We start from the raw sequence: 57671 nt of genomic DNA, 5'->3' as shown, positions 1-57671 counted from the left end.
TAAAGATCCCAAGCGTCCCGGGAAAAAGCCGAGCAGTCAGAAAATCCGGCCAGATCGGCGGCGATACCAGCAGAAATGCCGCAAGCCAGAGCGGCAGCGTATTCGACAGCCGAGACAACGGGTCTTCATGACGAACGGTCTGCTTGACGCGCCAGGCTGCGAGAAACCAGATCAAAGCCCAGATTACCCAGCAGACCGGAATGAACAAAGCCAAAGCCAGATGCATGCACACTCCTATTATCGACCATGAGCTTCAATAGCCGCTTTCCGGGGCCGTTTCATGAATGGAAGACTTGCCTTTAGCGAAAAACATCGCTGATCGATGTCAAATGCCGGCCAAAGAAATCACCCAGATAATAAGTGCCGAAGCTCCAGACCCCAGCCCATATCGCCGCGCCTGCTATGTTGGCCATTGCGAAATAGCGCCAGGGCATGGCGGCGGAGCCAGCCACCAGTCCATTGAGCTGGCGCAGGATGACGACGAAACGAGCCCCGACAACGATGATTGGCCCACGTCGCTTGAAAAGGTCTTGCAGTTTCTCGAGCCGCTCCGGCGTTAACTTGACAAGTGGCCCGTAACGCTGGAGCAGCGGTTGGCCGCCGAAATGCCCGATCGCGTAGCCGGTGCTGTCTCCGAGAACCGCGGCAACCCATACGACCAGGAAGACGTCGATGATGGAAAAATCGCCCCTTATCGCCAGGACAGAGGCACCGATCGTTGCGCTTTCGCCAGGTAGCGGCGCGCCAAAGGATTCGAAATAGAGAATAATGAAAAGGGCAATCAGCCCGTAGTCGCGCACGAAGGCTTCGATCAGCAGGGTCGTCTCGTGCAGGAAGGTCACTCTTGCTATCCGATCATCAGAGTTAACGGAGTGACCCGCGTTCCGCCACTAGCTGTGGTTTGAGCGGGACAAATATAGCAGAAGAAGAATCCTCAATATGTCAACTGACCGTCGAACCATGCCGGATATGATCCGGCATGGTTGTGAGCATCGTCGGGCGCTTATTCAGCCGGAACGATCTTGCCGTCTTCCCACTTGTAGAGCGAGAAGCTCTGCGAGGTGAGGTCGCCGGTTTCGCCGTAGGTCACTTTGCCGATTGCGGTCGCGACCGGTTCGCCGGACTTCAAGGCAGCGGCGACGGCCATGGCGTCATCCGCGTTGCCGACCTTCTCGATACCGGCCTTGATCACTTCGACGGCAGCATAGGCGTTCAGCGTGAAGGCTTCAGGCGGAATGTTGCGGTCCTGCAGGGCCTTGGCTGCTGCCTGCGAGTCCGGGTTCTTCAGCGCGTCCGAAGCATTTGTGAACACGGTGCCAGCTGCGGCGCTCGTGCCGATCGTCCAGAACTCGGTGTTCGAGAGACCGTCGCCGCCGATCAGCGTGATATTGGCCGACAGGTCATGCAGCTGACGAACGAGCAAGCCGCCTTCCGGGTGGTAGCCGCCGAAGTAGACGACATCGACATTCGCTGCCTTCAGGCGCGTGGTGAGAGCGCTGAAGTCCTTGTCGCCGGGGGTGATTGCGTCGTTGAGAACTTCGGTCACGCCGCCCTTGTTCAGGGTTGCCTTGAAGGCGTCGGCCAGGCCCTTGCCATAGGCGCCCTTGTCGTTAACGATCGCGACCTTCTTGCCGGGGAACTGCTTCAATACGTAGTTTGCGGCAACCTCGGCCTGCTGGTCGTCACGGCCGCAGGTGCGCAGCACGTTCGGCAGGCCACGCTTCGTCAGGTCCGGCGCGGTGGCCGTCGGCGTCACCATCAGGATGCCGTTTTCGGCAAGCGCGTCGGAAACCGGAATGGCGACGCCCGAAGTAACCGGTCCTACGACGTAGTGAATGTTCTCGCCGGCAAGCTGGTTGGCTGCGGAAACACCCTGCTTGGGTTCGCCGGCATCGTCTGCCAGCTTGAGGACGATTTTCTGGCCGAGAATGCCGCCCTTCTTGTTGATCTCGTCAACTGCAGTTTGCGCGCCGTTCTTGACCTGCTCGCCATAGGCGGCAACCGGTCCGGTCAGCGGAGCAACAAGGCCGATCGTGATGTCGGCATGCGCCATTGGAGCCAGCGCCATCGCGGCGGCGAAGGTTAGGCCGCTGAGTGTTTTCAGAGTCATGTCTTCTCTCCTTGGATGGTTCGGCAGAACCCTTGTAAACACCCGCAACGTCCTCGGGCGCACGCTGCCGCGTACACTTTCGGTAAAAGCAGACTTGGGGCCCCTCCGAAGAACCTTTGGGTTATTTTTTGATCTCAAAGGCCTTCTGCAGACATTTTCTTTAGAAAACCGGCCGCGATTCCGCAACAAAATAACATTTTTTGCGCGATTTTGCCGCCGCGGCAGAACTTGCCGATCCGGCGCTTGAATCTACACCCAAGCAACCGGACGGCCGAATGAAATTTCTTCCTTTCCGTCAATGTCATAGAAACTTGTGACAACAGTCATGCGGGTGAAACACTCCGCCTTCAAACAGCGCCCTCACAGCGGGGCCTTACGCGGAAAACGTTCCCCTCCTGCCGTCCGGATGCCTGAGCGCAATCGCAAGCAGCATCCCGTCTTCGGCGGAGGTCGTTCCCGACGTCTGATCCCGATTTTGCAAGATGATTTTGGTTCGACGGCGCGCATGCCGGCGAACGCCTGTCCGTTATCGCTCCGATCCGCAGGCGCTGGCCGGTGCGACCATAGAAACAAAGGAGATACCCATGGTCAATATTACCCGCCGCAGCGCGCTCGGCATGGCGACAGCCGCTGCCGGCTCGCTGATCCTGCCGCGCTTCTCGATTGCCCAATCCGACACCCGCCCGTCCATTACGATCGCGGTTCAGAAGATCTCCAACACCAATACGCTCGACCCGCTGCGTGAGCAGTCGAATGTCGGCCAGCGCATCTTCAATTCCTCGCTCTGGGAAAACCTGATCGGCATCAACTGGCTCGGCGGTCTCGTTACCCGTCCGGAGCTTGCAACGGAATGGCGCCGTATCGACGACCAGACGGTCGAGCTGAAGCTGCGCCAGGGCGTCAAGTTCCACAATGGCGACGAGATGACTGCCGAGGACGTCGCCTTCACGTTCAGCAAGCAGCGCATGTTCGGCGAGACCCAGCCGAGCACGGGCAAGACGATCTACATAAACGACACGAATCCGCTGCGCAACGAAGGCAAGGATCTGCCGCCTGAAGTTCCGGCGACCGCCCGCCGTTTCTGGCCGGCACTGCGCGGCGTCGAGGTTGTCGACAAGTACACCGTTCGCTTCGTCAACGGCTCGCCGGATGTCACCATCGAAGGCCGCCTGTCGACGGTTGCCAGCGCCATCGCCAGCCGCCGCGGCTGGGAAGACTCCAAGAGCTATCTCTCTTGGGCCCGCGCGCCGATCACGACGGGTCCGTACCGCGTCGTTGATTTCAAGCCGGACACCTATCTCGTCTATGAAGCCCATGACGATTACTGGGGTGGCCGCCCGCCGCTGAAGCAGATCCGCTTTGTCGAAGTTCCGGAAGTCGCATCGCGCGTCAACGGCCTGCTTTCGGGCGAATATCAGTTTGCCTGCGACATCCCGCCGGACCAGATCAGCGGCATCGAGAAGAACGCTGCTTTCGAGGTTCAGGGAGGTACGATCACCAATCACCGCCTGACCGTATTCGACAAGAACCACCCGCAGCTCGCCAACCCGCTGGTTCGTCGCGCCTTCAGCCATGCCATCGACCGGCAGGCGATCGTCGATTCACTTTGGGCCGGCCGCACCGTCGTTCCCGCCGGCCTGCAGTGGGACTTCTATGGCGACATGTTCGTCAAGGGTTGGACCGTGCCGGAATATAACCCGGACATGGCGCGCCAGCTCCTGAAGGAAGCCAACTACAAGGGCGATTCGATCCCCTACCGCCTGCTCGACAACTACTACACCAACCAGACGCCGACGGCGCAGGTTCTCGTGGAGATGTGGAACCAGGTCGGCCTGAACGTCGAGATCGCCATGAAGGAAAACTGGCAGGCGATCCTCGAAAAAGGTCCGACGCGCGGCGTGCGCGACTGGTCGAACTCGGCAGCCTTCAACGATCCGGTCTCTTCCATCGTTGCTCAGCACGGCCCGAACGGTCAGCAGCAGCAGGTCGGTGAGTGGACGAACCCAGAGATGAATACGCTCTCGACGTTCCTCGAGACCAGCACGGACCGCGTCAAGCGTCATGACGCCTTCGCCCGCATGCTGCAAATCTGCGAACGCGAAGACCCCGCCTATACGGTCCTGCACCAGAACGCCGTCTTCACCGCCAAGGCGAAGTCGATCAAGTGGAAAGCTGCATCGGCATTCGCCATGGAATTCCGCCAAGGCAACTGGGCCTAAGGAAACAGGCGGGCCGGGAGCAATTCCGGCCCGTTCCCTCATGGCGGGCGCGACCGCATGGTTGCTGCGCCGCCCATACAATAATACCAAGGAGGCAGAAATGCCGTTGGTGGAAATCTCCAATCTGACTGTCGCCTTCAGCGGCACACGAGTTCTGCACGGTATCGATCTTTCGATCGAGAAGGGTGAAGCCGTCGGCTTGGTCGGTGAGTCAGGCTGCGGCAAGTCGGTGACATGGCTGGCAGCGCTTGGCCTTCTGCCGGGTAAGGCGACGATATCGGGCGACGTCTGCATCGGAGACCAGCAGCTTGTCGGCGCTTCCCGCACGACGCTGGAAGGCGTGCGCGGTGGTCGCATCGCGATGATCTTCCAGGATCCGTCCAGTTCGCTCAATCCTGTCATCCGCGCCGGCCGACAGATCGCCGAGGCCGTCGAACTGCATCGCGGCCTGACGGGCAAGGCGGCACGCGACGAGACCATCCGGCTGATGGAACTGGTCGGCATTCCCGATGCTCCACGCCGTTTCGATAATTTTCCGCATGAATTCTCCGGCGGTCAGAACCAGCGCCTGATGATTGCCATGGCGCTTGCCGGCAATCCGGATCTCCTGGTGGCGGACGAGCCGACGACGGCGCTCGACGCGACCATCCAGGCACAGATCCTCGATCTCCTGATTTCCATCAGAGCAGAGACCGGCATGGCGATCGTCTTCATCAGCCATGATCTCGGCGCCGTCTCGCAAATCTGCGAGCGCGTCAATGTCATGTATGCGGGCCGCATCGTCGAGCAATGTTCGACGGAGGCGTTGTTCCAGTCGCCAAGGCACCCCTATACGCGCGGCCTGTTCGATGCGATTGCGCAAATCGATGGCGGCCGTGAGCGTCTTGTGCCAATTCCAGGAACGGTGCCGCAGCCCGGCAGGCTGCCCGGTGGTTGTGCCTTTGCGCCGCGCTGCACCCATGCGTCGGAACTCTGTCACAACACCATCCCGCAGCTGGTGGGCGATCGCGACCGGCGAGCAACGGCCTGCTTTCATCCGATCGGGATGTCAGGCGCGAACCTGCGCGTCGTTTCCTCCGTTCAGGGAGCGACGGTGGCATGAGCAATCTGATAGAAGCCAGCGATCTGGTCAAAACCTACGCCTCGCGCCGCAGCCTGTTTGGCAAGCCCTCCATGGTGCGCGCCGTCGACGGCGTGTCGCTTTCGGTCGCGCCGGCAACGACGCTTGGAATCGTCGGCGAATCCGGTTCGGGCAAATCGACGATGGGGCGTCTGCTGCTCGGTCTCGAAACGCCGACGGAAGGGAGCGTACAGTTCGATGGCCAGGCCATGCCGCCGCTGGAAACAGCTGCATGGCGCAAGCACCGTGCCCGCATGCAACTGGTTTTTCAGGATCCGCTGGCAGCACTCGACCGTCGCTTGCCGATCGGCCAGCAGATCGGAGAGCCGCTTGCGGTTCACGGCATAGGCACCGATGCCGAGCGGCGTGAGCGCGTGAGCTCCTTGCTGGCTGCCGTCGGCTTGCGCCGCGATCAGGAATCCAGCTACCCCCATCAGCTTTCCGGCGGTCAGCGCCAGCGCGTGGTGATCGCCCGCGCCATTGCCAGCGATCCGCAGCTTCTCGTCTGCGACGAACCGGTTTCAGCGCTCGATGTCTCCATTCAGGCGCAGGTGGTCAATCTCCTGCGCGACCTGCAGGAGACGCGCGGCATCGCCATGGTCTTCATCAGCCATGACCTGAAAGTTGTGCGAAATGTCGCCGATCGCGTTGCCGTGATGTATCTCGGCCGCATCGTCGAGGAAGCTTCGTCGGAGGATATATTCCGCGAGCCTCTGCATCCCTATACCAGGGCGCTGGTCTCGAGCGTTCCGGTGCCGGGAGCGGCTCTGCGCGACCGCGTCATCCTTCAGGGCGAACCGCCCAATCCGGCGGCCCGACCATCAGGCTGTGCCTTTCATCCGCGCTGCAGCGTCGCGGTGGCGCGCTGCCGAATCGAGGTTCCGCTTCTTAAGCCTGTGGACGAAGGCCGCAAGGCCGCCTGCCATCTGCTCGATACGCAAACAGACGACACTCTTTCGGGCCGGTGATCATGCTTCGCTTCCTTCTCTTCAAGGCACTTCGCGCGATCGTGACCATCATCCTGGTGGTGACCTTTGCTTTCGTCGTCCTGCGGATGTCCGGCGATCCGGCCGTCATCATTCTGGGGCCTGATGCGCCGCCGGATGCCATCGCCGCCTTTCGCCACGCATGGGGGCTGGATCAGCCGCTATGGGATCAGTATCTGCGCTATTTCGCGGCGATCGCCCGAGGCGATCTCGGCGTCTCGATGCGCGACGGACAGTCGGCGATCAAGCTCGTCATGGAGCGCATCCCGGCAACGCTGGAGCTGACGGTTCCGGCCTTGATCCTCGAATTGCTGATCGGCATCTCCGCGGGTGTCTATGCCGCCCTGCATCGGGAAAGCCTTGTGGACCGTTCAGTCATGACTGGTGCTGTCATTGGCTTCACCATGCCAAGCTTCGTGCTCGGGCTGGTGCTCGTGCTGATTTTCTCGGTGACGCTCGACTGGCTGCCGTCGGGCGGCCAGGATAGTTGGGTACATGCCATTCTTCCCGTCGCGACGATGACGGTTGGTGGTGTCGGTATTTTGGCCCGCGTCTCGCGCAGCGCCATGATCGAAATTCTCGGCCAACCCTATATTCGCACGGCAAGCGCGAAGGGCATGCCGTGGCAGAAGGTCGTCTGGCGGCATGCGCTGCCGAATGCCGCCATCCCTATCGTCACGATTGCTGGTTTCATGGTCGGGTCGCTGATCGCCGGCGCCGTTGTTGTTGAATCACTGTTCTCGTGGCCCGGGGTCGGCCGGCTTCTGGTCGTCGCGGTATCGAACCGCGACCTCGCCGTGGTCCAGTGCATCCTGCTGATGGTCGCGGCGACCATGGTCCTCTCCAATTTCGCCGTCGATATTCTCTACGGCTATCTCGACCCTCGTTTGCGCAACAGCGAAGCCAAAGCCTGAGTAAGGAAAGACCATGGCTGATATCTCCCTCCCATCCGGCGTGGCTTCGAGCGAAAAGAAAAAACGCAAGCGCTTTTCGCTCTTCGTTGCTGCCGGGCTGCTCTGGATTGCCGCAATGATCCTCATAGCCCTGACGGCGGATTGGATCAGACCGTTCAACATCACGGCCTTCGATCTCAAGAACAGGCTGGCGCTGCCGGGCAACCCGGTCCATCTGCTCGGCACCGACGAGCTCGGCCGGGATGTTCTTTCCCGCCTTATCGATTCAATCCGCATCTCCCTGGTGATCGCCTTCGGCGCGACGCTGATCTCGGCCTTCTTCGGCACTCTGCTCGGTTTTCTTGCTGCCTATTTCCGCGGGATCGTCGAACATTTCGTCCTGATGCTCGCCGACTTCCAAGCGGCGATGCCATTCCTGATCATGTCGCTTGCGGTGCTTGCCTTTTTCGGTAGCTCGTTGCCGCTCCTGATATGTCTGATGGGTTTTTATGGGTGGGAGAGGTACACGCGCATCGCACGCGGTCTTGCGATATCGGCGAGCAAGCAGGGATATGCCGCTGCTGTAACGCAGATCGGTGCCAGCCCGACGCGGGTCTATCTCAAGCACATCCTGCCGAATATTGCGTCGACGCTAATTGTCTCGATGACGCTCACGTTTCCGGAGATCATCCTGACGGAAAGCAGCCTGTCATTTCTCGGACTCGGCGTGCAGCCGCCGATGACCAGCCTTGGCAACATGGTCGGTTATGGGCGGGAATATATTACCCGGGCGCCCTGGATCATGCTGACGCCATCCTTCGTCATCATGCTGACCACGCTGTCGATCAGCATCGTCGGCGACTGGCTCCGCGACAAGCTGGACCCGACGCTTTCCTGACGTACCGCGTCTCAGTGCATCCCGCCGCCTTCGCCGCCCTTCAGGTCGATGTTGCGTAGAATGAGCGCGAGCGGGATTGCAACGGCTGATATGAGGGTGAGCGTATAAAAGACGTCGATATAGGCCAGATAGCTCGCCTGTGTCTGGACCTGCTGACCGATCCAGGCCGTCGCCCGCGACCCTGCGTCAACGGTCGTCGCGCCCTTTTGCGCGAAATAACGCGTCATCGCCTGCATCGTCTGGTGATAAGCCGGATCGGACGGGACGACATGCTCGACAAGCCGGCTTTGGTGCCATTGCTGGCGATGGGCAAGGACATTGGATGCGATTGAGACGCCGATCGAGCCTCCGATATTGCGGGCGGCGTTGATCATGGCCGAGGCCTGGTCCGTCTGGTCCTTGCGCAGGCCGTCGTAGGAGGCTGCGGTGATCGCAATGAAGATCAGCGGCAGTCCCAATCCGATATAGACGCGCGACCAGACGAAGAAAGCGAAATTCAGATCGGCATAAAGCCGGGTCAATCCCCACATCGATCCCGCGATGATCGCAGCTCCGACAGCAATCATGTATTTAGGCTGCACGATGGACGTCAGGCGTCCCGCGACAAACATCATCGCCATCGTCACGATGCCGCCGGGCGAGAGGGAAAGGCCGGCCCAGGTGGCGGTGTAGCCGAAATTCTGCTGTAGCACCTCAGGCAGAAATTGCGTTGTGGCGATCAGAATTGCCCCGGTCGCCAGCATCACGATGAAACACGAACCGAACTGCCGGCTGGCAAGCAGGCGGACATCCAGAATAGGGTTGGTTTTCGTCAGCAGCCATATGATAGCCAGAATGAGAGCCGCCACGCATATGGCCGTCGTAACGACGATGAAGTTCGATCCGAACCAATCTTCGGTCTGGCCGCGGTCTAACACCAGTTCCAGGGAGCCGAGAAAGGTCGCTACCAGCGCGAAGCCAATGATATCGAAGCGAGTGCCTTTTTTTCGCATCTCCGCGCGTTCCTTGCGCAGCGATTCCGGCTCTCGAACGAGGAAATAGGCCAGTGCAAAAGACAGGACGCCAACCGGGCCATTGATCAAGAAGCACCAATGCCAGGAGAAATTGTCGGAGAGATAGCCGCCAAGCGTCGGTCCAACGACGGGGGCGACCACGACTGCGACACCGAACATCGCAAAGGCCTGTCCGCGTTTTGCTGGTGGAAAGGAGTCCGCGAGAATGGATTGCGATATAGGCACCATGCCGCCACCGGCGAAGCCCTGGATCATCCGGAAGATCAGCAGGCTTTGAAGATTCCAGGCCAGGCCACACAGGATCGAGGTTACGGTAAAGGTGGCGAGGCAAAGGAGATAGAAGCGCCGGCGGCCATAGCGCTTTGCAATGAAGCTGCTGGCGACCAAAACAATCGCATTCGAAACGAGATAGGTGGTCACCACCCAGGATGCTTCGTCCGAGCTGACAGCAAGTCCGCCCGAAATGTAGCGCAATGCGACATTGGCGATCGTCGTGTCGAGCACTTCCATGAAGGTCGCCGTCGACACCACCATTGCAATGAGCCATGGATTGGGAATGCGCGCCGCGGCGTCGGCACCCTGACCGCCTGCGATATCCGTCATGTCAATTCCTCGGCCGTACCGTCACTGTCGGGACCACGGACATTCCCGGCCCGATAGCGACGTCACTCGGCCAGTGGTCGACAACGATTTTGACAGGCACGCGCTGCGTTACCTTCACATAATTGCCTGTGGCGTTTTCTGCCGGCAGCAGCGAAAAGGCGGTTCCGGACCCCGGTTGGATGGAGTCGATCTTTCCGGTAAGCTTATGATCCGGATAGGCGTCGATCGTCAGATTGACAAGCTGGCCGGGGCGCATATCCGTCAACTGGGTTTCCTTGAAGTTCGCTGTGATCCAGACGTCGTCCGGAACGAACATCGCTATGGCCTGACCTGCATCGAGATATTGGCCCTTCGCGCCGGTCAGCCGCACCACGCGGCCGGGCTGGGCGGCAACGATCGTCGTGTATTTCAGGTTCTGTTGCGCTTCCTCGACCTGGGCCTGGGCCTGGGTCAGGCTGGCAATCGCGCTCGACTTCTGGGTTTTGACGGCCGCTTCATTCTTCAGTGCCGAGGTCACGCTGGCCTGCGTCTGGGCGAGATTTGCCTGATCCTGATGAAGGGTCGAGACCGCCTGTTGCGTGGTCTGAAGGCTACCGGCGCCCGACTTGACCAATTGCTGCTGCCGGTCGGCTTCGTCCTGAGCATATTGGAGGGCTGCCGTTGCCGAGTTTTGCTGTGCCCTTGCCTGCTCGACCGACGCACCTGCCACGGCGATCTGGGCATCGGCATTCTCGATCGAGGCCTGCGCTGCCTGCGCCTGACCCTGTGCCTGATCGAGCGCGATCTGATAGTCGCGGGGATCGATCTTGAGGATGACGTCGCCAGCCTTGATGTGCTGGTTATCCGTCACGGGTACCTCGGCCACATAACCGGATACTTTTGCCGCAACGGAGAAACTTCTCGCGTCGACAAATGCGTCGTCGGTGGACTCGTAAGGATGGAAATAGATCAGCCAGACGATGTAGCCAATGATGATGAGGGCAATAATGGCAATGATGGCAAGCACGAGCCCGAAAGGGTGCCGACGGATGAAAGATGGCTTCTTCTCCTGATCGGCATCACCAGCGTTTCCGCCTGTCTCCTCTTTCCTGCCTCTGTTGTCGTCGCTTTCTCTGCGCTTGCCGGCATCCTCGGCTTGGCTGGGAGTCTGCTCCCGCTCGTCGTCGGCAACGTTAATCCTATCCTCTGACATACGCTCGAACACTACCTGCTGTTTATCAACAACTCAGGTAGGTGGATCACATCCGGAGGAAGGCAAGCCTAACGTTGGCGGAGGAGAGCCGCGCTGGCGATGCGTTTCTTTCCGCTCAGCTCTGGACGATGCGTCTTGCCGAACGGCTGATCGCCGCCTCGTTTGCCATAACGTCCTGCAGAAAACGATGGAGCAAGGCGTTGAATTCGTCTGGTTTTTCCCAGAATGGTGCGTGACCGGCGCCCTGGATGATCTGAGGCGCGTTGCCGAACAGTAGCGGCACGTTCAGGCCGGCTATATAGCTTGCCCTAACGAATGGATCATCCGATCCTTCGACGAAAGCGATCGGCACGGAGGCCTGTTCCGCCGTTCGTCGCTGATCCGCTCCTTCGCCACGCATCATGCTCTGGGCAAACCTTGCTCTGGCCCTTCCGTCAGCGCGCATGATCAGCTCACGGAATGAAGGTTCGTTCGTCGTTCCGAAACAAAGATGCTCGAAGCGATCGCGGTCGCGCTCCGAAAAATGCGGCTTTGAAGCCAGCAGCATGTCGAAGGACGGGTGAAAGCCGCGCAGCATGCCGATAAGGCCCCGAGGAACCGGCGGCGCGCCGCTGAGCATGAGCCCCGCTATATTCGTGCTCCGGCTTGCCATTTGGATGGCGACGTGGCCGCCAAGCGACCAGCCAAGGACAGCAAGCCTCGGTATGGCGAGTTGCTCGATCACCTCGTCCATGCAATCGGCAAGGCCGGCGATCGAATAGGTTGATAGTGGATTTTCAGCATTGTCGGAATCGCCGTGGCCGGGCAGATCGACGGCGATGAGACGCCATGCGTCCGCAAGCGGGCTTTTCAGCTGCTTTTCAAAGATCTTCCGAGACCACGAGGAGCCATGGATCATGAACACGGGAAAACCCGCTCCTTCCGTATCGCTTATTCTGACGGCGCCGTGGGAGGTGTGGATTGTGCGCTCGACGATATCCATGGGAGGTCGACCCTTTGAGGAAACTCCCGTCAGCTATCGCACACTCATGTCTACAGACCGTGCACAGCTATCGTAAAGGAACGTCTAATTCGTCGCATGAGCCTTGCCTTAATGAGACATGTGTCTAATTCTGGAACACACGCGATGATCGGGTCGCAACCATAGAGAGAGGCATGTCAGAATGGAATTCATGCTCGACCTTGCTGTTTCGGTCGTCAGCTTGCTGGTCGTCGGCTTTTATACCTGGTCGCTGAGGGGGCATTTTTACTCGCCGAAGATGGCGACCGGAGCGAAGCTTATCTCCGCAGTCGTTATCGCGACCACGCTGTTTTTTCTCTATCTCGCCTGGTACGAACACCAGGTTGCCTGGGTTCAGATCACCGGTCTAGTGATAGAAATATGCGCCGCCGCGCTGTTCTGGTGGGCGGTCTCAGCATCGCGCAAGGCGCGTCTGCGCTTTGCGTTCGATCCTGACCATCCTGACAGCATCGTGACGACAGGCCCCTACCGATATCTCAGGCACCCGTTCTATACGTCTTATCTGATGTTCTGGTCGGGATGGGCGATAGCCTCATCGTCGACATGGGCTGTCGTTCCCGTCATCGCCTTTGTGATTATCTATGTGAGCGCGGCTCTCGGCGAGGAGAAGAAATTCTCCAAGTCCCCGCTTGCCCCCGAATATGAAGCCTATCGCCGCAAGACCGGCTTTCTCATACCGCGTTTCGACCAGCGGTAGTCATTTCGGTTTGGATTTCGCCTGGTGTAGAGGTCGGCGGCCGGCTGGCTCCTCGCGCCCGCCGCCGTTGCCCGGTCAATGCATCGTCAGCCTTGCTTCTTTGGCAGCGGCGATGAATTCGGCTCTTGCCTCCTCGGCTGTCTTGCGGCCATCAAGTGCTGCACGGCAGGCGCTGCGTGCCTTTAGGAACCGGAGGCCGCGGATGCTGGGCCACATATCTGTCAGGCAGACCAGCGCTTCGAAGGGGTTCTGCACGACCTTCGAACCTTCCTGGGCGAAGGAAACTTCGACCGGGCTTTTCCATTTGAGATCCTTCATGGGCGTTCTCCATTGTCTCATGTCTGGGCATGAAACGTTGCTGAGATGAGGCGGGTTCCAATCGTTCCGCAACTGCCATTCGGACAGCATATCCGGTGGCAATTCAAAGGGATTGGAAGTCAGTAAGTTCGGATGAAAGAAGTGAGATGATTGCTGCGGCGCCGTTCTCTGTGGCAACGCCTGCTTCTTCGGCAGCGTCCATGAAGGCCGAACGCGCTCCGTCCTCCGCCATATGCTTCTCGGCTACCGCAGCACAGGCGGAGAGTGCGCGTTGGTATCGATATCCATAGGTTGTGGGCCATTTGTCGGCAAGGACTGCCGCCGCCTCGCTGGCATTGCTTACAATCAAGGGACGATTGATATCGGGAAGGTGGATGGTAACGGCGGTAGTCCAGTGTCCGGCATTCATTACTGCAAATCTCGCATGCGTTATAAATCTGCAGGCAAACGCGGTGAGTGCAGGATAGTTCCAATGTGACGTCGTTTTATGCGTCGATTGGAAGCCGGGCCTCCTTCGCCGCGGCAATGAAAGCCTCTCGAGCGGCCGCCGGTTTGCGCCGTCCGTCGAAGACTTGTGCGAACACTTTCAGCGCCTCGTCAAAGGCAGCGCCTTCATGTCGAGGCCATGCGGTAAAAAGGCAATCTGCAGCATCCATCACGTTTCTGACTTCACGCGGCGATTGCTTGCTTCTGAGTTTAACTTTGACGGCTCCATCCCAGGATTTAGCGTCCATGATTCCATACCTCCTATGGGGGTAATGAGGGCAGGAATCTTTTGTTCCGATTTTTATGCCTCGACCGCGGCGGCACTAGGACGCCTGAGGGACCACCGGCCGTGCAGTTTTGCCAGCATGAGATAGATGATCGGCGTGGTGTAAAGCGTCAGGATCTGCGAGACGATCAGGCCGCCAACGATCGTGATGCCAAGAGGCCGGCGCAACTCGGAACCTGGCCCGGTCGCGATGATGAGGGGGATTGCGCCCATCAGCGCCGCCAGCGTCGTCATGAGGATTGGCCGGAAGCGCTTGAGGCAGGCTTCGTAGATCGCATCCTCGGAGGAAAGCCCGCGATCGCGCTCTCCCTGCAAGGCAAAGTCCACCATCATGATGCCGTTCTTCTTGACGATGCCGATCAAGAGAATGATGCCGATAAATGCGATGATCGTCAGCTCCGTGCCGCTGATGAAGAGGGCGAGCAGGGCGCCGAGGCCCGCCGAGGGCAATGTCGAGATAATGGTTAGGGGATGAGCCAGGCTTTCATAGAGAATGCCCAGCACAATATAGACTGCCAGCAATGCCGCCAGCAGCAAAAGAGGCTGGCTCCCGGTGGATTGGCTCACATTCGCAGCGTCACCGGCGAATTCGGCGTGCAGCGAATCCGGCAGGTGCATCCCGAGCACGGCTTTCTGGATGCTGTCGTTGGCGGCTTCCAATGTTGTACCGAGCGCAAGGTTGTAGGAGATTGTCACCGACGGGAACTGGCCCTGATGGTTGACGACAAGCGGCGCCAGCGTCCGGTCGATCGAGGCGACACTGCCCAGGGGGATCTGCGTGCCATCCGCGGCCGGCACATAGAGATGCGAGATATCGCTTGGGTCCCGGGCATAGTTCGGATCGGCCTCCAGAACCACGCGATACTGGTTGCGCTGCGTATAGATGGTCGAGACCTGCCGCTGGGCAAAGGCGTTGTTGAGCGCACTGTCAATGGATTGAATGCTCACCCCGAGGCGCGAGGCTTCGTTGCGATTGATGTTGACGGTCGCCTGCAGCCCGTTCGGTTGCCGGTCGGTCGCGACATCGGTCAGAGCAGGGTCGGCCTGCAACCGTTGCATGACGCGCGGAGCCCACTCCACCAGTTCGTCGTAATTCGCGTCCCAGAGGGTGAATTGATACTGGGATTGAGACGAACGCGCACCGGCGCGGATATCGCCGGGTGAAAACAGGAATGTACTGAGCCCCGGTATGGCGGAAAGGGATTTGCGCATACGCTCGATCACCTGATCGGTCGGGATGCGTTCGTTGATTGGCTTCAGGGAAATCTGCAACTGACCGCGATTGACGGAGCTTGAAAAGCCACCGCCACCGACCGAAGAGCCGATACCCGAAACCGCCGGATCCTCTGCGGCGATCGCGGCCGCCTTGCGCTGCAGTTCCACCATGGCGGGATAGGAAATGTCGGTTGCCGCCTGCGTGCTCCCTTGGATGAAGCCGGTATCATCCTGCGGAATAAAACCCTTCGGCACCTTGACGTAGAGAAAGACCGTCATGGCGATGCAGGCGAAAAGGATCAGGATGGTCAGCACGCGGTGGTGCAGCACAGCCTTCAGCGTGCGGCCATAGAAGTTAGTAGTGGCTTCGAGCGAACCCTCGATGATCCTGCCGAAGAAGCCAGGGCGGGCATGGATATCATGGGCGCGGAGGCGATGGGCGCAGATCATCGGCGTCAGGGTCAGCGACACCAATGTCGAGACCACGATCGTGAAGCCAAGCGTCAGCGAAAAGGTCTGGAAGAAGCGGCCGATGATACCGCCCATGAAGAAGAGCGGGATGAAGGCCGCGAGCAGTGAAAAACTAATGGAGACGACGGTGAACCCGATCTGTTTGGCGCCCTCGAGAGCGGCCGTCATCGGCCTCATGCCTTTCTCGAGATTGGCATAGATGTTCTCGATCATCACGATGGCGTCGTCGACAACGAAGCCGACGGAGACGGCGAGCGCCATCAGCGAGAGATTGTCGATCGAAAGTCCCCAGAGCCACATGGCGGCAAAGGTGCCGGCCAGCGACAGGGGGACGGTCACACCGGCGGCAAAAGTCGGTGTTGCGCGTCGCAGGAAGGCGAAGACGACACCCATGACCAGGAAGATGGTCGCAAGCAGCGTCCATTGCATGTCTGTGACGCTGGCATGGATCGTCGTCGTACGGTCGGAAAGCACGTCGAGATGGATGCCGGCGGGGATGAGCCCTTGCAATTCCGGGATCAGCGCCTTCACGCCGTCGACGGTGGAAATGACGTTGGCGTTTGCTTCCTTGGTGACGTTGAGCAGCACTGCGGGCTTGCCGTTGTACCAGGCGTCGGAGCGGCTGTTGCGGACACCAGGTTCCACCGTCGCGATGTCGGAGAGGCGCACGGCCGTGCCGTCACCGCTATGCACGATGATGCGTCCGTAGTCCTCAGGCGTTCTCAGCTGGCTGTTAAGCGCGATGGAAAAAGCGGCACTGTTGCCGTCGATCGAGCCGGTCGGCCCCATCGTATTGGCGTTGACGATTGCCGTGCGGATGGCATCGAGCGACAGGCCCATGGCCGAAAGCCGATCGGGATCGAGTCTCACGCGCACCGCAGGCTGATCCGCGCCGCTGACCGACACTTGCCCGACGCCGTCCACTTGGGAGATGCGCTGCACGATGACGGAATCGGCCGCATCGTAGATGGCGCTTGGGGAGACGTTATCCGAGGTCAGCGCTAGGATAATGATCGGGGCGGCGTTGGGATTGACCTTGCGCAGGGACGGAAGGGTCGGGAGATCACCGGGCAGATCGGTCGCCGCCGCGTTGAGCGCCGCCTGGACATCCTGGGCAGCACCGTCGACATTGCGGGAGAGATCGAACTGGATGAAAATACTGCTCGATCCCAGCGAACTGACTGACGTCAATTGAGTCACGCCGGCGATGGTGCCCAGCCGTCGTTCCAATGGGGCTGCCACGCTGGCGGCCATGCTTGCGGGGTCCGCACCCGGCCGGCTTGCCGAGACGACAATCGTCGGCAAGTCCACGGTCGGCAGGCTTGCGACAGGCAGAAAATGGTAGGCGACGAAACCGAGGATCATCAGCCCGATTGCCAGGAGCGTCGTGCCGACAGGCCGCTTGATGAAGGGCTCGGAAATATTCATATGCCACCGCCCAATTCGCTGGCCTCGGGGGCAGCCGCACCCGTCGGGCGACCGACGACGCGGGCGCGTAGCCGCTCAAGAGCGAGATAGATCACGGGGGTCGTATAGAGCGTCAGAAGCTGGCTGAGCACGAGGCCGCCGATGATCGAGATACCGAGCGGAATGCGCAGCTCCGCGCCGGTGCCCTGCGCGAAGGCCAGCGGCAGCGCGCCGAAAAGCGCGGCGAGCGTAGTCATCATGATCGGGCGGAAGCGCAGGATCGACGCCTTGATGATCGCCTCGCGCGGCGGCAGTCCCTCGGTTCGCTCCGCTTCGAGCGCGAAGTCGATCATCATGATCGCATTCTTCTTGACGATACCCATCAGGAGCACGATGCCGATCAGGGCGATGATCGACAGATCCTGCCCGAAGAGCATCAGCGCCAGAAGCGCGCCGACGCCGGCCGAGGGCAGGGTCGACAGGATCGTGATCGGGTGTACCGCGCTCTCGTAGAGCAGGCCGAGCACGATGTAGATCGTTATAACTGCAGCGAGGATCAGCCAAGGCTCGCCCGCAAGCGAGGAGGCGAACTCCTGCGCATCGCCGGAATAGTTCCGCTGAACGGAGCTCGGCATATTGATGTCTTGCTCAGCAGTGCGGATTTCGCTGACGGCATCGCTGAGTGAGGCACCCTTGGCGAGATCGAAGCTCAGCGTGACGGCAGGAAACTGTTCGTCGTGGCTGATGACGAGCGGCGCCGTCGTAAAGGATGCGGTCGAAAATGCGTTGAGCGGCACCTGTGAATCATTGGCGCCGGCAACATAGAGCTTGTCCAGCGATTTCGGATCGGACTGATATTGAGGGGCTGCCTCAAGAATGACGCGGTACTGGTTGACCTGGCCATAGATCGTGGTGATCTGGCGCTGGCCGAAGGCATCGTTCAGCGTATCGCTGACCGCCTGCATGGAAACCCCAAGTCTAGAAGCCGTCTCTCGATCGACATTGACCATAATCCGGCCGCCGCCGGTCTCGACTTCCGAACTGACGTCGATCAGTTTCGGACTTTGCTGCAGGCGCTGTGCCAGTCTATGCGACCAGTCTACCACGGTGGCCGTATCGGTTCCTGTCAGCGTGTATTGATAGGGCGCGCGGGCCACTCGTGTGCTGATACTGATGTCGCGGACGCTCTGGAAAGTGACATGCACGCCCGGAATGTCGGCGACTTCGACGCGTAGCCGATCGATCATTTCATCAGCGGATGCGGTCCGCTGGTTGCGCGGTTTCAACACCAGCGTCAGAGAGCCGGTATTGAGGGTCAGATTGGAGGCGCTGGCTCCGATCACTGAGACGATGCCGCTTATATCGGGATCGGTGCGAAGCCGCTCCGTTACTGCTGCCTGCGTCTGCTTCATGGATTCGAACGACGTCGTCGGCTCGGTCTCGATCACCGCCGTTATCAGGCCGGTGTCCTGTGCCGGCAGAAAGCCCTTCGGAATGACGATATAGAGCGCGATCGTCGCGGCGAGCGTAATCGCCGTCACGATCAGCATCAGCGCGCTTCGATCGACCGCCCAGACGAGACTGCGCTGGTAGCCGGAAACCATCCAGCCCATGGCACGATCCGCACCGGCGAGCAGCCCACCACGACCCTCCTTCGGCTTGCGCAAAATGCGGGCGCACATCATCGGCGTCAACGTCAGCGAGATGATTGCGGACACGACCACAGCGATCGTCAGGGTGAGAGCGAACTCCCGGAACATGCGCCCGACGATGCCGGTCATGAACAGGAGCGGGATGAAGACGGCGACCAGGGAGACGGTCAGCGAAATGATCGTGAACCCGATTTCGCCGGCGCCTTTCAGCGCCGCCTGCATGGGGCTCTCGCCTTCCTCGATATGGCGGGCGATGTTCTCGATCATGACGATCGCATCGTCGACCACGAAACCCGCGCCGATCGTCAGCGCCATCAGCGAAAGATTGTCCAGGCTGAAGCCCGCGAACCACATGATGGCGAAGGTGGCGATCAAGGAGAGCGGCAAGGCGACGCCGGCGATGAAGGTCGCCGTGATCGTGCGCAGGAACAATAGAACGACCAGGATGACGAGCCCGATGCTGATGCCGAGCGTCCATTGCACGTCATGGATGGAAGCCCGGATCGTTTCCGTCCGGTCGTTGACGATATCGAGCGAGACACCGGCCGGAAGCGCCTGTTTCAGCCGCGGCAATTGCGCGAGCACGCTTTCCACGGTTTGAATGACGTTGGCGCCGGGCTGGCGCATCACGTCGATGATGACGGCGGGATCGCCCTGATACCAGGCACCGACACGGTTGTTCTCCAGGCCTTCGACGACGTCGGCGACATCTTTAAGCAGGATCGGCGCATTGTTGCGATAGGCGACGATGACGGATTTGTAGATCTCGGGGTCGACGATCTGGTCGTTGGCAGCCAGCGTGAACGACTGATGCGTTCCGTCCAGGGAGCCTTTGGCGCCGGCCACACTGGCGCTCGAAATGGCGGTGCGAATATCTTCAAGCGCCAAGCCATAGGAGGCAAGACGCGGCAGGTCGGCCTGGATCCGGATAGCGGGACGAACGCCGCCCTGGATGCTGACGTCGCCGACGCCCGACACCTGGCTCAGGCGCTGCGCCATCATCGTATCGGCGAAATCGCTGAGATCGCGGATCGAATAGCTCGACGAGCGCAGTGCTAGCGTGACGATCGGCGTATCGGCCGGATTGACCTTCGAGTAGGTCGGCGGGTAGGGCAACGTCTTGGGGAGGGTGGAGCCCGCTGCATTGATCGCCGCCTGGACGTCCTGCGCAGCGCCATCTATGTCACGGCCGAGATCGAATTGCAGCGTGATCTGGCTGATGCCGAAGGCGCTCGACGAGGTCATCGAGGCAAGCGACGGAATCTGGCCGAGCGGACGTTCCAGCGGCGCCGTGACAAGTGCCGCCATCGTATCGGGGTCGGCGCCCGGCAACTGTGTCGTCACGCGGATCGTCGGGAAGTCCACCTGTGGCAGCGGCGCAATCGGCAGGAAGAGGAAGCCGAGTGTGCCGCCGAGCAGGGTCGCCACGGCGAGCAGCGAGGTGGCGATCGGACGGTTTATGAAGAGTGACGAGACACTCATTGCGGTTGCGCACTCGGAATGGCTGATGTTGTGTCGGGAGACGTGGCGGCGGTTCCGTCGCTACCTCTACGGTGGCCGCCGCCCTCGCCATTGCCTTTGCCGCCTCCCTGCTCGCCATTGTGCCGGCGGTGTGGTTGTTGGCCGTTGTTATCGGCAGCGGGTTGCTGGGCGTTCGGTGTGCCCTCAGTCGCCGGTGCGGAAACTTCGACCTTGGCGCCGTCCTGCAGGCGGGCAAAGCCCGTGGTGACCACCTGGTCGCCCGGGACCACGCCGTCAGCGATCACGGCCTGGACATCGTCCTGCTGGCCAACTTTGACCGGCTTCATGGAGACGGTCTGATCCTGCTGTACGATATAGACGAAGGTGCCGTTCGGTCCGCGCTGCACGGAAGCCGTGGGAACCACCGTGACGCCCTTCATCGTCTCGACGAGCAGGCGTGCATTGACGAATGCGCCGGGCCAGAGCGTCAGCTTCTCGTTCGGGAAATTCGCCTTCAGCTTTACCGTTCCGGTCGTCGGATCCACCTGATTGTCGACGACAGTCAATGAACCGCTGTCGATCACCTTGCCATCACCGGAGATCGCCTGCACTGAAAGGGTTCCGGTCGCACTTGCCGCATTGATACGGCCAAGCTGCTGTTGGGGGATGGAGAATAGCACCGAGATCGGCTTGATCTGGGACAGGGTGACGATGCCGGTCGTATCGGTGGAACTGACGAGATTGCCGACGTCGACGTTGCGAATACCGGTGCGCCCGTCAATCGGGGCTTCGATTGTCGTATAGTCGAGCGTTGCCTGGGCGCTTTCGATCGCGGCCTGATCGGACTGGACCTGTGCCTGATACTGGGCGACAAGCGAGCGTTGCGTATCGGCCTGCTGTTGCGTGCCCGAAGCAGTCTGGACCATCCGCTCGTAACGCTCGAGATCAAGCTGCGCGTTCCTCAGCAGCGCCTCGTCCTGCGCCTTCTTGGCAACCGCCTGGTCTCTTTGGGCCTTGTAGACAGCGTCGTCGATCCGGGCGATCACGTCGCCCTTCTTGATGTCCTGACCTTCCACGAAGTCGATCTCAACGATCTTGCCGTTTACCTGAGGGCGCACGGTGACCGTGTTGAGCGCCTTTACGGCGCCGACGCCATCGACATAGACGGGAACGTCGGCGGCCTTCGCCTCGGAGACGAGGACGGGTGTCGGGCCTTGTCCCTGTCCAAAGGCGCGCCGCCCCGCGCCACCACGCCTTTGGCCGCCCTGCTGACCAGCCTGCTGACCCGCCGAACCATGGGCTCCTGCGGAGGAGTTCTGCGCCGTCAGGCGATCATATTCGCCTTTGAGACGGTCACGCTCCACATATGCACCGACGCCCAACGCACCGACTACCGCAACCAGCAAAAAGACCCGAAAAGGGCGTGCCATTCAAATACCTTTCTTAGCCGCCCCCGAAAGAGCCATAGTGACACGACTTTAACTTGCGTCGGGTCACTAAGGAATTTGGGTAGGGCATTAAATTTTGTCCACGTCCGAGGCCTGAAATGGCTTTGATATCAATAATCGGGCATGTCTATGACGCTCCGATGCGACTTGAGCAACGCGAGCGACAATGAAACAAACAATTTCGTGTTTGAGGTGAAATTTTCGGAGGAGATTGTTCAGGGATACGGAGCGGCCGCTCGATTTGTATGACAACGAACTCGACTTTGACGGCATTCGGATACCTTGAAACAAACAGTCGAGTCGGACTGTTCGTTTCCATTCTCGCCCAGATCTGGATTTGCCTCATAGCCGGCTTTTCACAACGAAGGAGACACCCATGGCAACTGTAAAATTGCTGACCGATGCAGAGGCGAATGCCGTTCCAGCGGTGAAGGACGTGTTCGACGACATCCGGGCGACGCGTAAGTCGGATTTCATCAATAATTTCTGGCGCGGACTTGCCAACGATCCGGCTCTTCTGAGGCGGAGTTGGGACGGGCTCAAGGCTGTCATGGCGGTTGAAGGTACGCTCGATCCGTTAGTGCGCGAGATGATCTATATTGCGGTCTCCTCTGCCAACGGTTGCGCCTACTGCGTTCACTCCCATACGGCAGCTGCCAAGGCGAGGGGTATGACTGAGGCGCAACATGCAGAATTGCTTGCCGTCATAGGGCTGGCCGGCCAAACGAATCATCTGGCGACTGCCATGCAGATACCGGTCGATGCCGAATTCGATATCCGCTGATATCCGACACGCCGGGGGAGATAGGTCGCCGCGGGACCAGCAATTCAAGTGGCTGTCGAATCCTCGTCCATGGCCTGATACCAAGATCGCCGATAGTCGGCCAAGCTGGGAAGGTCGATCCCGGCCGCTGGGCCGATGGCGGTATTGTGGCTTGGCCGGACGCCGGTTAACAGCGCTGCCCCCTGGCTTGTGCCGGTAGAGCCGGGGAGCGCAATCACGTCTGCTGACGTCAGGGATGAAAGCGCTGCCTGATAGGCGCTGTTGAGCGCGAAAGGACCCTCGATGAAGATCGGGCCTCTAGCGCCGATCAAGGCGAGGCAGGCCTGCGTCATCAGCGCAAGATATAGGCTGACCGCAGCCTGGCGCTCTGCCGGCGTCGCCTCCGCGTCACTGAGCCAGCGCATGTGCTTGCCGGGGAAGGGGCCAGACCCGTCAGCGACGTTCGGCAGAAGCATCATGCCTTTTCGAATGACCCTATCAAGCGCTTCGCCGATTGATGCCTGATCGTCGACACTGCCGATTTCTGCCGACAACATCTCGAATTCCCGGCCGCCCATGAAGCGAGAGGAGGGAACGGCGCGGCCATAGGCGTCGACATTGGCGAGCGCGTCGCGTGTCGGGTCGAGATGGGCGAGATCGCCGCCAACGGCAAAGCAGATGACCCATGTGCCGGTCGAAACGACGGCAAATGGCGCCTCGTTGTCGATCAGGTGCGGCAGAAGCGAAGCGTTGGAATCGTGAATGCCGCAATAGACCGGAACGGGTTGCTTCAAGCCGATCCGGTCGGCGGTTTCGGGAAGAACCGGCCCGAGTGCATCGAAGGCAGAGCGTACCGGCGCCATCAGATCGCGTATCGCGAGCCTGTCGAGGAGGGAAGAATAGTTGCCGGCTCCGGGGTTCCAAAGATCCGTGTGGCAACCGAGCGACGTCAATTCGTTGGCGGCAACGCCCGTTAGCCGGTATGCCCAGTATTGCGGATAGGTCAGGATTGTTCGCACATTGGCGAACTGCTCCGGAAAGGCGGTCTTCTGATAGTGGATCTGCGCCCCGACGTTGAGTCCACCAGACAGCCGGGGTGAGAAAGTCTCCGAGAAGGGCGCGCGCAGCCGATCATAGGCCGCGGATATTTCGGCCGGGTAGGCATGCTCATAGTCGAGAACCGGCAGGGCGAGCTCCCCCGCCTCATCGAGCAACACTGCCGAAGCGCCGTGCGTGGTGATCGAGATCGCGTCAAAGCCCGGCGTCGTGGAGAATGACTTCAGGGATTCGATCATGAAGGCCCACAGCGCATCGATTTCGTAGTGGGGATGAAGGCCGCTCTTCAAAACGGTGTTCGTCGTGCGTCGTGCGGCAATCTCGGCGCCGGTTTCCGCATCCAGGATGACGACCTTGGCGTTGGTCTTGCCGATATCGAGAACGGCGATGCGGCGAAAGGAGGCTGCGTCGGTCATGGCATATGAAAGACGGAAACGAGATCGCTTTGGACGGGCGAGTTGTCTGGATTGGTCGCCATGATGTCCGCCATATGTGCCCACCACCGTTTCATGACCGGATGATCGGGCAGGCTTGCCATCGTGTGATCGACGGGTCGGGTCAACACGCCGAAAAGCGTGTTCGTCTCGCGGTCGAGATGGATCGAATAGTCGCGGACGCCTGCATCATGCAGTAGTGCAACCAGCTCGGGCCAGATCTCGTCATGGCGCTTGCGGTACTCGGCTTCCATGCCCGGATTGAGCCGCATCTTGAAAGCGTGCCGTTCCATTTGCGCAGTCATTTCGAACTCATAAGTTTGATGCGGCGCGCGATGATCGGGATGGCGATGGTGATGATCAGCAGCAGGCCGATGAAGATCGACATGACGATCCCTGGCACGTTCAGCAGGCCGAGCCCGAAGGTGACGAGGCCCATGACGAAGGCGGCAATGACGACACCGCCGATCGTACCCGAACCGCCGAGGATCGAGACGCCGCCAAGAACGACCATGGTCACGACCTCAAGCTCCCAGCCCTGCGCGATCGAGGGGCGGGTCGAGCCGAGGCGCGAGGTAAGGCAGACAGCAGCAACGCCGCTCATGACGCCCGTCAGAAGGAAGAGGATGAACTTCACCCGCTCGACCGGGATGCCGGAGAAGCGCGCGGCAAACTCGTTGTTGCCGATCGTATAGACCTGCCGGCCGAAATTTGTCGCGTGCAGCAGGATGGCAAAGAGGATCGCCAGCACGATGAATAGCACGAACTCGAAGGAGAACACCCAAACGACATAGCCCTGGCCGAAATAGGCAAAATCATCGGGATAGCCACCATAGGCCTGATCGCCGAGGACGATATAGCAGATGCCGCGGAACAGGCTCATAGTGCCGATGGTGACGACGATGGAGGGCAGTTTCAGCGCCGAGACGAGAAAGCCGTTGAAGAGACCGCAGAGCAGGCCGACAAAAATACCGATCGCGACCAGGCCGGCCGTGTCGACGCCATATTGTGCCGCAGCACCCATCGCAGTCGACGCGAGTGCAATAATCGCGGCCACGGAGAGGTCGATCTCGCCTGCGATGATCAGCAGCGTCATTGCAAAGGCAATCATTGCCTTTTCGGTGAAATTGAAGGTCGCGTCCGAGAGATTGTAGGCGTCGAGGAAATAGGGCGACGCGATTGAATTGAAGATGAAGATCAGGATGGCGACGCCGAGCAGCAGGATCTCCCAGCTCGACATGATCCGCTTCAGCGGTGTTCCGAGGCGGTCGGGGATTGTGCGTTTTTCCGTGGCTTGCGAAACGGTGCTCATGCTGCCACCTTCCTTTCGTCGATTTCCTTGGCGGCCTGGTCACGCAGGATGATGCGACCGCGGTTGCGTTCGCGCCTTGCATTGAAGACGACCGCAAGGATAATCACCGTCCCTGATATCGCCATCTGGGTGAAAGGTGAGATGCCGATGACCGGCAATGCATTTTTGATGACGCCGAGAAACAGCGCGCCGAGAACGGTGCCAGCGACCGAGCCGACGCCGCCGGCAATCGAGATGCCGCCGATGACGCAGGCTGCAACGCTGTCGAGTTCAAATCCGTTGGCGATGTCGACATAGGCCACCGCATAGCGGGCAACCCAGAGATAGCCGCTGAGCCCTGCCAGCGCGCCCGAGAGGACGAAAGCGAGGAAGCGCGTCCAGCCGACATCGATGCCGGCATAGACGGCGGCAACCGGATTGCCGCCAGCCGCATAGGTCGCACGCCCGAAGGATGTGTACTTCAGCACGACATAGACCAGCAACACGATGACAATGGCGATCCAGCCGAGAACTGGAAGGCCGAGGATCGGCTGGCGGGTCGCATTGAGGAAGATGGGGGTCATCTGGTGCGCATTCACCCAGGCGCCGCCCGAAAGCACGAAGGCCATGCCGCGATAGATGGTGAGCGTTCCCAGCGTCACGACGATCGGAGGAATTTCCAGCGCCCAGACGAGGTAGCCGTTGATCACTCCGAGAAGTGCGCCGATCGCGATAGCAGCCAGGATCAATGCGACAAGAGGGATGCCGGGATAGGCGGCATTCAGCATGGCGACCGCCATGCCGGTGAAGGCAAGATTGGCGGCAACCGAAAGATCGATCGACTTGGTGAGGATGACCGTCATCTGCGCGAGCGCCAGAATGATCAGGATCGCGGTATCGTTGAAGATGTTGCTGAGGTTTTCAGGCGTCGCGAAGCCGGTTGCGCGGGTCGAAAAGCCGGCGATCAGAACGACGATGATGGAAAAGAGCAGCGTTTCGCGTTTTTTCAGTATTTTTGGCATCGGCAGCTCCTATGCGTTGCCCGTTGCAGCGCGCACCAGCGTTTCCGGCGTCAGCCCAGCGCGCTCGAAGATGCCGGCAGAAAGGCCTTCCTTCATGACAAGCACACGGTCCGACATGCCCAGGATTTCCGGCAGTTCCGACGAGACCATGATAATGGAGAGCCCGTCTGCCGCCAGCTCGCTGATGAAGGCGTGGACAGCAGCCTTCGAGCCGATGTCGATGCCCTTCGTCGGCTCGTCGAGAATGATGACCTTTGGCTGGGTCGCCAGCCATTTGCCGATCACGACCTTCTGCTGGTTGCCGCCTGAGAGCGTCCCGACAGGAACGGACAGTGCCGCCGCGCGCAGATCCAGCCGCTCGGCATATTTCCGAGCGAGCGCGAATTCCTCTGCGGCTTTCAGGAAACCCTTGCGAGATGTGCGGCCAAGCGATGGCAGAGACATGTTTTGATAGATGGGCATCGGCAGCGCCAGCCCGTGCCGCTGGCGTTCCTCCGGTACGTAGACGATGCCTGACCGGATCGCGTCGAGCGGCGAGTGAATGGTGATCTCCTCGCCATTCAACGCGAGACGTCCGGAAAGCGGCTTGGTGACGCCGAAGAGCGATTGGCAGAGCTCGGAACGGCCGGCGCCGATCAAGCCATAGACGCCGAGAATTTCGCCGCGGCGAAGCCCGAAGGAAATGTCGCGAAATTCGGTACGGTGGCAGTAATTCTGGACATTGAGAACGGTATCGCCGATCTGGACGGCAATCTTCGGGAAGGCATCCTTAACGTCACGCCCGACCATCATGCGGACGATTTCGTCCTGTGGCGTCTCTTTCAGTCGCCCGTTGCCGACGGCGCGGCCATCACGGAAGACGACGAAATTGTCCGCGATCTCATAGAGTTCGTCGAACTTGTGACTGATGAAAAGGATGGCTTTTCCGCGCGCCTTCAGGCCTTCGACGATGCGAAAGAGATCGTCGATCTCCTTGCGTGAGAGAGCGGCCGTCGGCTCATCCATGATGACGATGCGGGCTTCGATCGACAGGGCGCGGGCAATGGCCACAAGATGTCGCTGCGCGATAGAAAGATCCTTCAGGCGGATCGTCGGGTCAATGTTGCTTTCCAGCGAATGCAGCAGCTCTTTCGAACGATTGTTCATCAGCTTCCAGTCGATCGTGCGGAAGCGCGTGCGCGGCGCGTGGCCCAGGAAGATATTCTCGGCAACCGTCAACTCGTCAAAAAGCACCGTCTCCTGATGGATGGCAGTTACGCCGGCGTCGATCGCGGCTTGGGCATTCGAAAAATGCACCGGTTTGCCATCGACGAGAATCTCGCCCTCGTTCGGGCGGTAGATGCCCGTCAGAATCTTGACGAGCGTGGATTTGCCGGCGCCGTTTTCGCCGATCAGTGCCGTCACCTTGCCCGGATAGAGGCTGATGCTGACGCCATCCAGAGCCTTGACGCCCGGAAAGATCTGCGAAATGCCGCGCATCTCCAGAATAGCTGTCGGTGCGGCTGATGCTTTATCCGCGATCGGACGTTGAAGGACGCTGGTCATGAAGCTTTTACCGGAAATCGATTGCCAGTCCCGGCGGTTTGGAGACCGCCGGGTGGTGCGTTCAAACGCTCCTAGGATCAGAAGACCTTGGAGAACTGGTCGATGTTCGAGGCATTGTAGACAAAGGGATCGGACATGGCGGCTTCGCCCTTGTCGTCAACCTTGATCTTGCCCATGCGGCCGGCATTGATTTCGCTGCCCGGCTTGCCGTCGGTCTCGCCCTTGACGAGGCGATAGGCGATCTGCGTTGCAGAATAGCCAAGATCGATCGGATTCCAGATGGCGAATTCCTTCGTCGCGCCGGACTTGATCGCACCGGCCATTTCAGACGGCAGGCCGAGACCGGTCACGTAGACCTGGCCGATCTTGCCTGCGTCCTTGACGGCCTGCGATGCAGCGAGAACGCCGACGGTGGTCGGAGCGACGATGACCTTGACTTCAGGGTGCGAGGTCAGGAGGCCCTGGGCTTCGCGATAGCTCTTGTCCGAGAGGTCGTCGCCATAGACCGTCGTGACGAGGTTGAGGCCCGGAAAATCCTTCAGCTGCTTCTTCATTTCGCCGATCCAGATGTTCTGGTTCGTCGAGGTGGTGGTTGCCGAAAGGATTGCGAAGTCACCCTTGCCGCCATCCAGATGGTCGGCTGCCAGCTTCAGGCACATCTTGCCAATCAACTCGTTAGAGGATGGGTTGAGCTGAAGGATGCGGCCATCCTTGTTGACGCCGGAATCGAAGGAGATGACCTTGATGCCGCGCTGCTTTGCCTTCTTCAGAGCCGGAATGACGGCGTCCGGATCGTTGGCGGAAATCTCGATCGCGTCGACGCCCTGGGCGATCAGCGAATTGATGACTTCGATCTGGCCTTCGGCCGTGGTCGTCGTCGGGCCGGTGTAGATTACTTCTACGCCGCCGAGTTCCTTGGCGGCTTCCTGCGCGCCCTTATTGGCAGCTTCAAAGAAGCCGTTGCCTAGGGACTTCACCACCAGACCGATCTTGATGTCCTTGGCGCTTGCCGAGCCAGCGACCATAATGGCGGCCAGCGCCACGCCGATCGCGAGTTTCTTTGCAATATTCATAATTCATCCTCCCACGTTGATAAGACTGCTCCCACCCCTTCCGTCCCCATTCAGGCGACCGAAGAGGAATCCTCCGTCCCCGATTGCGGCGTCACGCTCGAAACGACGAGCGAGACACCTGCATCTTCGATCATTCTGACGGCTTCTTGAGAAATTCCGTCATCGGTAATGATCGTCGAAACGCGATCGAGCGAACACAGTATGAGGCTCGATCGGCGATGGAACTTGCTGGAATCGACCATGACAACCAGCTCGTCCGCCTGGTGCATGAGCTTTTGCTCGCTCTGGATGACCAGTGCGTCCGATTCCATGATGCCGAGCGGGCCCACGCCCTGTGCGCCGATAAACATCCGCCGCGCATAGAAATTGCGGATGGTGTCGTTATCGAACGGCGACAGGATCAGGCTCTGCTCGCGATAGATCGCGCCACCCGGGATCGTTACCGAATTCTTCGAATGCTTCACCAGATGTTCGGCAATCGCAAATGAGTTGGTCATGACCTGCAGCCGGTGGGCCGCCATGAAATGCACCATCTGGAACGTCGTCGTGCCGCCGTTGATGATGATGGCATCGCCGGGCTCGCAGAGATCGACGGCCTGACGCGCGATTGCGCGCTTTTTATCGATGTTGACTGCTTCCGACACTCTGAAGGGTCGGGCTGCCAGATTTCCAAGCTGAGGAGGGTGCACGGCTTCCGCGCCGCCGCGAACGCGCCTGATCTTTCCCTGCACATGCAGAGCTGCAATATCGCGCCGGATCGTCGCCTCGGAAGCCTCGGTCAATTCGGATATATCCTGAATCGTGACCACGGACTTTTCCTGTACGGCGCTTAGTATGATGCGATGGCGTTCCCGTTCGTGCATCGGCTCCTCCCTGCGTCGCTTATTTCTCATATATGACAAAGTGTCAATCAAAAACGATCATAAATTTTCATATTGCGCTGCACAATTATCGATTTTGATCGTTTTCGATTGACAACGCAGCTTTCCATGAGCGATACCGTCAACGAAATAGACGCGGCGAGGCCTGCGTTTGCAAAAGATTTTGCTATGGGAGGATGACATGGCGGCTGAGGTTCGGCTTCTCGAAAACCGTTGGGATGATAAGCATGCGGCCGGCCTGGATGAGCCCGGCAAGCTGCTCTATCGCTCGAATCTGCTCGGCGCAGACAAGCGCATCACCAACTACGGCGGCGGTAACACCTCTGCGAAGGTAATGGAAACCGACCCGCTGACCGGCGGCAAAGTGAAGGTACTCTGGGTGAAGGGCTCGGGCGGCGACGTCGGAACGATCAAGCTCGACGGCTTTGCGACGCTTTATCAGGACAAGCTCGATTCGCTCAAAAGCATCTATCGCGGTGTCGAGGATGAAGATCGCATGGTCGGCTTCCTGCCGCACTGCACGTTCAACCTCAATGCCCGCGCCGCATCGATCGACACGCCGCTGCATGGTTTCGTACCATTCACACATGTCGACCACATGCATCCGGATGCGATCATCGCGATTGCGGCGTCCAAGAATTCCAAGGAATTGACGAAGCAGATTTTTGGCGATGAAATCGGCTGGCTGCCCTGGCGCCGCCCCGGCTTCCAGCTCGGCCTCGATCTCGAAGCTTTCGTCAAGGATCATCCTGATGCAAAGGGCGTCGTGCTGGAAAGCCACGGCCTGTTCACCTGGGCCAACGACGCGAAGGCCTGCTACGAACTGACGCTTCAGATCATCAACAAGGCGATCAAGTGGTTTGCCGAGCAAACTTCGGGCAAGACCATCTTCGGTGGCGCCGTGACCGAAAGCCTTCCGCTGGCCGAGCGGCGCGCGATTGCCGCCCGCCTGATGCCCGAGGTTCGTGGCCGCATAGGCAAGGCGGAACGCAAGCTTGGCCATTTCGATGATCAAGACGCGGTGCTCGAATTCGTCAATTCGAAGAGCCTGCGTCCGCTCGGTGCGCTCGGCACCAGCTGCCCCGACCATTTCCTGCGCACCAAGATCCGCCCGCTGATCGTGGATTTCGATCCCGCCAAACCGGATGTCGATGCGGTGGTTGCAAGCCTCGACAAGGCGCTTGAAGACTATCGTGCCGATTACGCGCGCTATTACAACGACTGCAAGCATGACAATTCGCCGGCGATGCGTGACGCGAATCCCGTCATCTTCCTCGTTCCTGGTGTCGGCATGCTCTCCTTCGCACGCGACAAGGCAACGGCTCGTATCGCCAGCGAATTCTACGTCAACGCCATCAACGTCATGCGCGGCGCTTCGACCGTCTCCGAATATCAGGGCCTGCCGGAGCAGGAAGCCTTCGACATCGAATACTGGCTGCTCGAAGAGGCCAAGCTGCAGCGCATGCCGAAGCCGAAGAGCATGGCGGGCAAGGTTGCCTTCGTCACCGGCGGCGCCGGCGGCATTGGCCGCGCGACTGCGGCCCGGCTGGTTGGCGAGGGCGCTTGCGTCGTGCTTGCTGATATCGACGCTGCAGCGCTGGAAACCACGCACGCCGATTTCGTCAAGAGCTACGGCGCCGATGCAGTGCGCAGCGTCAAGCTCGATGTGACCAAGGAAGATGCGGTCATCTCATCTTTCGCCGAGTCCTGCGTCGAATTCGGCGGCATCGACATTCTGGTCTCGAATGCAGGAATCGCATCCTCGGCACCGATCGAAACGACCGAACTGTCGATGTGGAACCGCAACATCGACATTCTGGCGACCGGCTATTTCCTCGTCTCCCGCGAAGCTTTCCGTCTCTTCCGCAGGCAGGCGCTCGGCGGCAACGTCGTCTTCGTCGCCTCCAAGAACGGCCTTGCCTCCTCGCCGAACGCGGCTGCCTATTGCACGGCCAAGGCGGCTGAGATCCATCTCGCCCGCTGCCTCGCGCTCGAGGGTGCTGATGCCGGTATCCGCGTCAACACCGTCAATCCGGATGCCGTTCTGCGCGGCTCGAAGATCTGGAACGGCGAATGGCGAGAACAACGGGCGGCCTCATCCAAGATCGAGGTGGACGAGCTGGAAGAACATTACCGCAAGCGTTCGATGCTGAAGCTCAACGTCTTCCCTGAGGATATTGCAGAAGCGATCTACTTCCTGGCTTCGGACCTGTCGGCCAAGTCGACTGGCAATATCATCAACGTCGACGCCGGCAACGCGCAGAGCTTTACGCGGTAGTTTCGCGCAAGGGGTTGCCCCTCACCCTAACCCTCTCCCCGCTTGCGCGGAGAAGGTGCCGGCAGGCGGATGAGGGGCATCGCCGCAGCAGGAAAAGAATGGGAGGAAACCGATGGCCGAATTACGAATTGCTGCCGACCTTGTCGTAGCCGAAAATGACAAGCGCGCCGCTGCGCTGAAATCAGACTATGAAGCGTTGGGTGCCAATTTTGCGCGCCGCGGCATCGATATCGAGGCAGTCACCAGGAAAGTCGAAGATTTCTTCGTGGCGGTGCCTTCCTGGGGCGTCGGCACGGGCGGTACGCGATTTGCCCGTTTTCCCGGCACGGGCGAGCCGCGCGGCATCTTTGATAAACTTGACGACTGCGCCGTCATCAACCAGCTGACACGGGCGACGCCGAACGTCTCTCTGCATATCCCCTGGGACAAGGCGGATGCCAAGGAGTTGAGGGCAAAGGGCAATGCGCTCGGCCTTGGCTTCGACGCGATGAATTCGAACACTTTTTCGGATGCGCCGGGGCAGACACACTCTTATAAGTATGGTTCGCTCAGCCACACGGATGCCGCCACCCGCGCTCAAGCTGTCGAGCACAATCTCGAATGCATCGAGATTGGCAAGGCGATCGGCTCGAAGGCGCTGACGGTCTGGGTTGGCGACGGCTCGAACTTCCCCGGCCAGAGCCATTTCACAAAGGCTTTCGAGCGTTACCTCGCATCCATGGCCGATATTTACGAGGCGCTGCCGGATGATTGGAAGATCTTCACCGAACACAAGATGTACGAGCCGGCCTTCTACTCGACCGTGGTGCAGGATTGGGGCACCAACTATCTGATCGCCCAGACGCTTGGCCCGAAGGCATTCTGCCTCGTCGATCTAGGACATCATGCGCCGAACACCAATATCGAGATGATCGTCGCCCGCCTGATCCAGTTCGGCAAACTCGGCGGCTTCCACTTCAACGATTCCAAATACGGCGATGATGACCTCGATGCGGGTGTGATCGAGCCCTATCGCCTGTTCCTCGTCTTCAACGAGCTGCTGGATGCCGAACAGCGCGGCGTCAACGACTTCAATCCGGCGCACATGATCGACCAGTCGCACAATGTCACCGATCCGATCGAAAGCCTGATCAACAGCGCCAACGAAATCCGCCGCGCCTATGCGCAGGCGCTGATCGTCGACCGCAAGGCCTTGTCCGGCTATCAGGATGAGAACGACGCCATGATGGCGTCGGAAACGCTGAAGCGTGCCTACCGCACCGACGTCGAGCCCATCCTTGCGGAAGCGCGTCGCCGTGCAAACGGGGCGATCGATCCGATCGCAGCATATCGCGCCAGCGGCTATCGCAAGAAGGTTGCTGCGGAGCGTCCAGCATCCGCTGCTGGTGGCGGTGGTATCGTCTGAGAGAGACGTTCAATGGAACCGGCCGCTGCCTCCCGCGCTATCAACAGGAAAGGGCGCAGCGGCCGATGGATTCTTAGGGCTTCACGGTGAAGCTGTAGTTTCCATTGGTCTTGTGGCCATCAGTCGAAAGCGCATGCCATTTGACGGTGTAGACGCCGGCGGGAAGTGTACCCGAGACAGGCACGACCAGCATTGTATCGTCAGCGGCGCTAAGCTTGGCGTCACCCGTCTGTACTTCTTTCCCGTCTGGGCCGGTTACGGCTATCCCGGTGAATTTGATGTTCAATCCTTCCGAGAATTTGAGATCCAGCTCAGCCGGCGATGCCTTTACGGTGCCGTCCATTGCCGGCGTCGCGGATTGAAGATGGGCATGCGCCAGTGCCTGACCGGCAGCGGCGACGCTCAAGACGGATGCGACGCTGAATATACGGATGAATTTCGACATGGGTATTCCCTTGTGTTCGTGGACACGGAGGTCCGTTTGTATGGCGGTCGGCAGCCGGCTCATGAATATTCAGGCACCGCCGGCCGAAATGGGCTGAGATCAAGGGCGATCGGACCGAACAACGGTCGAGTGCCTTGTGTGCTGTCGTTTAGGAGAGATGTGGCTTTGCCCTTCCTGCGGAGAGGACAGCCGATCGTTCCTCGCGTCTTTAGCTTTGCCGGATGTGTTCAGGCGGTCGATGCGCTGCACCGTGCGGGCCGACAGCATCGCCTGGACATCCAGGGAATTCCAAAGAGGCTTACGGAACTAGCTCAGGTAAAATGGCGGCGCTCGGGGCGCCGTGCTGGGAGAAAGGATCCGCCGTTGCGCGACCCGAATGAAGGGTCGCATGGGTGCAATGGCCGCCGGTCGCATCCTCTCGCCGAGATTGTCGACCGGTGACGGCAGAAGCACGGAGGCGCTGATGCGGCAGGCTTCGCAGCCCTGCGCGTGAATGTGCTTGCCGCTATCCTTTTGGCTGTCATCACTTTCGCTGACGCAAAGAACGGGGAGCGTGCCATCGGGCAGGGCATAGGCCGCAACGTTGAAGGGGGTGTTCTCGGCCATCCCCGCTGGCTGATGGCCGAATCCGACGAACAGAAGTGCGAGCGCGCAGAGTATGCGCACCACCCAATGTCCCGTTTTGATCGGCCTATGCAAGCAGCTCTGTCCCCCGAAATCGTTCTGCTCTGGTAATCGTCGAAGCGCAAACACGCAATGCGGCAATATGGCCGGACTTTACATCCAATGAAGCCATGTCAGTCGAGGTGTGTCCCGATAAAAAACACTTATAGCGTGACTGCCGGCCCGACTCATTGCATAAGCGGGAACAGCCTTCACCGATTAGAGCCGAGCCCATGACGCCCAAATCCGAACGCGAGAAGATGGCAGCCGGAGAATGGTATTCCTGCCAGGATCCTGAACTTCGACCGCTGCAGCGTCGCGCCCGTGAGGCGGTGCACCAGCACAATAGTATGCCGCCGGCAGAGCGCGGCAGCATGGCGCCGGCGCTGAAGGCACTCTTTTCCGAAGTCGCCGAGGGGAGTTTTATCGAGGCGCCGTTCCATTGCGCCTATGGTATGAACATCATCCTCGGGGAGAATGTATACCTCAACGCCGGCTGCGCCATCCTCGATACGGCGCCCGTGCGGATCGGCGCTTCGACGATGCTTGGGCCCGGCGTGCAAATCTATTGCGCACAGCACCACAAGGATCCGGCGCTCAGAAAAGCCGGGCTTGAGATCGGCCTGCCGGTCACGATCGGCGAAAACGTCTGGATTGGCGGCGGCGCAATTATCCTGCCCGGTGTGACGATCGGGGACGATGCAATCGTAGGCGCAGGCGCGGTTGTCACTAAGGATGTGCCGAAAGGGGCTACGGTCATCGGCAATCCCGCGCGGCCGATATCCGTCAAATCATAATTCCGGACAGCAAAAAGGGCCGCTGCTGGCGGCCCTCCATGAGCTTTGGTCTTGTGAAAGACCCGGACTGCACATAGCAACCCGTAGGAAGGTTGGCTTAGAGCGAGGGCTGCCTCGCAATCATTACCTTAACTCCCATGTCCTTCACGAGCACCGAAATCTCATTAGACATTGGATCACCTTCCTTTCGTTACGTTTCAGATGATTCAAACATAGGCCGATTCTCCTGACATGCAAGCGTTTGGCGGGATTATCCGTCGATGCCGGGGTGGCGTGTCGCTATATCTCATTGTTTTCATCTTGATTCCTGACGGCGTTGATCGTTAGCTGCGCTTATCGATTTGGCGTGGGAAGCGCCGCTCTGGGAGGAGCAAGATGAGCCTTTACGACAGTCTCGACCAACGCTTTTCGGCGCTGATTCACGGATCCGCCAGGCTGGAGCAATTGTGGACCGGCGGACGCTGGACCGAAGGCCCGGTCTATGTTCCCTCTGCCCGCCACGTCATATGGTCCGACATTCCGAACAATCGCATTCTGCGCTATGACGAAGTGACCGGGTCGGCGGGCGTCTTCGAAAGCCCCTGCGGTCATCACAACGGCCACACAATCGATGCCGAAGGCCGCATCATCGCTTGCGAACATGGCAACCGCCGAGTGAGCCGACTGGAGCACGATGGGCAGTGGAAAACACTGGCTGACCGCTTCGAGGGCAAGCGCCTGAATTCTCCGAACGATGTAGTGGTCAAGTCCGACGGCTCGATCTGGTTTTCCGATCCGACCTACGGGATAGACAGCGATTACGAAGGATTTGCCGCCAGCTCGGAAATCGGCGCTTCGAATGTCTACAGGCTCGATCCTGCCGACGGATCGCTGTCCATCGTGGCGACCGATCTGGTCAAGCCGAATGGCCTGGCATTCTCTCCCGATGAAAGCATCCTTTATGTCTCCGACACCGGCGCGACGCATGTGCCGGGTCATCCGGCCGCCATGCGCGCCTACCCGGTGTCTGGAAATGGATCCAGCCTTGGCGAAGGGCGGAATTTCGCCATCTGCGATGTCGGCCTGTTCGATGGCTTCAGGGTCGATCGGTACGGCAACATCTTCACCTCAAGCGGCGATTCCGTGCGTGTCTATGCCCCGGACGGCACATTGATCGGGCGGATCCTGACGCCCGAAGGTGTCTCGAACGTCTGCTTCGGTGGCCCAAGGCGAAACCGGCTCTTCATCACCGCAACAACCTCGCTTTACGCCATCTATGTCAGTACAGGTCCTGCCGGCTTCGTGCCGCCGACTGTTTGAGGTTAAGCGCGCGAAAAGCCTCAATTCGCGCGTGACGCCACCCAGTTGTGCCAGTCGCCCGGGCTGCCATTGAAGACATTGAGGTCGATATGGCCATCGACGCCGTGCGAAACACCGGAGCCGGAATACTGCCAGAACAGCCACTTTCGTCCCGGATAGACCTTGGACGGATGGGCGGCGACCGAGCGGAGCCAGAAGGGATAGTTGAGCAGTTCGCCACGCAGGTTGTCGCGATAGAAGTCCGGGGCCGTGTAGACAATGGGTCGTTGGCCGTAATGCTTCTCCAGCTTGTCCAGGAAGACCTGCATCTTTTCCAGGACTCGCGCACGCGAGATGCGCTGGCTGCAACTCGACTCGCTGTTCCATTCAACGTCGATGACAGGAGGAAGGGCACCCGCCTCCTTCGGCACGTTGCGGATGAACCAGTCGGCCTGTTCGCCGGCCGTTCGGCACCAGTAGAAGAAATGATAGGCGCCACGCTTCAGGCCGGCCTCCTTGGCCTTTCGCCAATTTTCCTTGAACATCGGGTCGAGATGATCGCCGCCATCGGTGGCCTTGATATAGACGAAATTCGCGCCCTGGCTTTGTAGCTTTGCCCAGTCGATATCGCCCTGCCAGCGCGAAACGTCGACGCCGTGAACGGCAAGCTTCTTTGGCGAGTAGGAACCGAAGTTGATCGGTTTGGCGTCTCGGAACTGGCGGCTGTAAATCCGCGCTCGGATTCCTGGCGGTGCCTCGATGGCGGGACTGGTCTGCATGATCAGTGCGACCGGCCTCTCCGACGGAACGGGTAAGCCAGGTGTCTCAATGGCGTCAGGGAATGGCTGCGCTTCCGGAGCTGGCCCTGTCCAGGCCAACTCTTTGGGCGGCCGTGCCGCAGTGGAGGCTCCCTTGCCGACGTCGACCGTAGGCACCGGCACTGGGAGGCGGACGGAGCCGGTCGTTTCCGGTGACGGGTGCTCGCTCACGGCGACTTCCGGGCCTGATTTGGCGGTGCATCCTGCCATGACCAGGGACACAAGGAGCATTGCCGGCAAGATGATTGGACGCATGAAAACCCGTACGCAAAACAACGGCCGACGGACGAATCCCTGCCGCGGAAAAACACAGAGAGCAAACGCTAACGGAGAATTACCAAAAAAGGCTGAATCCAATCTTTACGATGCAGTGGACGCGGCGTTGGGGCCAAAAAATGGATAATGGACACTGTCGATCTTCGGAAAGCGTCAGCCCGTTCATCCTCAACGCAAATTGATGAGGCTTATGCACGCTTGCGCTTGCCGAACCAGCCGGTTCCGATAACTATGATATTTCAAGCCAATCGCGCTTCGCTTGGTCCTGCCTGTCGGGATCAATTTCCCTCCTGCAAGCTCGGTGTCATGCCGCGACAAACATACCCTGAAAGGCTCGGCTGATGAATGCTTCAGACTTGATGGCGCTGAACAGTGCGAGGCGCGCTCGCAAAGCCGTGGTACAGGTGACTGACCTTGCGAGTGGAAAGAGCGATCTCCTCCTGGAAGGCGAGTTGGTGGATGGTAGTCTCGGCGAGGCCGTCGCCGACAGATTTCGATCCGGAAAATCGGGCGTGGTGGAGGCCGACAGTCGATCGTTTTTCGTGAACGCCTATCTGCCTCCCGTCCGAATTGTGGTCATCGGAGCGGTACATATCAGCCAGGTGCTGGCGAATATGTCGGCGCTTGCCGGATTCGATATTCGTATCATCGATCCACGCACCGCTTTTGCCACACCGGAGCGCTTCGCCGGCGTCGATCTCGTTGCGGATTGGCCGGTTGACGTTCTCAGCGATCAACCGCTCGACCGGTACACGGCGCTCGTTGCTGTTACGCATGATCCGAAGATAGATGACTACCCGATCGGCCAGGCATTGCGGGCCGGCTGCTTCTACGTCGGAGCGCTTGGTAGCCGCAAGACCCATGCTGCTCGTCTCGAACGTCTGAAGAAAGCGGGGCTCGATGACCTCGAACTGGCAAGAATCCGTGCTCCCATAGGATTGGCGATCAAGGCGGCAAATCCGGCAGAGATTGCGGTCGCAATCCTTGCCGAGATCATCCAGTCGCTGCGCACACGAGAGCACATCTTGCCGGGCAGGAGCGAGCCATGATGGCCTCTGGTGTTCCGCAATCAAGCGATGAGGTCGGCAAGCCGCCGATATCTGTGGCCGTCGTGCTGCTTGCTGCGGGAAGGGCGAGCCGTATGGGTGAGGGCGGACCGCACAAGCTGCTTGCGGAGTTCGATGGCGTGCCTCTCGTCCGGCGTTCCGCAGAGGCTGCGGTCGGGAGCGGAGCAGATTCTGTGATCGCGGTGACGGGCTATAGGGCAGACGAGATCGTCGGGGCTCTTTCCGGACTGAGGGCTGTTTTTGCTCATAACGCCGATTTCGCCTCGGGCATGGCGAGTTCACTGATTGCAGGTTTTTCATGTGTCGAGGCCCGTCAGGCGGACGGAATCCTCGTCATGCTGGCCGATATGCCCGGCATTACGACGGAGGATTTGCGGTTGCTGTTGGCTGCGTTCCGCGGTGCGGGCGGCAATGCAATTGTCCGTGCCGTCTCGCGGGGTAAGCGCGGCAATCCGGTCATTCTGCCCCGCGCGGTTTACGGCGAGGTTATGCGGCTTAGAGGGGATGTCGGCGCGCGGCATATCATAGAGGGCTCGGGAATCCCGATTATCGATGTCGATATAGGCGAGGCAGCCCACCTCGATGTCGATACGCCAGAGGCGGTCGTTGCTGCTGGTGGCGTTCTGAAAGCCTGATCACGAGCTTGGAAGCGATGCATGGCCAGCGCGACATGCGATCTGGCTGAAGAAGGGAAAGGAAATGCGATGCAATTGGATTTGAACGGCAAGATCGCCCTCGTCACAGGTGGTTCAAAGGGTATCGGACTTGCCTGCGCCCGCTCTCTCGCGTCTGAGGGCGCACGCATCGTTATCTCATCGCGCTCGCAAGCAAATATCGATACTGCTCTTCAACAAATTCCCGGCGCAATCGGCTTTGCTGCCGATCTGACATCGGACGAGCAGGCCCGTGCGCTCGTTGAGAAGATCGAAGCGGAGATCGGTAGCCTGGACATCGTGATCAATAGCGCCGGCGCTGCCCGACGTACTCCGCCGGCGGAGCTGACACCAGCTGCCTGGCGGGCGGCGATGGATGCCAAGTACTTCTCCTATATCAACGTGATCGATCCGGTGGTGAAGCGAATGGCCGACCGACGCGACGGCGTGATCGTGAATATTATCGGGTCAGGCGGAAAGGTCGCGTCCCCGACGCATCTTGCCGGCGGCGCTGCCAATGCCGCGCTCATGCTGGCGACGGTTGGCCTAGCCAATGCCTATGCCGATAGCGGCATCAGGATCATCGGGCTGAACCCCGGCACGACCGAGACCGACAGGGTGGCCGAGGGTATAAGGGCTGAAGCAAAGCTTGCCGGGACCACGGAAGAGGAGGCGCTTTCACGGGCGGTCAGTCGCATCCCCCTTGGTCGGATGGCAACGCCTGAAGAAATCGCCAACGTCGTGACGTTCCTGAGTTCGGCCAAGGCAAGTTATGTGACCGGCGTGGTGGTTAGTATGGATGGAGCGCAGGTCCCGATCGTCGTTTGATCCTGACGACCTTCCGCCGGGTGCTTTCAGTCTATTGCGGGATCGACTGCATCATGATTTCGGCTCGGAGCGTCCCGGCCTCCCCTCCGAAATATGTCTTCAGCAGCTTTGGAAAATCGTCGGAAAGATAAAAATCTGTCAAGGCACGATCTACGAGGAGGCGGAAGGCGGAATCGTCTCGCCGTAATGCGATTGCGTAAGGCTCATGCGTGAACAGACGATTACCGATCTCAAGTGCCGTAGGATTGCGAGCGCGACTTGCCAGGCCAATAAGAAGAGCCCGGTCAGCGAAGTATGCGTCGATCCTGTGATCCTCCAGCGCTTTGAGCCCGTCTTCATGGGTCGCGAAGTCAGCAACCCGCGCTTCCGGTATCCCGGTGCCGAGCGCGCCGCGCAGCGTAGTGCCTGTCGTCGTGTCTGCGCGCACTCCAATGCTGCTGTTTGACGTCGGTCGTGCGTCCACCGCGCGTACCGAGGGGCTGTCCAGAAAGAGTATCTGGAGATAGTCCGGCGAGTCCTTCCGCAGGAGGGCGCTTGCGCCCGTCACGAAGATCGGCTGGGAAAAATCGACGGTTTCGCGCCTGGTAAGATTGACGGTCAAGGCGCCACATAAGAGATCGATGCGTCCGCTCTTCACCGCTTCAAAGCCGTCGGCCAGTGTGGTTTCGACGTATTCCCGCTTGATATTGGGAAGGCTGCGTTTGGTTTCGTCACTAATCTTCCGGCAGAGATCGATGGTGTAGCCGCTGGGCGTGCCATCCTTCTTCTTGGAGGAGAACGGCGCCTCGTCTGCTATGTAGCCGATCCGAATAGCCCCTCTTTGCGCGATGAGATCGAGGGTCTGGGCCGCCATGGCCGCATAAGACGAAAAGCAGAGAGCAACGCCGGCTAAAATCAACCGTTTCATGCGTCTGGCCAGGTTGTGCTGCACTGTTCCTGCATCGGCATGATCTTTATCTCCGAGGATCAAGTCGGTGGCGTAGGGTGCGGCAGAGCTTATGAACTGCTTGCCATTTGTCAACGGTCGCCCTTCTTCTCATCTCGGACGCGAAGGGCCTTGGCACGAGAAAAATAATACCCTCCATATACAACTCAAAGAACCGGCTATTCCTCGAACATTTTACCGCTATGCGTCTCGAGCCTGTAACGATGGCCGGGATAGATCAGCCTGGCAATTGAGACGATTTCCTTTCCCGACCATGTCCGCCGCCGGATGGTGAGACACGGCTCGCTTTTGAGGATCGTCAGAAGCTTGCATTCCCAGCCTTGCGGCATCGCCGCCTCGACGACATGTTCAGAGCCGCTTAGCGGTGCCGCTGCCGTCAGGTACGCGTTGGGCGTCAGGGAGGAGAAGTCCTGTTCAAGGTAATCCGGCGCGGCGGACGGATTGACGAAGCGATCTTCGATTTGCACCGGTACGCCATTCTCGCTGTGAACGATAAGCGAGTGAAAAACCGGATCTCCTATGTTCAATGCTAGCCCGTCTGCCACCTCAGGGGATGCGGTTTCCCGCGCAAGAACAATAACAGTCGCCTCGTGGACATGGCCACGCTCGGCTATCTCCTCCGCGATATTGCGTACTTCGAATAGGGCTGAAGAGCCTTTTCGCTCCGCGACGAACGAGCCTACGCCCTGGATGCGGATAAGTTCGCCTTCGCTGGCAAGTTCTCGAAGGGCGCGATTGGCGGTCATCTTGCTGACGCCGAGTTCGACAACGAGTTCGTTTTCGGATGGAACCCGATGCTTCGGAGGCCACTCGCCACTGTGGATCCGATCGAGGATCATTTGCTTGACGCCCGCATAGAGCGGACCATTATCGTTTTCCGTCAGCTCGCGTCTTCGATCGGTGGGGCGTCTCATTGCCTAATCCTTGTGCATGCGCGAAATTGGCCTATAAATCGACTTGCCACTTGCATAACACAAATTTTATCATATGGTACCCTATACAACTTCCCGATCAATCCGGCTAGCCTATGTCGGTGCATGAGCGGCAAGCCGGCAAAGACCGGCGTAAATATTGAAACGGCCATTTCGATCTCAAGAGGAGAACATAGATGAAGATTAAACACGCCCTTCTTTCCGGCGCGCTTGCGCTCTCCGTTCTTGCCGGCCCCGCCGCCCAGGCGAAGGACTGGAAGACCGTGACCATCACGCTCGAGGGCGCCTATGCGCCTTGGAATATGACCAATTCGGACGGCACGCTCGGCGGCTTTGAGCCGGAACTCGCCAAGGTTCTTTGCGAACGCGCGAAGCTCGATTGCAAGCTCGTAGCGTCCGATTGGGACGGCATGATCCCGGCGCTGAACGCCGGTAAGTTCGACGTGATCATGGACGCACTGTCGATCACCGACGAGCGCAAGCAGGTCATCGACTTCACCGTTCCCTATGCCGCGACGCCGGCCGCCTTCGCGACCGCCAAGGATAGTCCGCTGGCAAACGCTGCCGGCACCGGCGCGACGGTTACCATGACGCCCGGCCAGACTGGCGTTAAGGAAATCGCGGCGCTGAAGGAAGCCTTCAAGGGCAAGACCATCGGCATCCAGGCGGCAACCGTCTATGCGAAGTTCATCTACGACAACTTCGGTGATGTCGCCACGATCCGTGAATACAAGACCGGCGCAGACCGCGACCTCGACCTGCAGAACGGTCGTATCGACCTCGGCTTCGACGACGCCGTCTATTTCCAGACTGCTTTCGACGCCGCCAACGGCGCTCTCGTCTTTACCGGCCCGCAGGTTGCAGGCTCGATCTGGGGCGTTGGCGAAGGCCTCGGCGTGCGCAAGGCCGACACAGACCTTCGCGATATGCTCAGCGCAGCTATCAAGTCGGCGCTGGCGGACGGTACCGTGAAGACCCTGTCGATGAAGTGGTTCAAGACGGACGTTTCGCCGAAGGAATAATCGGTCGCCGGCGCATCGGGATCCGAGGCGCCGGCTTTCGGCTTTGATGCCGCAATTCGCATGTTATGCTTGCATACAAAAGAAAACTGACCACTCGCTGCGGGGAACGAATGCGATGGCGACACTGGAATTGATCGGTTTCGGCTCGACCGGCTGGGGCGCACTGCTGTTGTTGGGTGCGTTGATGACGCTCTGCGTCACCGCAGTCGCGTTGGCGATTGGTGCAGTTTTCGGGACCATCGTCGCTTCGGCCAAGCTCTCGGGCAACATCATTCTCGTAACGCTTGGAAACGTCTATACGACCGTCTTTCGTGGCGTACCGGAACTGCTGATCATCTATCTCATCTATTTCGGCGGATCGACGGCCGTCACCACGATCGGCAAGGCGTTGGGCTACGAAGGCTTTCTCGGCCTGCCGTCCTTTGCTGCTGGCGCACTTGCCGTTGGCATCATCTCGGGCGCCTATCAGGCCGAGGTTTTTCGCGGCGCCTATCTCGCAATCTCGAAAGGCGAGCTTGAAGCCGCTTCCGCGATCGGGATGCACAGGGGGCTGCGTTTTCGGCGTATCATCATGCCGCAGGTGCTCAGGCTCGCCATCCCCGGTATGGGCAACGTCTGGCAGCTCAGCCTGAAGGATTCTGCGCTTGTCTCCGTGACCGGCCTTGCCGAGCTAATGCGCACCAGCCAGGTCGCGGCGGGCTCCACACGACAATATTTCCTGTTCTTCATCGTCGGCGGCGCGCTCTACCTGATCCTCACAAGCCTTTCGGATCGGGTCTTCAATGGCGCCGAGCGCCGCGCCAACCGCAGCATGCCTGCCGCGATGGGCCAGGCCTGAGGATCGATCATGGATTTCGCCTTTCTCAGCCAGACGATGATCACCCTGCTTCAGGCGCTCCCCATGACGCTTGCGCTGTTCATTTGTTCCATCACGATCGGCGGCCTTCTAGCGCTCCTGATCGTTTGGATGCGGGTGGGCGGCAACCCGTTCCTATCGTCGATCGCCAAGGGCTATATCTTCGTCTTCCGCGGATCGCCGCTGCTCATCCAGATGTTTCTGATTTTCTACGGGCTCGCCCAGTTCGGCATCATTCGCTACGGCCCGCTCTGGCCGCTGCTGCGTGAGCCTTTTGTCTGCGCCGTACTGGCGCTGGCGCTCTGCACCGGCGGCTATACGGCAGAGATTTTTCGCGGCGGTATTCGCGCCATCTCTCCGCGCGAGATAGAGGCGGCGCGATCCATCGGCATGTCCGGCTTCCTGCTCGTGCGCCGGATCATCGCGCCGATCGCCTTTCGGCATGCCTTGCCCGCCTATTCGACCGAGATCGTCCTGATGATGAAATCGACGGCGCTTGCAAGCCTTGTCACCGTCTGGGAAGTGACCGGCGTGGCGCAGCGGCTGATCTCACACACCTACCGGACGATGGAGGTCTTTCTCTGTGCGGCCATCATCTATCTCGCTTTGAACTTCATCATCCTGCAGGGCCTGGCCCTGCTCGAATATTCTCTTTCGCGACATCGCCGCGCGGTCCCGCCGGCGCTGAAGGCGTGAGGGAAGACTGAATCTGATTGGAGCTTCCATGCCCGGCGTAACCCGACTTTCGGTCCGCAATATCCGCAAGAGCTTCGGCACCCACGAAGTCCTTCGCGGCATTTCCCTCGATGCAGAGGATGGCGACGTGATCTCGCTTCTCGGCGCTTCGGGCTCGGGAAAATCGACATTCCTTCGCTGCATCAACCTGCTCGAGACCGCCACCGATGGCGAGATCTGGGTCGATGGTGAAGAAATCCGCATGGTGCACAAAAACGGCAGGAGCAAGCCGGCGAGCCAGAAGCAGGTGGATCATATCCGCTCAGAACTCGGCATGGTGTTCCAGCAGTTCAATCTCTGGTCTCATATGACGATCCTGCAGAACGTCATCGAGGGGCCAGTGCATGTCTTGAAGCGGCCGCGCGCCGAGTGCATCGCGGAAGCCGAAAAGCTTTTGCAAAAGGTCGGTATTTTCGAGAAGCGTCACGCCTATCCCGCCCATCTTTCCGGCGGCCAGCAGCAGCGCGCTGCAATCGCCCGCGCACTCGCCATGAAGCCAAAGGTCATGCTGTTCGACGAGCCGACCTCGGCCCTCGATCCCGAATTGGTCGGCGAAGTGCTGCGCGTCATGCGCGCGCTCGCCGAGGAGGGCATGACGATGCTCGTCGTCACCCATGAAATGAGCTTTGCCCGCAACGTCTCCAACCGCGTGGTCTTCATGCGCGAAGGGTTGGTCGAAAGCAGCGGTGCTCCTCAGGAAATGTTTGGCGGTGGCGCCTCGCCGGCCTTCCGGCAATTCATCGGTCATTTCGGAAGCGGTCAATGAGCACTGTCACCATCGATGACCTCGTCACGTGGCGGGACGTGGCGCGCGTCGGCGCAGGAGACGCGCTGGGGCTGTCGCCCGCTGCTTGGGATCGGGTCCAAAATGCAAGCAGGATCGTCGAGCGTATCGTCGAAAGCGGTGTGCGGGCCTATGGTATCAATACCGGCGTTGGTGCTCTTTCCGACACCGTGGTAGACAGGGCCTCTCAGAGCCGCCTGTCGCGCAATATCATTCTAAGCCATGCCTGCGGCGTTGGCCCGCTTCTGGCGCCGCGCGAAGTTCGCGCTATCATCGCGGCACAGATCGTCAATTTTTCGCATGGCCATTCCGGTGTGCGGCCAGAGATCATCCGTCATCTGGCAGCCTTTCTCGAAAAGGACTGTATCCCGGATGTCCCGTCGAAGGGCTCCGCCGGCTATCTGACCCACAATGCCCATACAGCTCTGGTCCTTATTGGTGAAGGAACCGCCCATGTTGGTGGCAGGTCGTTTAATGGCCGCGATGCGCTTGAGGCCATTGGTCTTGAGCCGCTGGTGCTGGGTGCCAAGGAGGGTCTCAGCCTCGTCAACGGTACGGCCTGCGCAACTGGGCTGGCTTGCGTCGCGATTGCACGCGCAGAGCGGCTGCTCGATTGGGCGGATGCTATCGCCGCCCTCACGCTTGAGGCCGTGGGCTGCCAGATGGCGGCCTTCGATGAGGCTGTCCTTGCGCTGCGGCCATCGAAAGGGATTGCAGAGGTCGGCAGGTCGCTTCGCAAGCGGCTCGCAGGCAGCGGGCTTGTGGCTGCCGCCCATGGCAAGCGCACACAGGATGCGCTCAGCCTGCGATCCGTCCCGCATGCACACGGGGCCGCGCGCGACGTGTTCGAAAACAGTGCGGCGGTCGTCAATCAGGAACTCGCCTCCGTCACCGACAATCCCGCGGTGTCAGGCACGCCGGAAAATCCCGTCGTGTCATCGGAGGCACATGCGGTCGCTCCGGCCCTCGCACAGGCGGCCGACAGTCTTGCAATCGCAATCGCGCAGATATCGGCGATGAGCGAACGGCGCATGGACCGGCTCGTCAATCCGCTCGTGAGCAGCTTGCCGCCGTTTCTCGCGAGTGACGCGGGCAGCAATTCCGGCTTCATGATTGCGCAATATACGGCTGCGGCGCTGAGCAACGAGAGCCGCCGGCTTTCGGCTCCGGCCTCGGTGGATGGCGGGCTGACCTCAGGTCTTCAGGAGGATTTTCTGGCGCATCCGACGGCGGCCGCGAACAAGCTTTTGTCCGTTATCGACAATGCCGAATATATCCTCGCGATCGAGCTGATGGCGGCGGCTCAGGCGCACGATTTCCTGACATCGATGGCATTGCGAGCAGACGGCACGGACAGGATTCATCGGGCTGTCCGTGAACGCATACCGCACTACGCCGACGACCGGCCGCTATCGCGTGATATGGAAACGTTGCGCACGGTCTTAAGCGAGACGCCGCCGCCTGCGTTGGACTGAGCGAGGGAGCGGCTGCGTTGTCAGGCGACTGGCTGCCCGATGGCAATCCCCCCACTTGCATGTGCTTCGATCAGGACTGGCCTTCGCCCCCGCCGGCGGCCAGTGCGGCTTTCTGGACAGCCATGTTATGGGACGCCGATGCTGCGGCTGCGCTGGCGGCCTTCTCCTCGCCTCCGACCTGGACGGTGGGCTGGGCGAAGTCTATACCGTTAGTCCTGAAAGCATCACGGATCATCGTATAGGCGCGTCGGCGGACCGCCGACTGATGTCCGGGATGTGCGGTAAAGGCGAAGCTCAGCTCGATCCCGAAGTCGCCGATCTGTTCGACGCCTTTCATCTTGACCGTCTGAATGATGAAGGGTGCCAATTCCGGGTCTGCCATCATCTCGGCCCCCACACCCTTCACCAGCCTCTTCACCTGGGCAATGTCGGTGTCGAAGGGGACGCGGAGCATGAACTTGTCGATAACCCAGTCGCGGCTCATGTTCTGAACCGCTCCCAGGGATCCAAAGGGCACGGTGAAGATGGGGCCACGGTGGTGGCGCAAGCGGACGGAGCGAAGGCTGAAGGATTCGACCGTTCCCTTGTAGCTGCCGCTCTGGATGTATTCGCCGACGCGGAAGGCATCGTCGAGCATGTAGAAGATGCCACTGATGACGTCCTTTACCAGCGTCTGCGATCCGAAACCAATTGCCACACCAAATATGCCGGCACCGGCGATGAGCGGGCCGATCTGAACGCCGAGCTCGGCAAGCACGGTCAGCGCGGTGGCGACGAGCACCAAGACGGCGAGCGCGTTCTTGAAGATCGGCAGCAACGTGGCGATGCGATGCTGGCTTGCAGCCTCCTTGCCTTCGACGGAAGGATCGGCTGAAAATGTTTTGAGTCTTCTGTCTATGAAGGCCTTGGCCATTTGCCAGACAAGATCGGCGATGAGCAGGATGATGATACCCTTCAACAGTCCGTGGACGATTGCGCTCAAGGTTGGATCTTGATGTGCCAGCGATTCTGGATTGAGGTGCCAGACGACGGCCAGCCATCCGACCGCCAGTGCTATGACGCATGCGCGACTGCCACGGACAAAAAGGACGGTTTTGATATCGTCGCCGGGCGACCCGTCTGGCGGGGTGAGGGCTTCTGCCACGGTTTTTCCTACTGCCCTCAAAATGGGAGGCAGTATCAGTATATAGATACCGATCCAGACAAGACCCTTGAGGCTGAGGCACCAGAGCACCCAGATGCCAAGCAGCCAAAGGCTCAATATGCCTTTGGTTGTTCGCGATTGTTTTGACGTCCGCCATATCGCTTCCATTGCGATCAGAAAGAGGATGGCCGAGAAACAGAAGGAGATCGCTTTGGTGACGGCGGGATCGACGCCGAGCGGCGGGCCAAGCTTGGCGGTGGCGGTCGCGAAGGCCAAAACGCCTATGAAGAGCAATACCCGCCGGCGCAGCGGACCGCTATCGACGATGAAGCCCGTGACAACGGAAAGGCAACGATATGCGATGAAGGCGAGCAGATAGGCCAGGAGGGCGGTGCGGGCGAGCGGAGGCCAATCAAAGGCGAAGAAAATCAGCCCAATGACGACCGTGAAAACACCGATCGGAATAAACTCGGACAGGCGGCTTGTGGTGGCGTTGGCCAATTTTCGAGATCGCGAGGCGTAGAGACGGAGAAACAATCGCTCTATGATGATCCCGATTGCGACCATGATAGCGAAAATAATCATGACAGGTGCGTAGCCGTGCGAGATGGCGTCCGCCCTTGTCCGTGCGGACGCGGCGGCGATCTCGGATGGTATTCTCGGAATTGCCGAAACGATCTGGTTGACGCTCGCGCGCGTCTGTTGATCCCAGTCCTGGAGATCGGTGTCGGCCTTGGCGGCCGGCGAGGCCGCGGCGGTCGAAGGTTTCTGGCTGTCCAGCCATGCCTTCATCTCCGGATCCTGCAGCAGACGCACGAGATCGTTGATCTTGGCTTGAGGGGGTGCAGCACTTTGCGCCTGCGCGATCGTCGGGAAAAGAGACAGAAAAAGGACGATCGCCAGCCATCTCATCTCGTCACCTCCGGATCGAGGGTTGATTATTCGTGCCAACCCTAAAGTCGATTGGTATCAAGTCCGCCGGCAAGGACGGCCTCGCGGACTTGTCGGGAGTGCCGATCTGACTGGTGTTGTGATAACTCCGAAGCTTCAGGAGATCGGTGGTCCGGTCGGTATGGTTGTCTTCCCCGAATGCGACCATGTGGGCAGTCGCAAAAGTGATCGATGCGGCGATCGTCACAGAATTTATCTCCCCTCTGCCGGTGCATTATTAGATAGCACGAATTCTACGGCAGCGGGAGTATGTTACGGTAAACGCTGATGTAACGGCGGAAGGCATTTACGCTGCCGTCGATCGGAAATGCCCGTTACGCGGGCATTTCCGGGGGCTGAGCGGACTAAGCCGCCTTTTTGGTGGTAGCGGCCCGCTTCCGCGGAGCTTTCACCGGTGCAGCCTCGAGGGGAACGAGGCGTTGAACCTCGTCTGCGAGCAGCCGCGCATTGTGCTGCGCCTTGTCCAGGTTGCTGACGCCTTGCGGGTTCATCATGGAGATTGTTCCGCCGGCATTGAACATGTCGCGGAACGCTGCACGCTCGATCAGGGCCGTGTCGAGCACGTGGACCTTCTGCCGTGCCAGCATGGCCTTCACGGTCAGCAGCGCTCTTGTCGTGATGATGGAACTGACGCGAGTCAAGACGACGGAGTGTGCGATCCTGATATCGCACTTCGCCTCCAGCTCTTTCAGGATTTCAAGCACCTGCGCACCACCGACGGCATCCATTGCACAACCTTGAACCGGCACGAAAACATGGTCGGACAGGCCGATCGCTTTTGCGAGCAGGGGGCTGAAGCCACCTGGCAGGTCGACGATGATATAGTCCATCTTTTTCTTGAGCGTCTTGATGCTCTGCTCGATAGAGCTTTCATCTATATCCGAAACGACCGTGAAATTTACAGCCGCGGCGGAAAGCCTGCTCCAACGCGAGACCCACTGTTGCGGGTCGGCATCGACGACAGCGACCCGCTTATTTTGGCGTGCGAGTTCGTCTGCTAGAACGAGTGCGACGGTCGTTTTGCCGGCGCCCCCCTTGGTATTTGCAAATGTAATAACTGGCATGTTCACCCTCAGAGACCGTTGACTAGAACCAACCATCGCGGTGAGCAGGTGGAAAACGTCCCCTGCTTTGCAGTCCTCACTTTGATGATCTGCGGATGCTTCAGGAGGAACCTTGCCTGACGCTTGATTATTCTCTCAACGACAGGTTTTACTTCCTAATTTCCCGAGCCGACATCGACGGTCGGATCAAACCGATCTTGATGAGCATTGTTTCGGTCTTGCTTGAGGGGTGTTGTGCGTGCCCGCGTCCGAATCGGGAGCACACGCAACGTCTTAGCCGCCTGCAAAAATCGTAGGGACCGCTATGTCAGATCGGCCTTTGTTGTCGGGTGCTGACGACCGATCATCCGCTCATTTTTCAATCATCGGGATTGATCAGGATCGCCCGCAAATCATTGACGTTCGTTCCGGTCGGGCCGGGAACGAAGAGGTCGTCGATCGCATTGAAGGCGGACCAGGCGTCATTGTTGCGAAGCATCACTGCCGGATCGATGCCTGTCGAGCGCAGGCGTGCGACCGTGCCTGCATCCGCAAAAGCGCCGGCATTATCCTCGCTGCCGTCGATGCCGTCGGTATCGGCGGCCATGGCATGGATGCCGGCATGGCCATCGATGTCAATCGCCAGCGACAGCAGGAATTCCGAGTTGCGTCCGCCCTTGCCCTTGCCGGTCAGCGTCACCGTCGTCTCGCCGCCCGACAGAAGCACGATCGGCTTTGTGAAGGGACGGTCGCGATGAAGGATCTCGCGGGCGATCGCGGCATGCATATGGGCCGCCTCGCGCGCCTCACCCTCGATGGCATCGGAAAGGATCGCCGCTTCGATACCGGCCTTGCGGGCGGTCTCCGCTGCTGCCTCCAGAGAGACTCCGGCAGAAGCGATGACGTGGACTTCGTTGCGCGCAAAACGCGGATCGTCCGTCCGCGGCGCGTCCGCTTCGGCTTTTTCCATGTGAGCCATGACGGCAGCCGGCAGCTCGATCTTGTAGAGGCGGATCAGGTCGAGCGCTTCGCCGCGCGTGCCGACGCCGGGAACGGTCGGGCCGGAAGCAACGAGAGCGGGATCGTCACCTGGAATATCGGACACGACCAGCGATACGACGCGCGCGGGATAGGCCGCCGCGGCAAGCCGGCCGCCCTTGATCGTCGACAGATGCTTCCGGATGACGTTCATGGTGGCGATCGGCGCACCCGAGGCGAGAAGCGCCTTGTTGACAGCGATCTCGTCTTCCAGCGTCAGGTCGCCGGCGGGAGAGGGCAAAAGAGCCGAACCTCCGCCGGAGATCAGCGCAATCACCAGGTCGTCTTCCGTCAGGCCCTCGACAAGCTTCAGCAGGCGGCGCGATGCCACAAGGCCTGCTGCATCGGGAACGGGATGGGAGGCCTCGATGATTTCGATATGCTCGCATTTGGTCGCAAAGCCGTAGCGGGTGACGACCAGCCCTTCGAGCGGCCCGTCCCAGCATTGCTCAAGGGCGGCAGCCATCTGCGCCGACCCTTTGCCCGCGCCGATGACGACAGTGCGACCCTTGGGCTTTGCGGGCAGATTGGCGCGTATGCCTGTCAACGGATTGGCGGCTTCAACAGCGGCATCGAAAAGGGAGGTGAGGAAGGCACGCGCATCGGCAAGGGTCATGATCTCGTCACTCATCTGTGGAAATCAGGCGGATGGGTATACTGACTATCAGCCGTCATTCCCCTTTGGCAACCGGTCATCGCCCTGATGCTGACAATGCGTCACAAGAGACGTCGCCCCTCGGCATCGAAGAACCGCCTGTCCGCGGGTGAGCAGCCAAGGTGAACCGGCTCGCCGGCGGCGATCGGAGCGGATGAGCGGTATTCGACCGTAACCGACTGGCCATCCTCCAGCTGGCAATACAGATATTGCGTTCCTCCGAGATACTCCGAAAAATCCACCTTGGCCGGCAAGGCTTCTGCTCCGCCTGCGCAAAGCGTAAAATGTTCGGGACGGATACCGAATGTCAGCTTGTCGCCCGGCAACAGACTGCCTGCCGTGATTGCAGACGACAGCCGGTTGGCGCCGAGGCGTATTGCCCCATCGCTGTCCCAAGTGGCTTGCAGGAGGTTCATTCGTGGTGAACCGATGAAGCCGGCCACGAAGATATTCGCGGGGTCCTCATAGACTTCCCGTGGCGTTCCGGTCTGCTCGATCCGACCGTCACGCAGGACGACGATCTTGTCAGCCAGCGTCATGGCCTCGGTCTGATCATGCGTCACATAGATCATCGTGTTGCCGAGCTCGCGATGCAGGCGGGCGATCTCGATACGCATCGAGACACGCAGTTCCGCATCCAGGTTCGACAGTGGCTCATCGAAGAGGAAGACATCCGGCTTGCGCACGATGGCGCGGCCGATCGCAACACGTTGGCGCTGGCCGCCGGATAGCTGGCCCGGCCGGCGTTCCAGAAGATGGTCGATCTTCAGGATCGAGGACGCTGCCTTGACGCGCATGCCGATTTCGGCCGCCTGCGTCCGCGCCATCTTGAGGCCGAAGGCGAGATTTTCGCGAACGCTCATGTGTGGGTAGAGCGCGTAGGACTGGAAGACCATGGCGATGCCGCGGTCGGAGGGATCGAGATCAGTGACATTGCGCCCCTTGATCTCGATCTCGCCATCCGTCACGTCTTCAAGACCGGCAATCATGCGAAGCAATGTCGACTTGCCGCAACCGGACGGGCCGACGAAGACGACGAAGGAGCCCTCGGCGATCTCGAGATCGATGCCGTGGATCACCTCAAGGCTGCCGAAATTTTTGCGGATATCGGTCAGCACTACACCGGTATCGGCCATCTTACTCACCGTGACGTTCGCCCGCTCGAACCCAGACGAGCATCTCGCCGGGCTGCCTGTTGTCCCAGAAAGGATAGGGCACGAAGCGCACCGTGGCATCCCTGGTCTTGGGCGGCGTGGTCCGGTAGAGTGCATTGCCCCAGTCCGCCTCGTCGCGCCTGACGGGAAGATCGAGCGCGATGGCCCCGCGCAGCCCTGCGATTTCGCTTGTCGTTGCCCTGGACACGTCGCCTGCGAGTTCGATGCCGTTGAGACCTGCGCCGTTGTCTGTCGCCTCGACGCAATAGACCATTGGGCCGCGCATGAGCGCGGTACGGCCCGCATCCTGGCGCACGAGCGGGTTGGCGAAAAGTGCTCGCGTTTCAAGCGGAATATTGAGATCGACGTTGTCGCCGCTCTTCCATTCACGTTCGATGCGGGCATAGCCGTCGACGCTTATGGACTGGATATCGACGGTTTCGCCGTTGACCTTGAGCGCCGACCCATCCGCCCATTCCGGGATCCGGAGCGAGAGGGCAAAGCGCGCAAGTTTGTCAGTCGTGACATCGAAGCGGATCGCACCGTCCCAGGGATAGTTGGTCTTCTGCGCGAGCTCTACTCTTGCCCCGGCAAGCTCGAAGCGGGCCTTGCTTTCGCCGTAGAGGTGCACCGCGATCTCGTCTTCGGCGATCGCATACATATAGGAGCCGACGGAGGCGAGCAGACGGGCGATGTTCGGCGGGCAGCAGGGGCAATGGTGCCAGACCCAGCGGTGATGCTTGCCGGCGCTTTCGAGCGGGTTCTCATAGAAGAACGTCTTGCCATCGAGCGAAAGTCCGGCCATCGCGCCGTTATAGAGCGCCTGTTCCATGACATCAGCATAGCGCCGGTTCGGGCCGCGGCCGAGCATGCGGTTCGCCCAGAAAACCAGACCGACGGAGGCGCAGGTCTCCGCATAGGCGCTTTCGTTCGGCAAATCGTAATAGTCGGTGAAGCCTTCGTTGGCCGCCGCGGGGCCGATGCCGCCGGTCACATACATCTGCTTCGTCGTCAGGTCGTCCCACAGTGTCTCCAGCGCCGCGGTCAGGCTGTCGTCATTGTACTCAGTGGCGATATCGGCCATGCCGGAATAGAGATACATCGCGCGCACGGCGTGGCCGACGACCTTCTTCTGCTCGCGCACCGGCTGATGCGCCTGTCCATACTGATAGGTCTTCTGGTGGAAGTCGGCCGCGTCACGTCCGTCACGGACGGCTTCCGCGGTGAAGAAATGCGGCTCGGTGCCGCGTTCGTCGATGAAGTATTTCGAGAGATCAAGATACTTCTTCTCGCCGGTTACGCGGGCAAGCTTGATCAGGGCCAACTCGATCTCCTCGTGGCCGCAATAGCCGGCAATCTGGCCCTCGCCACGCCCGAAGATCTTGATCATGTAGTCGGCGTAGCGGCTCATGATATCCAAGAGCTTGCGCTTTCCGGTCGCTTGATAGTAGGCGACGGCGCCCTCGATGAGGTGGCCGGCGCAGTAGAGCTCGTGATGATCGCGCAGATTGGTCCAGCGGCGATCGGGTTGGACACGCTGGAACCAGGCATTCAGATAACCGTCTTCGTCCTGCATCTTCTCGTAGAGGTCGATGATCGCATCGACGCGAGCCTCGAGCTCGGGATTGGCGCGACGATAAAGCGAGTAGGCGACAGTCTCGATCGATTTTCCAAGGTCGCTGTCCCAAAACATCTGGGTCGTGCCGCCCCAGGGCTGAATGGGTATGACGATGCCCGGGCTTGGTTGGCTGACGTCGATCGCCCGCACCATGCCGGCTTCGACACAGCGGTCGAGCAATGTCTTCGCGGTTGAGTCACAGATGGCGTCCTGGCGGTCGCCGAAGAGGCCGTAGAGATCGACGCTGGGAACGGGGAGGGGACGGAACTGGCGGTCTCTCGTGGTGTTTGTCATGGTTTCATCCATTTCTCTTGAAAGTCATTTCACTGCGCCGGCCATCAGCCCGCGCATGTAGTAGCGTTGCAGAAGCAGGAAGACGATGAGGCAAGGGATCGTCATGACAACGACACCGGCTTGGACCGCGCCCCAGTTGATGGCGCCAAGACGCCCGGCGCGCACGGCCGTCATCAAAACGGGCAGTGTGTATTTCTCGTTGCTGGAGAGCAGGACGAGAGCGGCGAGGAACTCGTTCCAGGCGTTCAGAAAGGCGAAGATCGCAACGGTGGCGACGCCCGGCAAGACAAGTGGCAGCAGCACGCGGGCAAGCAGCCTCAGGTCACGCGCGCCATCGATCCGGGCCGCTTCCTCGATCTCCTTCGGCACGGCGTCGAAGGCGTTGCGCATCATGAAGACGGAGAAGGGAAGCTGCAGCGTCACGTAGACGAGCGTCAGCCCCAGCAGCGAATTGTTCAATCCGAGCCTTGCGAGGATGATAAAGAGCGGCGTGAGGATCGACTGAAACGGGATCATCAGCGTTGCGATAATCAGCACGAACAGCATGTTCTTCAGCGGGAACCGGTAGCGGGAGAAGCCATAGCCGGCCAGCAGGCTCACCGCGACGGTCAGGACGACGGTCGCGATCGAGACCACCAGCGAGTTCAGTGTATGGCGCCAGATGCCAGCCCCGAACGTATCCAGCAGCTTATAGGAATCGATGCTGAATCCCGTTGTCGGCCAGGGTGGCAGGGGCGCAAGGCTTGCCTCTGTGCCATGCCGGAAAGACGACAGGAAAGTAATGATGAACGGTGCCGCAAAGAAGATCGATACGACGATTCCGATGACATGATAGGTTGTGTTGGCGCGAAGGGCCTTGCGGGCGCGGCGCTGTTTGGAAAGGCTCATGGCCGTTCCTCCCCGACCCTGAGCAGCCAGAGCTGCGCAACGCTGATGATGACGAGAATGGCGAGCAGCGCGATCGAGAGGGCGGCACCGTAGCCGAGATTGAAGGACACGAATGACTGGATGAAGATGTAGTAGACGACGGAGATCATCCGGTTCTGCGGTCCGCCCGATGTCATGATGTAGAACTGGTCAAAGGCAAGGATCGAACCCGTCACCGAGACGATGAGCGCGAGCGCAATGGTCTTGCGCATCAGCGGCAGCGTCAGATGGCGGAAGCGTTGCCAGCGGCCAGCGCCGTCGATGCGAGCCGCTTCCGTCAGTTCTGATGGAATCGCCTGCAAGCCGGTCAGGAGGATGACCATGGTGAACCCGGCGATCTTCCAGACGACCATGACGATGACGGTCAGGAATGCCGTGTCGAAGCTCGCCAGCAGATTGGGGTTTTTCTCGACCAGGCCGAGCGCCTTCAATGCCGGGCCGATGAAGCCGCTGTCGACGTTGGCGAGCCATACCCAAAGCAGCGATGCGGTGGCGAGGCCGACGACAACGGGCAGGAAGATGATCGTTCGATAGGTGCTGACGAAGCGCCGTTCGCGCTCTACGAAGATCGCGAGCGGAAATGCGATGGCGAAGATCGCGATCGTCACGACGATCGTATAATTGGCGGTGAAGCCCAGGGCGGTCATGAAGCGGTTGTCGTGCAACATACGGGTATAGTTCGCAAAGCCGATCCAGCGCGAGGCGCCCATCAAGGGCCAGTTGTGCAGGCTCATCCAGCCGGTGAAGATGACAGGTATGACGAAAAACACGATCACCAGCGCCATGGCAGGGGCGATGTAGAAAAGCCCGCGCCAACCCGCCTTCCTGCGTCTTCGTCGACGCACAGGCGACGCATCTGTTCGACCGGCAGCGGTCATTTGAACACTCCGCATGATGGATGAGAAATCGACCGGAAGGCTGCCACACCCTCCGGCCACGGCCGGGAGAGACTTATTGGCCGCTGTCTATGATCGACTGCATTTCCGACTGTGCATTGGCAAATGCGCCGTCGACGTCATCGCTGAACATTGCTGCGTTGGTGAAAGTCGCCCAGGGGCCGTTGGCGCTGTTGATCAGGTCGTTGAACTGCAGCGTATAGGGCGTCTTTGCGACCGAAATCGCCTTCAGGCCGACCTGCATTCTGGGATCGAGCCCCTCAAGCACCTTGTCGGCGATATCACCGCGTGTCGGCAGACTGCCGTATTTTGCCATGATCTTCTGGCCGTCCATTGAATAGATATATTCAAGGAAATCCTTCACTGCCGCGATCTTCTTCGTCCCCTTGGTGATGACGAAGTTGTCGCCGCCAGCAAATGAGGACGGCTTGCCGTTGACGCCAGGGATCAGCGTCACGCCGAAATTGATGTCCGGATGCTGCGTCACCAGCGTGCCGATCGCAAAGGCGCCGAGGCTCTGCTGGCCGATCTTGCCGTTGGTGAAGGTCAGGAAGTTTGCGCCGTTGTCGCTGGCAGCGCCGGCAGGCACGAGGTCCTTCTTGATCATGTCGCGATAGTATCCGACCGCCTTTCGCATTTCAGGCGTATCGAGCGTTGCCTTCTTGCCATCATCGGAAAGGATATCCGCGCCGGCACCCCAGATGAGGGGTGTGAAGGTGAAGATCATGCAGCCGCCGCAACCGCCGCCGGAGAAGTAGAAGCCGTAGGTATCATCCCCAAGCTTGCGGATCTTTTCGGCATTGGATTCGATCTCGTCCCAGGTGGTCGGCGCCCTGTCCGGATCGAGACCCGCTTTCTTGTAGAGATCCTTGTTCCAGGCGAATACGGAGGTCTCGACCGAAAGAGGCAGGCCATAGATGTGGCCTTGGTAAGTCCCCAAGCGAACATGCGATGGCGAAAGCGAATTGAAATAGGGCAGGCTCTTTGCCCAGTCCGTCAGGTCTTCAAGCTGGCCGGCAGCGGCAAAGGCCGGTGTATAAATAAGGTCCATCGAAAGCGCATCGGGCGCCTGGCCGCCGGCGATGGCGGTCGCATATTTCTGCACCAGTTCCGAGAAGGGGACTTCCGTCGC

At 59.9% G+C, this 57671-nt stretch carries 50 protein-coding genes (2 of these 50 only partly in view); 19 read left to right on the top strand and 31 right to left on the bottom strand.

What is annotated here, in order from left to right:
* The 3 genes from DTW90_RS23495 to DTW90_RS23485 all read right to left on the bottom strand — a co-directional run.
* A protein-coding gene (locus DTW90_RS23495; protein ID WP_132526456.1) for an isoprenylcysteine carboxylmethyltransferase family protein crosses the window boundary here: on the bottom strand, window positions 1–226 show its start. Its footprint begins 347 nt before the window's first position; only the first 226 of its 573 coding nucleotides appear in the window; its start codon is at window positions 224–226; its stop codon lies off the left edge, out of view.
* Between the two features lie 73 nt (window positions 227–299).
* Window positions 300–842: a DedA family protein gene (locus tag DTW90_RS23490; protein ID WP_132526454.1), complete on the bottom strand. Its 543-nt coding sequence runs from the start codon at window positions 840–842 to the stop codon at window positions 300–302.
* Window positions 843–1003: 161 nt separating this feature from the next.
* Window positions 1004–2110 (bottom strand): branched-chain amino acid ABC transporter substrate-binding protein, encoded by a 1107-nt coding sequence (locus DTW90_RS23485; RefSeq protein ID WP_132526452.1) that lies wholly within the window; start codon window positions 2108–2110, stop codon window positions 1004–1006.
* A 584-nt stretch (window positions 2111–2694) separates the two neighbouring features.
* On the opposite strand from DTW90_RS23485, the gene DTW90_RS23480 reads away from it, so the two are divergent.
* The 5 genes from DTW90_RS23480 to DTW90_RS23460 all read left to right on the top strand — a co-directional run bounded on the left by DTW90_RS23480 (window position 2695) and on the right by DTW90_RS23460 (window position 8226).
* A complete protein-coding gene (locus tag DTW90_RS23480; RefSeq protein ID WP_149341297.1) occupies window positions 2695–4329 on the top strand; it encodes an ABC transporter substrate-binding protein in 1635 nt (544 codons plus the stop codon).
* Window positions 4330–4429: 100 nt separating this feature from the next.
* A complete protein-coding gene (locus tag DTW90_RS23475; protein WP_149341296.1) occupies window positions 4430–5431 on the top strand; it encodes an ABC transporter ATP-binding protein in 1002 nt (333 codons plus the stop codon).
* Entirely contained in the window at window positions 5428–6417 is a 990-nt protein-coding gene (locus tag DTW90_RS23470; RefSeq protein WP_149341294.1) for an oligopeptide/dipeptide ABC transporter ATP-binding protein, read from the top strand. The genes DTW90_RS23475 and DTW90_RS23470 overlap by 4 nt, the downstream gene beginning before the upstream one ends.
* 2 nt (window positions 6418–6419) lie before the next feature.
* Window positions 6420–7349 carry an ABC transporter permease gene (locus DTW90_RS23465; protein WP_149341292.1) on the top strand — a complete coding sequence of 310 codons (930 nt, stop codon included), beginning with the start codon at window positions 6420–6422 and terminating at the stop codon, window positions 7347–7349.
* 13 nt (window positions 7350–7362) lie between these two features.
* Window positions 7363–8226: an ABC transporter permease gene (locus DTW90_RS23460; RefSeq protein ID WP_149341291.1), complete on the top strand. Its 864-nt coding sequence runs from the start codon at window positions 7363–7365 to the stop codon at window positions 8224–8226.
* Between the two features lie 11 nt (window positions 8227–8237).
* On the opposite strand, the gene DTW90_RS23455 is transcribed toward DTW90_RS23460, so the two are convergent.
* The 3 genes from DTW90_RS23455 to DTW90_RS23445 form a co-directional block, all read right to left on the bottom strand.
* A complete protein-coding gene (locus tag DTW90_RS23455) occupies window positions 8238–9842 on the bottom strand; it encodes a DHA2 family efflux MFS transporter permease subunit (protein WP_149341289.1) in 1605 nt (534 codons plus the stop codon).
* A 1-nt stretch (window position 9843) separates the two neighbouring features.
* Window positions 9844–11034 (bottom strand): HlyD family secretion protein, encoded by a 1191-nt coding sequence (locus tag DTW90_RS23450; protein WP_132526438.1) that lies wholly within the window; start codon window positions 11032–11034, stop codon window positions 9844–9846.
* A gap of 115 nt (window positions 11035–11149) precedes the next feature.
* Window positions 11150–12016 (bottom strand): alpha/beta hydrolase, encoded by an 867-nt coding sequence (locus tag DTW90_RS23445; protein WP_149341287.1) that lies wholly within the window; start codon window positions 12014–12016, stop codon window positions 11150–11152.
* A 181-nt stretch (window positions 12017–12197) separates the two neighbouring features.
* On the opposite strand from DTW90_RS23445, the gene DTW90_RS23440 reads away from it, so the two are divergent.
* Window positions 12198–12752, top strand: coding sequence for an isoprenylcysteine carboxylmethyltransferase family protein (locus DTW90_RS23440; RefSeq protein ID WP_149341285.1), 555 nt, complete (start codon window positions 12198–12200; stop codon window positions 12750–12752).
* Window positions 12753–12827: 75 nt separating this feature from the next.
* On the opposite strand, the gene DTW90_RS23435 is transcribed toward DTW90_RS23440, so the two are convergent.
* From DTW90_RS23435 to DTW90_RS23410, 5 genes are all read right to left on the bottom strand, one after another.
* Window positions 12828–13070 (bottom strand): DUF982 domain-containing protein, encoded by a 243-nt coding sequence (locus DTW90_RS23435; RefSeq protein ID WP_132526432.1) that lies wholly within the window; start codon window positions 13068–13070, stop codon window positions 12828–12830.
* Between the two features lie 103 nt (window positions 13071–13173).
* Window positions 13174–13479 (bottom strand): DUF982 domain-containing protein, encoded by a 306-nt coding sequence (locus DTW90_RS23430; protein WP_132526430.1) that lies wholly within the window; start codon window positions 13477–13479, stop codon window positions 13174–13176.
* Between the two features lie 378 nt (window positions 13480–13857).
* Entirely contained in the window at window positions 13858–16956 is a 3099-nt protein-coding gene (locus DTW90_RS23420) for an efflux RND transporter permease subunit (RefSeq protein ID WP_149341284.1), read from the bottom strand.
* Window positions 16953–20069, bottom strand: a complete 3117-nt coding sequence (locus tag DTW90_RS23415) for an efflux RND transporter permease subunit (protein WP_132526424.1) — start codon at window positions 20067–20069, stop codon at window positions 16953–16955. The genes DTW90_RS23420 and DTW90_RS23415 overlap by 4 nt, the downstream gene beginning before the upstream one ends.
* Entirely contained in the window at window positions 20066–21478 is a 1413-nt protein-coding gene (locus DTW90_RS23410) for an efflux RND transporter periplasmic adaptor subunit (RefSeq protein ID WP_132526422.1), read from the bottom strand. Before DTW90_RS23410 ends, DTW90_RS23415 begins: the two co-directional genes overlap by 4 nt.
* A 394-nt stretch (window positions 21479–21872) precedes the next feature.
* Here DTW90_RS23410 and DTW90_RS23405 point away from each other — a divergent pair, with 394 nt between their 5' ends.
* A complete protein-coding gene (locus DTW90_RS23405; RefSeq protein ID WP_132526420.1) occupies window positions 21873–22280 on the top strand; it encodes a carboxymuconolactone decarboxylase family protein in 408 nt (135 codons plus the stop codon).
* Between the two features lie 44 nt (window positions 22281–22324).
* Here the strand turns inward: DTW90_RS23405 and DTW90_RS23400 are convergent, their stop codons facing one another.
* The 7 genes from DTW90_RS23400 to DTW90_RS23370 all read right to left on the bottom strand — a co-directional run bounded on the left by DTW90_RS23400 (window position 22325) and on the right by DTW90_RS23370 (window position 29543).
* Window positions 22325–23731, bottom strand: a complete 1407-nt coding sequence (locus DTW90_RS23400) for an FGGY-family carbohydrate kinase (protein WP_149341282.1) — start codon at window positions 23729–23731, stop codon at window positions 22325–22327.
* Complete coding sequence (gene rhaM, locus DTW90_RS23395) at window positions 23728–24054, bottom strand: L-rhamnose mutarotase (protein ID WP_132526416.1); 327 nt, start codon at window positions 24052–24054, stop codon at window positions 23728–23730. The genes DTW90_RS23400 and rhaM overlap by 4 nt, the downstream gene beginning before the upstream one ends.
* On the bottom strand, window positions 24051–25061 hold the full coding sequence (locus DTW90_RS23390) for an ABC transporter permease (RefSeq protein ID WP_149341280.1): 1011 nt from the start codon (window positions 25059–25061) through the stop codon (window positions 24051–24053). Before DTW90_RS23390 ends, rhaM begins: the two co-directional genes overlap by 4 nt.
* Window positions 25058–26062, bottom strand: coding sequence for an ABC transporter permease (locus DTW90_RS23385; protein ID WP_132526412.1), 1005 nt, complete (start codon window positions 26060–26062; stop codon window positions 25058–25060). The genes DTW90_RS23390 and DTW90_RS23385 overlap by 4 nt, the downstream gene beginning before the upstream one ends.
* Before the next feature lie 9 nt (window positions 26063–26071).
* Window positions 26072–27607, bottom strand: a complete 1536-nt coding sequence (locus tag DTW90_RS23380) for a sugar ABC transporter ATP-binding protein (protein WP_149341278.1) — start codon at window positions 27605–27607, stop codon at window positions 26072–26074.
* A gap of 77 nt (window positions 27608–27684) precedes the next feature.
* Window positions 27685–28680, bottom strand: a complete 996-nt coding sequence (rhaS, locus tag DTW90_RS23375; protein WP_132526408.1) for a rhamnose ABC transporter substrate-binding protein — start codon at window positions 28678–28680, stop codon at window positions 27685–27687.
* A 50-nt stretch (window positions 28681–28730) separates the two neighbouring features.
* Window positions 28731–29543, bottom strand: a complete 813-nt coding sequence (locus tag DTW90_RS23370) for a DeoR/GlpR family DNA-binding transcription regulator (RefSeq protein ID WP_132526406.1) — start codon at window positions 29541–29543, stop codon at window positions 28731–28733.
* Between the two features lie 199 nt (window positions 29544–29742).
* Between DTW90_RS23370 and DTW90_RS23365 the strand changes: the two genes are divergently transcribed.
* Window positions 29743–31839: a bifunctional rhamnulose-1-phosphate aldolase/short-chain dehydrogenase gene (locus DTW90_RS23365; RefSeq protein WP_132526404.1), complete on the top strand. Its 2097-nt coding sequence runs from the start codon at window positions 29743–29745 to the stop codon at window positions 31837–31839.
* 112 nt (window positions 31840–31951) lie between these two features.
* Window positions 31952–33244 carry an L-rhamnose catabolism isomerase gene (rhaI, locus tag DTW90_RS23360; protein WP_132526402.1) on the top strand — a complete coding sequence of 431 codons (1293 nt, stop codon included), beginning with the start codon at window positions 31952–31954 and terminating at the stop codon, window positions 33242–33244.
* A gap of 73 nt (window positions 33245–33317) precedes the next feature.
* Here the strand turns inward: rhaI and copC are convergent, their stop codons facing one another.
* Together copC and DTW90_RS23350 are read right to left on the bottom strand one after the other, a co-directional pair.
* Window positions 33318–33689: a copper homeostasis periplasmic binding protein CopC gene (gene copC, locus DTW90_RS23355; protein ID WP_132526400.1), complete on the bottom strand. Its 372-nt coding sequence runs from the start codon at window positions 33687–33689 to the stop codon at window positions 33318–33320.
* Between the two features lie 306 nt (window positions 33690–33995).
* Entirely contained in the window at window positions 33996–34355 is a 360-nt protein-coding gene (locus DTW90_RS23350) for a hypothetical protein (RefSeq protein WP_245512967.1), read from the bottom strand.
* A 230-nt stretch (window positions 34356–34585) separates the two neighbouring features.
* Here DTW90_RS23350 and DTW90_RS23345 point away from each other — a divergent pair, with 230 nt between their 5' ends.
* Together DTW90_RS23345 and DTW90_RS23340 are read left to right on the top strand one after the other, a co-directional pair.
* The gene (locus DTW90_RS23345) at window positions 34586–35149 is read left to right on the top strand and encodes a sugar O-acetyltransferase (protein WP_149341276.1); all 564 of its coding nucleotides are present in this window, start codon (window positions 34586–34588) and stop codon (window positions 35147–35149) included.
* Window positions 35150–35524: 375 nt separating this feature from the next.
* Complete coding sequence (locus DTW90_RS23340; RefSeq protein WP_132526394.1) at window positions 35525–36448, top strand: SMP-30/gluconolactonase/LRE family protein; 924 nt, start codon at window positions 35525–35527, stop codon at window positions 36446–36448.
* Between the two features lie 20 nt (window positions 36449–36468).
* Here the strand turns inward: DTW90_RS23340 and DTW90_RS23335 are convergent, their stop codons facing one another.
* Window positions 36469–37500, bottom strand: a complete 1032-nt coding sequence (locus DTW90_RS23335) for a GH25 family lysozyme (RefSeq protein WP_149341274.1) — start codon at window positions 37498–37500, stop codon at window positions 36469–36471.
* 362 nt (window positions 37501–37862) lie between these two features.
* Here DTW90_RS23335 and DTW90_RS23330 point away from each other — a divergent pair, with 362 nt between their 5' ends.
* From DTW90_RS23330 to DTW90_RS23320, 3 genes are all read left to right on the top strand, one after another.
* A complete protein-coding gene (locus tag DTW90_RS23330) occupies window positions 37863–38570 on the top strand; it encodes an XdhC family protein (protein ID WP_132526390.1) in 708 nt (235 codons plus the stop codon).
* The gene (locus DTW90_RS23325) at window positions 38567–39223 is read left to right on the top strand and encodes a nucleotidyltransferase family protein (protein WP_132526388.1); all 657 of its coding nucleotides are present in this window, start codon (window positions 38567–38569) and stop codon (window positions 39221–39223) included. Before DTW90_RS23330 ends, DTW90_RS23325 begins: the two co-directional genes overlap by 4 nt.
* Before the next feature lie 69 nt (window positions 39224–39292).
* A complete protein-coding gene (locus tag DTW90_RS23320; protein ID WP_132526386.1) occupies window positions 39293–40069 on the top strand; it encodes an SDR family oxidoreductase in 777 nt (258 codons plus the stop codon).
* A 31-nt stretch (window positions 40070–40100) separates the two neighbouring features.
* Here DTW90_RS23320 and DTW90_RS23315 read toward each other — a convergent pair whose 3' ends face one another.
* Window positions 40101–40976, bottom strand: a complete 876-nt coding sequence (locus tag DTW90_RS23315; protein ID WP_149341314.1) for an amino acid ABC transporter substrate-binding protein — start codon at window positions 40974–40976, stop codon at window positions 40101–40103.
* Window positions 40977–41173: 197 nt separating this feature from the next.
* The gene (hutC, locus tag DTW90_RS23310) at window positions 41174–41929 is read right to left on the bottom strand and encodes a histidine utilization repressor (RefSeq protein ID WP_132526382.1); all 756 of its coding nucleotides are present in this window, start codon (window positions 41927–41929) and stop codon (window positions 41174–41176) included.
* A 194-nt stretch (window positions 41930–42123) separates the two neighbouring features.
* Here hutC and DTW90_RS23305 point away from each other — a divergent pair, with 194 nt between their 5' ends.
* From DTW90_RS23305 to hutH, 5 genes are all read left to right on the top strand, one after another.
* The gene (locus tag DTW90_RS23305; protein ID WP_132526380.1) at window positions 42124–42969 is read left to right on the top strand and encodes a transporter substrate-binding domain-containing protein; all 846 of its coding nucleotides are present in this window, start codon (window positions 42124–42126) and stop codon (window positions 42967–42969) included.
* Window positions 42970–43084: 115 nt separating this feature from the next.
* Window positions 43085–43807 carry an ABC transporter permease subunit gene (locus DTW90_RS23300; RefSeq protein ID WP_132526378.1) on the top strand — a complete coding sequence of 241 codons (723 nt, stop codon included), beginning with the start codon at window positions 43085–43087 and terminating at the stop codon, window positions 43805–43807.
* Window positions 43808–43816: 9 nt separating this feature from the next.
* The gene (locus DTW90_RS23295; protein WP_132526376.1) at window positions 43817–44521 is read left to right on the top strand and encodes an ABC transporter permease subunit; all 705 of its coding nucleotides are present in this window, start codon (window positions 43817–43819) and stop codon (window positions 44519–44521) included.
* Window positions 44522–44549: 28 nt separating this feature from the next.
* On the top strand, window positions 44550–45326 hold the full coding sequence (locus DTW90_RS23290) for an ATP-binding cassette domain-containing protein (protein WP_132526374.1): 777 nt from the start codon (window positions 44550–44552) through the stop codon (window positions 45324–45326).
* Complete coding sequence (gene hutH / locus DTW90_RS23285) at window positions 45323–46819, top strand: histidine ammonia-lyase (RefSeq protein WP_132526372.1); 1497 nt, start codon at window positions 45323–45325, stop codon at window positions 46817–46819. Before DTW90_RS23290 ends, hutH begins: the two co-directional genes overlap by 4 nt.
* A gap of 70 nt (window positions 46820–46889) precedes the next feature.
* Here hutH and DTW90_RS23280 read toward each other — a convergent pair whose 3' ends face one another.
* The 8 genes from DTW90_RS23280 to DTW90_RS23245 form a co-directional block, all read right to left on the bottom strand.
* Entirely contained in the window at window positions 46890–48875 is a 1986-nt protein-coding gene (locus tag DTW90_RS23280; RefSeq protein ID WP_149341273.1) for a mechanosensitive ion channel domain-containing protein, read from the bottom strand.
* Between the two features lie 383 nt (window positions 48876–49258).
* Window positions 49259–49978 carry a ParA family protein gene (locus tag DTW90_RS23275; RefSeq protein ID WP_149341271.1) on the bottom strand — a complete coding sequence of 240 codons (720 nt, stop codon included), beginning with the start codon at window positions 49976–49978 and terminating at the stop codon, window positions 49259–49261.
* A 358-nt stretch (window positions 49979–50336) separates the two neighbouring features.
* Complete coding sequence (locus DTW90_RS23270) at window positions 50337–51611, bottom strand: glycerate kinase (RefSeq protein WP_149341312.1); 1275 nt, start codon at window positions 51609–51611, stop codon at window positions 50337–50339.
* Window positions 51612–51712: 101 nt separating this feature from the next.
* Window positions 51713–52786, bottom strand: a complete 1074-nt coding sequence (gene ugpC / locus DTW90_RS23265) for a sn-glycerol-3-phosphate ABC transporter ATP-binding protein UgpC (RefSeq protein ID WP_132526366.1) — start codon at window positions 52784–52786, stop codon at window positions 51713–51715.
* A gap of 1 nt (window position 52787) precedes the next feature.
* Window positions 52788–54716 carry a glycoside hydrolase family 127 protein gene (locus DTW90_RS23260; protein WP_149341269.1) on the bottom strand — a complete coding sequence of 643 codons (1929 nt, stop codon included), beginning with the start codon at window positions 54714–54716 and terminating at the stop codon, window positions 52788–52790.
* A gap of 24 nt (window positions 54717–54740) precedes the next feature.
* Window positions 54741–55604, bottom strand: coding sequence for a carbohydrate ABC transporter permease (locus tag DTW90_RS23255; RefSeq protein WP_132526362.1), 864 nt, complete (start codon window positions 55602–55604; stop codon window positions 54741–54743).
* Window positions 55601–56521, bottom strand: a complete 921-nt coding sequence (locus DTW90_RS23250) for a sugar ABC transporter permease (protein WP_132526360.1) — start codon at window positions 56519–56521, stop codon at window positions 55601–55603. The genes DTW90_RS23255 and DTW90_RS23250 overlap by 4 nt, the downstream gene beginning before the upstream one ends.
* Window positions 56522–56594: 73 nt before the next feature.
* On the bottom strand, window positions 56595–57671 hold the 3' portion of the coding sequence (locus tag DTW90_RS23245; RefSeq protein ID WP_149341267.1) for a sugar ABC transporter substrate-binding protein. It continues 162 nt past the right edge of the window; the window shows 1077 of its 1239 coding nt (coding positions 163–1239); the start codon falls outside the window, past its right edge — the gene reads right to left on this strand; it ends in the stop codon at window positions 56595–56597.

The sequence above is a fragment of the Neorhizobium sp. P12A genome, from assembly GCF_008365395.1.
Lineage (GTDB): Bacteria > Pseudomonadota > Alphaproteobacteria > Rhizobiales > Rhizobiaceae > Rhizobium.
The sequence above is the reverse complement of the archived record's forward strand: the minus strand, read 5'-3'. Positions and strand labels throughout refer to the sequence as shown.

Bases quoted from the DNA above. Each gene is read 5' to 3' on its own strand.
- DTW90_RS23485 (WP_132526452.1), bottom strand. From the start codon at position 2,110: ATGACTCTGAAAACACTCAGCGGCCTAACCTTCGCCGCCGCGATGGCG.
- DTW90_RS23480 (WP_149341297.1), top strand. From the start codon at position 2,695: ATGGTCAATATTACCCGCCGCAGCGCGCTCGGCATGGCGACAGCCGCT.
- DTW90_RS23475 (WP_149341296.1), top strand. From the start codon at position 4,430: ATGCCGTTGGTGGAAATCTCCAATCTGACTGTCGCCTTCAGCGGCACA.
- DTW90_RS23470 (WP_149341294.1), top strand. From the start codon at position 5,428: ATGAGCAATCTGATAGAAGCCAGCGATCTGGTCAAAACCTACGCCTCG.
- DTW90_RS23465 (WP_149341292.1), top strand. From the start codon at position 6,420: ATGCTTCGCTTCCTTCTCTTCAAGGCACTTCGCGCGATCGTGACCATC.
- DTW90_RS23460 (WP_149341291.1), top strand. From the start codon at position 7,363: ATGGCTGATATCTCCCTCCCATCCGGCGTGGCTTCGAGCGAAAAGAAA.
- DTW90_RS23455 (WP_149341289.1), bottom strand. From the start codon at position 9,842: ATGACGGATATCGCAGGCGGTCAGGGTGCCGACGCCGCGGCGCGCATT.
- DTW90_RS23450 (WP_132526438.1), bottom strand. From the start codon at position 11,034: ATGTCAGAGGATAGGATTAACGTTGCCGACGACGAGCGGGAGCAGACT.
- DTW90_RS23445 (WP_149341287.1), bottom strand. From the start codon at position 12,016: ATGGATATCGTCGAGCGCACAATCCACACCTCCCACGGCGCCGTCAGA.
- DTW90_RS23440 (WP_149341285.1), top strand. From the start codon at position 12,198: ATGGAATTCATGCTCGACCTTGCTGTTTCGGTCGTCAGCTTGCTGGTC.
- DTW90_RS23435 (WP_132526432.1), bottom strand. From the start codon at position 13,070: ATGAAGGATCTCAAATGGAAAAGCCCGGTCGAAGTTTCCTTCGCCCAG.
- DTW90_RS23430 (WP_132526430.1), bottom strand. From the start codon at position 13,479: ATGAATGCCGGACACTGGACTACCGCCGTTACCATCCACCTTCCCGAT.
- DTW90_RS23420 (WP_149341284.1), bottom strand. From the start codon at position 16,956: ATGAATATTTCCGAGCCCTTCATCAAGCGGCCTGTCGGCACGACGCTC.
- DTW90_RS23415 (WP_132526424.1), bottom strand. From the start codon at position 20,069: ATGAGTGTCTCGTCACTCTTCATAAACCGTCCGATCGCCACCTCGCTG.
- DTW90_RS23410 (WP_132526422.1), bottom strand. From the start codon at position 21,478: ATGGCACGCCCTTTTCGGGTCTTTTTGCTGGTTGCGGTAGTCGGTGCG.
- DTW90_RS23405 (WP_132526420.1), top strand. From the start codon at position 21,873: ATGGCAACTGTAAAATTGCTGACCGATGCAGAGGCGAATGCCGTTCCA.
- DTW90_RS23400 (WP_149341282.1), bottom strand. From the start codon at position 23,731: ATGACCGACGCAGCCTCCTTTCGCCGCATCGCCGTTCTCGATATCGGC.
- rhaM (WP_132526416.1), bottom strand. From the start codon at position 24,054: ATGACTGCGCAAATGGAACGGCACGCTTTCAAGATGCGGCTCAATCCG.
- DTW90_RS23390 (WP_149341280.1), bottom strand. From the start codon at position 25,061: ATGAGCACCGTTTCGCAAGCCACGGAAAAACGCACAATCCCCGACCGC.
- DTW90_RS23385 (WP_132526412.1), bottom strand. From the start codon at position 26,062: ATGCCAAAAATACTGAAAAAACGCGAAACGCTGCTCTTTTCCATCATC.
- DTW90_RS23380 (WP_149341278.1), bottom strand. From the start codon at position 27,607: ATGACCAGCGTCCTTCAACGTCCGATCGCGGATAAAGCATCAGCCGCA.
- rhaS (WP_132526408.1), bottom strand. From the start codon at position 28,680: ATGAATATTGCAAAGAAACTCGCGATCGGCGTGGCGCTGGCCGCCATT.
- DTW90_RS23370 (WP_132526406.1), bottom strand. From the start codon at position 29,543: ATGCACGAACGGGAACGCCATCGCATCATACTAAGCGCCGTACAGGAA.
- DTW90_RS23365 (WP_132526404.1), top strand. From the start codon at position 29,743: ATGGCGGCTGAGGTTCGGCTTCTCGAAAACCGTTGGGATGATAAGCAT.
- rhaI (WP_132526402.1), top strand. From the start codon at position 31,952: ATGGCCGAATTACGAATTGCTGCCGACCTTGTCGTAGCCGAAAATGAC.
- copC (WP_132526400.1), bottom strand. From the start codon at position 33,689: ATGTCGAAATTCATCCGTATATTCAGCGTCGCATCCGTCTTGAGCGTC.
- DTW90_RS23345 (WP_149341276.1), top strand. From the start codon at position 34,586: ATGACGCCCAAATCCGAACGCGAGAAGATGGCAGCCGGAGAATGGTAT.
- DTW90_RS23340 (WP_132526394.1), top strand. From the start codon at position 35,525: ATGAGCCTTTACGACAGTCTCGACCAACGCTTTTCGGCGCTGATTCAC.
- DTW90_RS23335 (WP_149341274.1), bottom strand. From the start codon at position 37,500: ATGCGTCCAATCATCTTGCCGGCAATGCTCCTTGTGTCCCTGGTCATG.
- DTW90_RS23330 (WP_132526390.1), top strand. From the start codon at position 37,863: ATGAATGCTTCAGACTTGATGGCGCTGAACAGTGCGAGGCGCGCTCGC.
- DTW90_RS23325 (WP_132526388.1), top strand. From the start codon at position 38,567: ATGATGGCCTCTGGTGTTCCGCAATCAAGCGATGAGGTCGGCAAGCCG.
- DTW90_RS23320 (WP_132526386.1), top strand. From the start codon at position 39,293: ATGCAATTGGATTTGAACGGCAAGATCGCCCTCGTCACAGGTGGTTCA.
- DTW90_RS23315 (WP_149341314.1), bottom strand. From the start codon at position 40,976: ATGAAACGGTTGATTTTAGCCGGCGTTGCTCTCTGCTTTTCGTCTTAT.
- hutC (WP_132526382.1), bottom strand. From the start codon at position 41,929: ATGAGACGCCCCACCGATCGAAGACGCGAGCTGACGGAAAACGATAAT.
- DTW90_RS23305 (WP_132526380.1), top strand. From the start codon at position 42,124: ATGAAGATTAAACACGCCCTTCTTTCCGGCGCGCTTGCGCTCTCCGTT.
- DTW90_RS23300 (WP_132526378.1), top strand. From the start codon at position 43,085: ATGGCGACACTGGAATTGATCGGTTTCGGCTCGACCGGCTGGGGCGCA.
- DTW90_RS23295 (WP_132526376.1), top strand. From the start codon at position 43,817: ATGGATTTCGCCTTTCTCAGCCAGACGATGATCACCCTGCTTCAGGCG.
- DTW90_RS23290 (WP_132526374.1), top strand. From the start codon at position 44,550: ATGCCCGGCGTAACCCGACTTTCGGTCCGCAATATCCGCAAGAGCTTC.
- hutH (WP_132526372.1), top strand. From the start codon at position 45,323: ATGAGCACTGTCACCATCGATGACCTCGTCACGTGGCGGGACGTGGCG.
- DTW90_RS23280 (WP_149341273.1), bottom strand. From the start codon at position 48,875: ATGAGATGGCTGGCGATCGTCCTTTTTCTGTCTCTTTTCCCGACGATC.
- DTW90_RS23275 (WP_149341271.1), bottom strand. From the start codon at position 49,978: ATGCCAGTTATTACATTTGCAAATACCAAGGGGGGCGCCGGCAAAACG.
- DTW90_RS23270 (WP_149341312.1), bottom strand. From the start codon at position 51,611: ATGACCCTTGCCGATGCGCGTGCCTTCCTCACCTCCCTTTTCGATGCC.
- ugpC (WP_132526366.1), bottom strand. From the start codon at position 52,786: ATGGCCGATACCGGTGTAGTGCTGACCGATATCCGCAAAAATTTCGGC.
- DTW90_RS23260 (WP_149341269.1), bottom strand. From the start codon at position 54,716: ATGACAAACACCACGAGAGACCGCCAGTTCCGTCCCCTCCCCGTTCCC.
- DTW90_RS23255 (WP_132526362.1), bottom strand. From the start codon at position 55,604: ATGAGCCTTTCCAAACAGCGCCGCGCCCGCAAGGCCCTTCGCGCCAAC.
- DTW90_RS23250 (WP_132526360.1), bottom strand. From the start codon at position 56,521: ATGACCGCTGCCGGTCGAACAGATGCGTCGCCTGTGCGTCGACGAAGA.